The organism is Bacillus sp. RAR_M1_44, from assembly GCF_020165935.1.
Lineage (GTDB): Bacteria > Bacillota > Bacilli > Bacillales > Bacillaceae > Bacillus > Bacillus altitudinis.
The window spans coordinates 456761-514431 of the sequence record NZ_JAIUKX010000001.1; the positions used below are offsets into that span (position 1 = coordinate 456761).

General features: G+C 39.1%; 67 protein-coding genes and 1 pseudogene (2 of these 68 running past the window's edge). 15 read left to right on the forward strand and 53 right to left on the reverse strand.

Translation table 11 applies throughout. The annotated features are described in order from the left end of the window. The 8 genes in view from LCD34_RS02455 to LCD34_RS02490 are tightly spaced (at most 21 nt apart) and all read right to left on the reverse strand, a layout consistent with a single transcriptional unit that may run on beyond the window. Window positions 1-295, reverse strand: partial view of a class I SAM-dependent DNA methyltransferase gene (locus LCD34_RS02455; RefSeq protein ID WP_224558464.1) — the beginning only. It extends 449 nt beyond the left edge of the window; the window shows 295 of its 744 coding nt (coding positions 1-295); its start codon is at window positions 293-295; its stop codon lies beyond the left edge, outside the window. Beyond that, window positions 292-648, reverse strand: coding sequence for a ribosome silencing factor (rsfS, locus tag LCD34_RS02460; protein WP_008342502.1), 357 nt, complete (start codon window positions 646-648; stop codon window positions 292-294). Before rsfS ends, LCD34_RS02455 begins: the two co-directional genes overlap by 4 nt. Before the next feature lie 12 nt (window positions 649-660). Further along, window positions 661-1224 carry a bis(5'-nucleosyl)-tetraphosphatase (symmetrical) YqeK gene (yqeK, locus tag LCD34_RS02465; RefSeq protein WP_017358029.1) on the reverse strand — a complete coding sequence of 188 codons (564 nt, stop codon included), beginning with the start codon at window positions 1222-1224 and terminating at the stop codon, window positions 661-663. Continuing rightward, the gene (locus tag LCD34_RS02470) at window positions 1214-1783 is read right to left on the reverse strand and encodes a nicotinate-nucleotide adenylyltransferase (RefSeq protein ID WP_024718805.1); all 570 of its coding nucleotides are present in this window, start codon (window positions 1781-1783) and stop codon (window positions 1214-1216) included. Before LCD34_RS02470 ends, yqeK begins: the two co-directional genes overlap by 11 nt. A 13-nt stretch (window positions 1784-1796) precedes the next feature. Continuing rightward, on the reverse strand, window positions 1797-2087 hold the full coding sequence (gene yhbY / locus LCD34_RS02475) for a ribosome assembly RNA-binding protein YhbY (protein ID WP_008342507.1): 291 nt from the start codon (window positions 2085-2087) through the stop codon (window positions 1797-1799). Further along, window positions 2081-2923 (reverse strand): shikimate dehydrogenase, encoded by an 843-nt coding sequence (gene aroE, locus LCD34_RS02480; RefSeq protein WP_096881642.1) that lies wholly within the window; start codon window positions 2921-2923, stop codon window positions 2081-2083. The genes yhbY and aroE overlap by 7 nt, the downstream gene beginning before the upstream one ends. A 21-nt stretch (window positions 2924-2944) precedes the next feature. After that, window positions 2945-4045 (reverse strand): ribosome biogenesis GTPase YqeH, encoded by a 1101-nt coding sequence (yqeH, locus tag LCD34_RS02485; RefSeq protein ID WP_007501357.1) that lies wholly within the window; start codon window positions 4043-4045, stop codon window positions 2945-2947. A 2-nt stretch (window positions 4046-4047) separates the two neighbouring features. Next, on the reverse strand, window positions 4048-4569 hold the full coding sequence (locus tag LCD34_RS02490) for a YqeG family HAD IIIA-type phosphatase (RefSeq protein ID WP_008356191.1): 522 nt from the start codon (window positions 4567-4569) through the stop codon (window positions 4048-4050). 362 nt (window positions 4570-4931) lie between these two features. Between LCD34_RS02490 and LCD34_RS02495 the strand changes: the two genes are divergently transcribed. Then, window positions 4932-5072 (forward strand): sporulation histidine kinase inhibitor Sda, encoded by a 141-nt coding sequence (locus LCD34_RS02495; protein WP_003217327.1) that lies wholly within the window; start codon window positions 4932-4934, stop codon window positions 5070-5072. A gap of 135 nt (window positions 5073-5207) precedes the next feature. Here LCD34_RS02495 and LCD34_RS02500 read toward each other — a convergent pair whose 3' ends face one another. The 4 genes from LCD34_RS02500 to LCD34_RS02515 all read right to left on the reverse strand — a co-directional run bounded on the left by LCD34_RS02500 (window position 5208) and on the right by LCD34_RS02515 (window position 8264). Continuing rightward, window positions 5208-5357 carry a hypothetical protein gene (locus LCD34_RS02500; protein WP_003217499.1) on the reverse strand — a complete coding sequence of 50 codons (150 nt, stop codon included), beginning with the start codon at window positions 5355-5357 and terminating at the stop codon, window positions 5208-5210. Window positions 5358-5435: 78 nt separating this feature from the next. Beyond that, the gene (locus tag LCD34_RS02505) at window positions 5436-6164 is read right to left on the reverse strand and encodes an SGNH/GDSL hydrolase family protein (RefSeq protein WP_224558465.1); all 729 of its coding nucleotides are present in this window, start codon (window positions 6162-6164) and stop codon (window positions 5436-5438) included. Window positions 6165-6235: 71 nt separating this feature from the next. Further along, a complete protein-coding gene (locus tag LCD34_RS02510) occupies window positions 6236-6976 on the reverse strand; it encodes a polysaccharide deacetylase family protein (protein ID WP_224558466.1) in 741 nt (246 codons plus the stop codon). Between the two features lie 166 nt (window positions 6977-7142). After that, window positions 7143-8264 carry a tetratricopeptide repeat protein gene (locus tag LCD34_RS02515; protein ID WP_060781208.1) on the reverse strand — a complete coding sequence of 374 codons (1122 nt, stop codon included), beginning with the start codon at window positions 8262-8264 and terminating at the stop codon, window positions 7143-7145. A 231-nt stretch (window positions 8265-8495) separates the two neighbouring features. Between LCD34_RS02515 and sigK the strand changes: the two genes are divergently transcribed. Further along, window positions 8496-9224 (forward strand): RNA polymerase sporulation sigma factor SigK, encoded by a 729-nt coding sequence (gene sigK / locus LCD34_RS02520; RefSeq protein ID WP_058014952.1) that lies wholly within the window; start codon window positions 8496-8498, stop codon window positions 9222-9224. Between the two features lie 127 nt (window positions 9225-9351). Here sigK and LCD34_RS02525 read toward each other — a convergent pair whose 3' ends face one another. After that, on the reverse strand, window positions 9352-10707 hold the full coding sequence (locus tag LCD34_RS02525; RefSeq protein ID WP_212047576.1) for an IS1182 family transposase: 1356 nt from the start codon (window positions 10705-10707) through the stop codon (window positions 9352-9354). A 533-nt stretch (window positions 10708-11240) separates the two neighbouring features. On the opposite strand from LCD34_RS02525, the gene LCD34_RS02530 reads away from it, so the two are divergent. From LCD34_RS02530 to LCD34_RS02540, 3 genes and pseudogenes are all read left to right on the forward strand, one after another. Beyond that, a complete protein-coding gene (locus LCD34_RS02530; protein ID WP_065460726.1) occupies window positions 11241-11900 on the forward strand; it encodes a hypothetical protein in 660 nt (219 codons plus the stop codon). Window positions 11901-11927: 27 nt separating this feature from the next. Continuing rightward, window positions 11928-12086: pseudogene (locus LCD34_RS19660) on the forward strand (RNA polymerase subunit sigma-70); the annotation flags it as partial. 224 nt (window positions 12087-12310) lie between these two features. After that, on the forward strand, window positions 12311-13012 hold the full coding sequence (locus tag LCD34_RS02540) for a FadR/GntR family transcriptional regulator (RefSeq protein WP_008342522.1): 702 nt from the start codon (window positions 12311-12313) through the stop codon (window positions 13010-13012). A 110-nt stretch (window positions 13013-13122) separates the two neighbouring features. On the opposite strand, the gene LCD34_RS02545 is transcribed toward LCD34_RS02540, so the two are convergent. The 12 genes from LCD34_RS02545 to LCD34_RS02600 form a co-directional block, all read right to left on the reverse strand. Further along, the gene (locus LCD34_RS02545) at window positions 13123-13263 is read right to left on the reverse strand and encodes a GapA-binding peptide SR1P (RefSeq protein WP_017358037.1); all 141 of its coding nucleotides are present in this window, start codon (window positions 13261-13263) and stop codon (window positions 13123-13125) included. A gap of 128 nt (window positions 13264-13391) precedes the next feature. Next, a complete protein-coding gene (locus LCD34_RS02550) occupies window positions 13392-14732 on the reverse strand; it encodes an MFS transporter (protein WP_017358038.1) in 1341 nt (446 codons plus the stop codon). Between the two features lie 177 nt (window positions 14733-14909). Further along, the gene (locus LCD34_RS02555; protein WP_008342528.1) at window positions 14910-15668 is read right to left on the reverse strand and encodes an SDR family NAD(P)-dependent oxidoreductase; all 759 of its coding nucleotides are present in this window, start codon (window positions 15666-15668) and stop codon (window positions 14910-14912) included. A 16-nt stretch (window positions 15669-15684) separates the two neighbouring features. Beyond that, window positions 15685-16644: a transketolase family protein gene (locus tag LCD34_RS02560; protein ID WP_017358040.1), complete on the reverse strand. Its 960-nt coding sequence runs from the start codon at window positions 16642-16644 to the stop codon at window positions 15685-15687. Further along, the gene (locus tag LCD34_RS02565; protein ID WP_017358041.1) at window positions 16641-17477 is read right to left on the reverse strand and encodes a transketolase; all 837 of its coding nucleotides are present in this window, start codon (window positions 17475-17477) and stop codon (window positions 16641-16643) included. Before LCD34_RS02565 ends, LCD34_RS02560 begins: the two co-directional genes overlap by 4 nt. 258 nt (window positions 17478-17735) lie before the next feature. Continuing rightward, window positions 17736-18008, reverse strand: coding sequence for a DUF3986 family protein (locus LCD34_RS02570; protein WP_035390879.1), 273 nt, complete (start codon window positions 18006-18008; stop codon window positions 17736-17738). 30 nt (window positions 18009-18038) lie between these two features. Continuing rightward, complete coding sequence (locus tag LCD34_RS02575) at window positions 18039-18449, reverse strand: Imm1 family immunity protein (protein WP_148780058.1); 411 nt, start codon at window positions 18447-18449, stop codon at window positions 18039-18041. Between the two features lie 20 nt (window positions 18450-18469). Next, complete coding sequence (locus tag LCD34_RS02580; protein WP_148780059.1) at window positions 18470-18898, reverse strand: NUDIX hydrolase; 429 nt, start codon at window positions 18896-18898, stop codon at window positions 18470-18472. A 226-nt stretch (window positions 18899-19124) separates the two neighbouring features. After that, window positions 19125-19352 (reverse strand): hypothetical protein, encoded by a 228-nt coding sequence (locus LCD34_RS02585; RefSeq protein ID WP_035390884.1) that lies wholly within the window; start codon window positions 19350-19352, stop codon window positions 19125-19127. A 102-nt stretch (window positions 19353-19454) separates the two neighbouring features. Next, window positions 19455-20867, reverse strand: coding sequence for a polysaccharide deacetylase family protein (locus tag LCD34_RS02590; RefSeq protein ID WP_224558467.1), 1413 nt, complete (start codon window positions 20865-20867; stop codon window positions 19455-19457). A 154-nt stretch (window positions 20868-21021) separates the two neighbouring features. Beyond that, complete coding sequence (locus LCD34_RS02595) at window positions 21022-21576, reverse strand: hypothetical protein (protein ID WP_025207660.1); 555 nt, start codon at window positions 21574-21576, stop codon at window positions 21022-21024. Then, window positions 21530-22048 (reverse strand): GNAT family N-acetyltransferase, encoded by a 519-nt coding sequence (locus tag LCD34_RS02600; RefSeq protein ID WP_366964943.1) that lies wholly within the window; start codon window positions 22046-22048, stop codon window positions 21530-21532. The genes LCD34_RS02595 and LCD34_RS02600 overlap by 47 nt, the downstream gene beginning before the upstream one ends. Before the next feature lie 372 nt (window positions 22049-22420). Between LCD34_RS02600 and LCD34_RS02605 the strand changes: the two genes are divergently transcribed. The 5 genes from LCD34_RS02605 to LCD34_RS02625 all read left to right on the forward strand — a co-directional run bounded on the left by LCD34_RS02605 (window position 22421) and on the right by LCD34_RS02625 (window position 26315). Further along, complete coding sequence (locus LCD34_RS02605; RefSeq protein ID WP_017358050.1) at window positions 22421-22747, forward strand: uberolysin/carnocyclin family circular bacteriocin; 327 nt, start codon at window positions 22421-22423, stop codon at window positions 22745-22747. Window positions 22748-23046: 299 nt separating this feature from the next. Next, on the forward strand, window positions 23047-24585 hold the full coding sequence (locus LCD34_RS02610; protein ID WP_224558468.1) for a hypothetical protein: 1539 nt from the start codon (window positions 23047-23049) through the stop codon (window positions 24583-24585). A gap of 1 nt (window position 24586) precedes the next feature. Next, on the forward strand, window positions 24587-25087 hold the full coding sequence (locus LCD34_RS02615) for a stage II sporulation protein M (protein ID WP_224558469.1): 501 nt from the start codon (window positions 24587-24589) through the stop codon (window positions 25085-25087). Between the two features lie 21 nt (window positions 25088-25108). Next, on the forward strand, window positions 25109-25654 hold the full coding sequence (locus LCD34_RS02620) for a hypothetical protein (RefSeq protein ID WP_224558470.1): 546 nt from the start codon (window positions 25109-25111) through the stop codon (window positions 25652-25654). Next, window positions 25647-26315: an ABC transporter ATP-binding protein gene (locus LCD34_RS02625; protein ID WP_024718783.1), complete on the forward strand. Its 669-nt coding sequence runs from the start codon at window positions 25647-25649 to the stop codon at window positions 26313-26315. The genes LCD34_RS02620 and LCD34_RS02625 overlap by 8 nt, the downstream gene beginning before the upstream one ends. A 52-nt stretch (window positions 26316-26367) precedes the next feature. Here the strand turns inward: LCD34_RS02625 and LCD34_RS02630 are convergent, their stop codons facing one another. Then, window positions 26368-26661 (reverse strand): CotD family spore coat protein, encoded by a 294-nt coding sequence (locus LCD34_RS02630; protein ID WP_008342559.1) that lies wholly within the window; start codon window positions 26659-26661, stop codon window positions 26368-26370. A gap of 183 nt (window positions 26662-26844) precedes the next feature. Here LCD34_RS02630 and LCD34_RS02635 point away from each other — a divergent pair, with 183 nt between their 5' ends. Beyond that, the gene (locus tag LCD34_RS02635) at window positions 26845-27162 is read left to right on the forward strand and encodes a hypothetical protein (protein ID WP_035391001.1); all 318 of its coding nucleotides are present in this window, start codon (window positions 26845-26847) and stop codon (window positions 27160-27162) included. 27 nt (window positions 27163-27189) lie between these two features. Further along, window positions 27190-27411: a hypothetical protein gene (locus tag LCD34_RS02640; protein ID WP_224558471.1), complete on the forward strand. Its 222-nt coding sequence runs from the start codon at window positions 27190-27192 to the stop codon at window positions 27409-27411. 36 nt (window positions 27412-27447) lie between these two features. Here the strand turns inward: LCD34_RS02640 and LCD34_RS02645 are convergent, their stop codons facing one another. From LCD34_RS02645 to LCD34_RS02660, 4 genes are all read right to left on the reverse strand, one after another. Next, window positions 27448-28788 carry a sugar porter family MFS transporter gene (locus LCD34_RS02645; RefSeq protein WP_007501378.1) on the reverse strand — a complete coding sequence of 447 codons (1341 nt, stop codon included), beginning with the start codon at window positions 28786-28788 and terminating at the stop codon, window positions 27448-27450. Between the two features lie 84 nt (window positions 28789-28872). Next, window positions 28873-30294 (reverse strand): L-arabinose isomerase, encoded by a 1422-nt coding sequence (araA, locus tag LCD34_RS02650; protein ID WP_024718779.1) that lies wholly within the window; start codon window positions 30292-30294, stop codon window positions 28873-28875. Window positions 30295-30311: 17 nt separating this feature from the next. Then, window positions 30312-31016: an L-ribulose-5-phosphate 4-epimerase gene (locus tag LCD34_RS02655; RefSeq protein ID WP_041506853.1), complete on the reverse strand. Its 705-nt coding sequence runs from the start codon at window positions 31014-31016 to the stop codon at window positions 30312-30314. Next, window positions 31010-32635, reverse strand: a complete 1626-nt coding sequence (locus LCD34_RS02660; RefSeq protein WP_224558472.1) for a xylulokinase — start codon at window positions 32633-32635, stop codon at window positions 31010-31012. Before LCD34_RS02660 ends, LCD34_RS02655 begins: the two co-directional genes overlap by 7 nt. A gap of 272 nt (window positions 32636-32907) precedes the next feature. Between LCD34_RS02660 and LCD34_RS02665 the strand changes: the two genes are divergently transcribed. Further along, entirely contained in the window at window positions 32908-34002 is a 1095-nt protein-coding gene (locus tag LCD34_RS02665; RefSeq protein ID WP_224558473.1) for a GntR family transcriptional regulator, read from the forward strand. Window positions 34003-34025: 23 nt separating this feature from the next. On the opposite strand, the gene LCD34_RS02670 is transcribed toward LCD34_RS02665, so the two are convergent. From LCD34_RS02670 to LCD34_RS02780, 23 genes are all read right to left on the reverse strand, one after another. Beyond that, window positions 34026-35042, reverse strand: a complete 1017-nt coding sequence (locus LCD34_RS02670; protein ID WP_186365186.1) for a serine hydrolase domain-containing protein — start codon at window positions 35040-35042, stop codon at window positions 34026-34028. 10 nt (window positions 35043-35052) lie between these two features. Then, window positions 35053-35508, reverse strand: coding sequence for a MarR family winged helix-turn-helix transcriptional regulator (locus LCD34_RS02675; RefSeq protein ID WP_202394234.1), 456 nt, complete (start codon window positions 35506-35508; stop codon window positions 35053-35055). 94 nt (window positions 35509-35602) lie between these two features. Further along, a complete protein-coding gene (locus tag LCD34_RS02680) occupies window positions 35603-36328 on the reverse strand; it encodes a DsbA family oxidoreductase (protein WP_017358064.1) in 726 nt (241 codons plus the stop codon). A gap of 148 nt (window positions 36329-36476) precedes the next feature. Next, window positions 36477-37034 carry a 6-phospho-3-hexuloisomerase gene (hxlB, locus tag LCD34_RS02685; RefSeq protein ID WP_017358065.1) on the reverse strand — a complete coding sequence of 186 codons (558 nt, stop codon included), beginning with the start codon at window positions 37032-37034 and terminating at the stop codon, window positions 36477-36479. Continuing rightward, window positions 37031-37663, reverse strand: a complete 633-nt coding sequence (gene hxlA / locus LCD34_RS02690; protein WP_007501390.1) for a 3-hexulose-6-phosphate synthase — start codon at window positions 37661-37663, stop codon at window positions 37031-37033. Before hxlA ends, hxlB begins: the two co-directional genes overlap by 4 nt. A gap of 338 nt (window positions 37664-38001) precedes the next feature. Continuing rightward, on the reverse strand, window positions 38002-38340 hold the full coding sequence (locus LCD34_RS02695; protein ID WP_034646559.1) for a winged helix-turn-helix transcriptional regulator: 339 nt from the start codon (window positions 38338-38340) through the stop codon (window positions 38002-38004). 89 nt (window positions 38341-38429) lie between these two features. Beyond that, entirely contained in the window at window positions 38430-39299 is an 870-nt protein-coding gene (locus tag LCD34_RS02700; RefSeq protein WP_008342580.1) for an alpha/beta hydrolase, read from the reverse strand. Window positions 39300-39352: 53 nt separating this feature from the next. Next, the gene (locus LCD34_RS02705) at window positions 39353-39730 is read right to left on the reverse strand and encodes a hypothetical protein (protein WP_008342582.1); all 378 of its coding nucleotides are present in this window, start codon (window positions 39728-39730) and stop codon (window positions 39353-39355) included. A gap of 18 nt (window positions 39731-39748) precedes the next feature. Beyond that, window positions 39749-40096, reverse strand: a complete 348-nt coding sequence (locus LCD34_RS02710; RefSeq protein WP_224558474.1) for a YxiJ-like family protein — start codon at window positions 40094-40096, stop codon at window positions 39749-39751. A gap of 59 nt (window positions 40097-40155) precedes the next feature. Continuing rightward, a complete protein-coding gene (locus tag LCD34_RS02715) occupies window positions 40156-40554 on the reverse strand; it encodes a hypothetical protein (protein ID WP_173408137.1) in 399 nt (132 codons plus the stop codon). A 47-nt stretch (window positions 40555-40601) separates the two neighbouring features. Then, the gene (locus tag LCD34_RS02720) at window positions 40602-41078 is read right to left on the reverse strand and encodes a hypothetical protein (RefSeq protein WP_224558475.1); all 477 of its coding nucleotides are present in this window, start codon (window positions 41076-41078) and stop codon (window positions 40602-40604) included. A 39-nt stretch (window positions 41079-41117) separates the two neighbouring features. Continuing rightward, window positions 41118-41801: a DUF7003 family protein gene (locus LCD34_RS02725; protein WP_144684035.1), complete on the reverse strand. Its 684-nt coding sequence runs from the start codon at window positions 41799-41801 to the stop codon at window positions 41118-41120. A 23-nt stretch (window positions 41802-41824) separates the two neighbouring features. Continuing rightward, on the reverse strand, window positions 41825-42433 hold the full coding sequence (locus LCD34_RS02730; protein WP_224558476.1) for a hypothetical protein: 609 nt from the start codon (window positions 42431-42433) through the stop codon (window positions 41825-41827). 56 nt (window positions 42434-42489) lie between these two features. Beyond that, window positions 42490-43119 (reverse strand): hypothetical protein, encoded by a 630-nt coding sequence (locus LCD34_RS02735; RefSeq protein WP_017358072.1) that lies wholly within the window; start codon window positions 43117-43119, stop codon window positions 42490-42492. A gap of 24 nt (window positions 43120-43143) precedes the next feature. Beyond that, a complete protein-coding gene (locus LCD34_RS02740) occupies window positions 43144-43527 on the reverse strand; it encodes a DUF2750 domain-containing protein (RefSeq protein ID WP_224558477.1) in 384 nt (127 codons plus the stop codon). Window positions 43528-43592: 65 nt separating this feature from the next. Then, on the reverse strand, window positions 43593-43835 hold the full coding sequence (locus tag LCD34_RS02745; protein WP_144716584.1) for a DNA-binding protein: 243 nt from the start codon (window positions 43833-43835) through the stop codon (window positions 43593-43595). 47 nt (window positions 43836-43882) lie between these two features. Then, window positions 43883-44641, reverse strand: coding sequence for an Imm26 family immunity protein (locus LCD34_RS02750; RefSeq protein WP_165378939.1), 759 nt, complete (start codon window positions 44639-44641; stop codon window positions 43883-43885). Continuing rightward, the gene (locus tag LCD34_RS02755; protein ID WP_224558478.1) at window positions 44642-45340 is read right to left on the reverse strand and encodes a hypothetical protein; all 699 of its coding nucleotides are present in this window, start codon (window positions 45338-45340) and stop codon (window positions 44642-44644) included. A gap of 156 nt (window positions 45341-45496) precedes the next feature. Then, window positions 45497-45955, reverse strand: a complete 459-nt coding sequence (locus LCD34_RS02760) for a hypothetical protein (protein ID WP_224558479.1) — start codon at window positions 45953-45955, stop codon at window positions 45497-45499. A gap of 84 nt (window positions 45956-46039) precedes the next feature. Next, complete coding sequence (locus tag LCD34_RS02765; protein WP_224558480.1) at window positions 46040-46888, reverse strand: hypothetical protein; 849 nt, start codon at window positions 46886-46888, stop codon at window positions 46040-46042. 12 nt (window positions 46889-46900) lie between these two features. Next, window positions 46901-53905 carry a DNRLRE domain-containing protein gene (locus tag LCD34_RS02770; protein ID WP_224558481.1) on the reverse strand — a complete coding sequence of 2335 codons (7005 nt, stop codon included), beginning with the start codon at window positions 53903-53905 and terminating at the stop codon, window positions 46901-46903. Window positions 53906-54074: 169 nt separating this feature from the next. Continuing rightward, complete coding sequence (gene blaBPU / locus LCD34_RS02775) at window positions 54075-54863, reverse strand: BPU family class D beta-lactamase (protein WP_035390929.1); 789 nt, start codon at window positions 54861-54863, stop codon at window positions 54075-54077. A 115-nt stretch (window positions 54864-54978) separates the two neighbouring features. Beyond that, a complete protein-coding gene (locus LCD34_RS02780) occupies window positions 54979-56148 on the reverse strand; it encodes an acyl-CoA dehydrogenase family protein (protein ID WP_224558482.1) in 1170 nt (389 codons plus the stop codon). 144 nt (window positions 56149-56292) lie between these two features. Here LCD34_RS02780 and LCD34_RS02785 point away from each other — a divergent pair, with 144 nt between their 5' ends. Together LCD34_RS02785 and LCD34_RS02790 are read left to right on the forward strand one after the other, a co-directional pair. Then, window positions 56293-57057, forward strand: a complete 765-nt coding sequence (locus LCD34_RS02785; RefSeq protein WP_224558483.1) for an amino acid ABC transporter ATP-binding protein — start codon at window positions 56293-56295, stop codon at window positions 57055-57057. After that, window positions 57054-57671 carry the 5' portion of an amino acid ABC transporter substrate-binding protein gene (locus LCD34_RS02790; protein ID WP_056705373.1) on the forward strand. It continues 243 nt past the right edge of the window, so the window shows 618 of its 861 coding nt (coding positions 1-618); its start codon is at window positions 57054-57056; the stop codon falls past the right edge of the window. Before LCD34_RS02785 ends, LCD34_RS02790 begins: the two co-directional genes overlap by 4 nt.

Below are 57671 nucleotides of genomic sequence, written 5' to 3' on the forward strand. Positions count from 1 at the left end.
GAAAAGTTTGTTCAAACCCCTCAAGCTCTCTCATATCTTGATGTAAAAATTGAATAGACTGCTTATGAGCCTGTGCTTTTTGCTGCGCAAATGCCAGCATCTCTTCACTTAGGTCAATTCCTGTGACCATGTGACCTTTTGCAGCTAACCGAAGAGAGATCTCTCCAGTTCCACAACCTACATCGATAATCGCACTATTCGGCTTGATATACCGCAGTATCCACTGAACCCATTCATCATAAGGGGCATGTGTCATGAGCTCATCATACACACCTGCAAACCCTTGATAAATCATGAGTTAATGCCAAGTGAAAGCGTTTCTCTCGGCGCATCTCCCCAAAGCTTCTCTAAGTTATAGTATCCTCTTTCCTCTTTGTGGAACACATGAGCAATGACATCTCCTAAATCAATCAAGACCCATCTTGCTTCGTCAAAGCCTTCCATCTTTTTAACTTCGATGCCGCCTTCTTCTGCAAGGTGTTTCACTTCTCTTGCAATGGCCTGTACTTGTTTGTCAGAATTCCCGTGACAAATGAGAAAATAATCTGCAACAAGTGAGATCCCTTGCATATTCAGGGCAATAATGTCCTCTGCCCGTTTATCATCGCACGCACCTGCTGCGATGTTTAAAATTGATGATGCATCCATCAAAATTCCTCCTTAGTTGTTCTTTTGCACAAGTGAGTTATAAGTAGCAAGTGTATCTGGGAAAACTGGCTGATTCTTTTTCATTAAAAAGCTGACGGTATTTTTTAAAGATTGAATCAAGGCAAGGTCCAAATCCTGCTCTGCTAACTCTCTTACTTCCTCCACACCAGGAAAATGGCGTCCTGGCTCTATATAGTCAGCGACATAAATGACTTTTTCAAGCAATGTCATATTCGGTCTGCCGGATGTATGGAATTCAATGGCTGTTAAAATATCTTGGTCGTCAATTCCAACTTCTTTTTTGACCAAATAGGCACCGACTGGGGCATGCCAAAGCTCAGGTGAATATTTAAGCAATAGAGGGTTCATCTGTTCTTGCTGGATGATGCCCTTCATTTCTTCTTTCGGTCTAAATTTAGCATAATCGTGGAAAATAGCTGCGACCTCTGCTTTTTTCACATCTGCACCAAAACGTTCAGCTAATGAAATGGCCGTCTCCATGACCCCAATTGTATGTGTATATCTATGCTCTGTTAACTGCTGTTTGACACAGTTTAAAGCTTCTTCACGATTCATATAAATGATGCTCCTTTATATAACACTCAACCGCTTTCGGAATCAAATAATCAACAGGTTGCCCCTGCTTCATTCGCTGCCTAATCAATGTCGATGATACATCAAAAGCCGGAACATCTGCAAACAAAAGAGGATACGCCGTACTCCCTTCATAACCTGGTCTTTTCATCCCAATAAAGGTGATCATCTGAAGCAAATCATCGATTCTGTGCCATTTCGGCAAATACTCGACCATGTCCGCTCCAATCATAAAAAAGAACTCATCTTCAGGATGGCGCTTCTTTAACAGCTCAACCGTATCTACTGTATAAGATGGGCCCTCCCGCTCCATTTCAATAAGCTCAACTCGAAAATGAGGATTTGTCTGAATCGCTTTTTCCACCATTTTTACGCGGTGATGACTCTCTGCTCGTTTTCGGCCCGTTTTATGAGGGGGCTGGTGATTTGGGATAAACCAAATTTCATCAAGCCCTACTTGGAAACGCACCTCACTTGCCATCAGCAAATGCCCATTATGCGGGGGATCAAACGTACCACCGAACAATCCTATTTTTTTCATATCATATCCACCTCTACGGCAGCTTAATTTGTTTATTTTCCTTTGATTCCTTATAAAGGACAATCACATTTCCGATCGTTTGAACGAGTTCAGCTTTTGCACCTTTTACAAGTGCTTTTGCAACCTCTGTTTTGTCCTCGTCGCAGTTTTGCAATACGCTGACTTTCAAAAGTTCTCTTGCTTCAAGCGCCTCGGAAATTTGCTTGACCATATTGTCATTTACCCCGCCTTTTCCAACTTGAAAAATAGGTGATAAATGATGTGCTTGCGCACGTAAAAAACGTTTTTGCTTACCTTTTAACATGGTGTTCCTCCTAATTTCTCTATGACAATTGACTTCATTTTTCGGGCGTCAGGTGTAATGCCCGTCCACAGTTCAAAGGCTCTTACCGCCTGACCAACAAACATGCCGACGCCATCGACTGTTTTCAAACCTAACCCGGCTGCTTCGCTTAGCAGCTTTGTTTCTATTGGATTATACACAATATCACAAACGACCGCTGTTTTTTTTGCGTTCGCTAAAGAAATGGGGGTTTCTTCAACATTCGGATACATACCAATCGAGGTCGTATGGATGATGACATCATATTCCCCAAGCCGCTCTTCTGCTGTATTTAATGCTATCGCACGAGATGTAATTTTCCCATCGGCACTTTCAATTAAAGCCTCAGCTTTTTCAATGGTGCGGTTGGCGATATCAAATTGTTTCGGTGCATACTCAGCAATTGTCGTGTAAATCGCTCTTGCTGCTCCACCAGCACCAAGCAGGAGAAATGACAGCTCTGATAACGGCTGATCCAACGCTTCAAGCAATGAATGAAGAAAACCCTCTCCATCTGTATTGTACCCAACGAGTTGACCATTTTCGAGGCGAACCGTATTGACGGCACGCAGACGTTCAGCTGTCACATCAATTTTGTCAAGGTACTGCATGATGTCTACCTTGTGCGGAACAGTGACGTTAAAGCCGCTGATTCCTAAGGCTTTCATACCGCTAATGGCATCTTTCAGGTCGTTTTCTTCTACTTGAAAGCCATGATAATGTCCATCAATTCCAGCATCCTTTAATGCTGCATTATGAATATCTGGAGACATTGAATGGCCAACAGGGTTACCGATTACTCCGTATAAAGGTTTCAAGGTCTCTCCCCCTCTGAACATTTAAATTAACGAACGTCTCATAAACACGTGCACGCCTTTTGGCGCATACACTTTGATTTGTTTCCCAGCATCATTCGCCGTCACCCAGCCTAATCCTGAAAAAACAATGTCCATTTTTGGCTGATCGATGGTGAAAGTGTGCGGAACGAGCGGCGGGAAATCTTCCATTCCCTCTTTTGATGGCGGTGAAAGCAGTTCACCTGCATGCTTTTCATATAAGTCATCTGCATTCTCCATCTTTGTCCTGTGAATGTTGAGTTCATTTGGCATGTAGCAAACAAAGGATGTTCTGCCGCCTTTTACATAATCAAATCGAGCCAGTCCGCCAAAGTAAAGCGTTTGAGCTTCATTTAACTGGAACGTTCTCGGTTTCAATTCTTTTTTCGGCGTTAAAATCTTTAAGTCATTTTTGCCGACATAGTGCGCCATTTGATGGCGGTTGATGATCCCCGGTGTATCGAATAAAGCAGACCCGTCATCAAGCGGGATTTCAATCGCATCAAGTGTTGTCCCTGGGTATTGGGATGTGGTGATCACATTCTCTTCTCCAGACACCTCTTTGATAATGCGGTTAATAAATGTTGATTTCCCAACATTTGTACAGCCGACAACATAGACATTTCTGCCCTCACGGTAATGATCAATGGCCTCCATGACCTCAGGCACACCTTGTCCTCTGCTCGCACTGATTAAAAACACATCAATCGGATTGAGCCCATTTTCTTTTGCTTCCCGCTTCATCCATTGAACAAGACGGTCTTTTTTCACGGATTTCGGTAAAATATCTACCTTGTTGCCGACAAGTAAAATGGGATTACCACCAACAATACGGCTCAGTCCATTAATCCAGCTTCCGTTAAAATCAAAAATATCAACGACCTTGACGATCAGAGAATCAGTCTCGCCAATGCTGTGTAAAATATTTAAAAAGTCGTCTTCTGTTAAAGATACATCCTGAATTTCATTGTAGTTCTTTAACCTAAAACAGCGCTGACAGATCACATCTTCTTTCAATAGAGATGCTGCCGGCGCATATCCTAATTGATCTTTATCTTCCGTCTGAATGGCTACACCGCAGCCAATACAAACAACCTTTTCCATTATTACTCTTCCTCCCACTGAATGTGGCCCTTACGCTTTAAGGCTCCTAAAATTCTGCGTTCAATCTGCCTGTTAAACTTCGTGAAAAATCCGTCCGATGCCGCAACAGGTACAACCAAAATGGTATGGAAGCCATGCCTGTTTCCGCCAAGCACATCTGTCATAAGCTGATCGCCAATGACAACCACATCTTCTTTCTTCAATTGCATATCAGCGACGGCCTTATTAAAGGCTCTTCCCATCGGTTTTCTCGCTTTATAAATAAACGGGATATGAACCGGCTCAGAAAAAAGCTTGACCCTTTTTTCATTATTGTTCGATACAATCGTCACCTGTATCCCGTGATCTTTCATCTCTTGAAACCATTCAATTAAACGTGGGGTCGCACTTGGACGATCCCATTCTACTAGTGTGTTATCTAAATCCGTAATAATTCCTTTTACATTTCGTTCTTTTAGTTTTTGCGGCGAAATGTGGAAAATACTTTTCACAAATTCATCCGGTAAGAAATACTTCTTTAGCACAATTTGCACCCTTTCTTCCATTGGTTTTTCAGCGATTGTGTCGAATCAAATCACAATTTGTCTGTCTATCGAATACAATGAAAAAGTTTTCGACATATGATGAGGACCTTCAACAGGTGTGGATAATTTTACACACATTATCCACCTATATTTCATCACGCTTTCATTCAATTATAAACACTCTACCCACAAGTTATCCACTTAACCATGTGGATAACAGAACGATTGTTCTTGTTTCCCATTCATGGTAGATTAAAGGTACTTCAAAGACATTCGATCAACCTATGATGATATGTCTTTTCCTCAAGTTTTATGCCAACTTTTTCAGGGGAGGTGTTTTTCCCATCATATGGGTTTCTAGTATGAAAAAGCTGTCAGATGATTTACTTATAGAATCGTATTATAAAGCAAATGAAATGAACTTAAATCGCGACTTCATTGAATTAATTGAGACAGAAATGAAAAGACGTTCGCTCGGGCATATGCTCTCTGTTTCCTCTTAATTCCATATATCCAGGAACCATGCCTCCCGAGCACTCTCCTTTTTAAACTCAGGTGACTGATATTATATCACTTGCGCTATAGGCTTACTACTATTTTCCGTAAAAAACACCCCTTCTGATCAAAGAAGAGGTGTCTTATTTGCAAGGCTGTTCATTCCAAAACCATAACCCTCCACCTACGACCAAAATGACGACAAGGAACACAACAAGAAAAGCGTAACCGATTCCTGCTCCTTGAGCTGGATAAGGCGAACACGCAGGGTAAGGATAAGGACATCCCCACATATCAGTTACCTCCTTCTAAGAAGATATACTGTTAGACTATGCTGGATGGATCGTCTTGTTTAGGCAGATGGCCTGCATTTAAAAATGTTTAATGACATCACGCTCTTTGATTTCGTTATAAATGATTCTTGCCCCTTTTGGTGTCATATGATTGCCAGAAGGGTCAATGAGGCCAGACTGAATCAAGGCGTTGTCACTATCTTCACCCGCTTCTCGGATGAACGCTTTCCAATTGTCGACAAGCGGCACCTGCTGTTTTTCAGCTACTTGTCTTGTGATGTCATTGTATGAGTTTTGCCAAGCTCTCGCCCCGCCTCTCTCAGCAAAATAAGATGACTTATATCTAGAATAATAATACAAGCCCTTTTTGCCTCCTTCCACCACAGGCACGCACGTCATGAGGATCGGGGTAATTCCCTCTTTCCTACTTTCAGAAATGAAGTAGGATAAGTTTTCTTTAAATCGTTTTTTGGTCACACGGGGATGTTTCCCGTCTAGAATCGCCGCATCATTTGTACCGAACATGATGAGGACGTAAGTTGGTTTTTGTTTTAAAATATCCTGCTCAAAGCGCAGCTTCGCATCTTCTGTTGTCTGCCCGCCAATCCCGGCATTGTGTACCTTGATTTGGCCGCGCTCGACGTTTTTCATGAGATTCACCCATTTTTCAGATGTGGGATAATCTCGAAAATCCCAGTTCGATCCTCTTGTGTTACTGTCACCAAATGCAATCACACTTTCCTGCGCCTGCTTCGAGCACCCAGCCGCAACACATATCAGGATGAAAAGGAAAACAAATTTCTTCACAACATTCACCTCCAAAAGCCCTCTTCATATAGTAAACGACAAGACTTTTGGTTTCAATGAATGACTGTTTCTTAATGTAATTGAACCGGCAGATAATCTCTGTCATGGTGCAGCAGTTCGCTCACTTTCACAAACTCATAGCCCCTTTTCTTTAGTTCAGGTACGACTTGTTTCAGCGCTTCTACTGTCTGCTTACGATTTCCTCCGCCATCATGTAAAAGGATGATATCACCGCCCTGAATATTCTCAATAATACGGCTGGCAATTTTGTGTGCACCTGGCCTTGACCAGTCCTTCGGATCTTGCGTAAAGGACCACATCACGACATCGTATCCTTGCTTAGAAAGAATGCGGAATGACTTCATCGTCAAGCGCCCGCCCGGGGGACGAAATAATAAGGGTCCGCCCGGCTGGAGAGAAGCGATATGAGCCGCTGATTCTTTTAATTCTTGCTTGATTTCTTTCGATGACAAAAGGTCAAAATACGTATGGTTCATCGTGTGATTGCCAAGCTCATTTCCTTCGCTCACAACCCGCTCTGCGAGGAGGGGATATGCATGAATACGGCTTCCGATGACAAAAAAGCTGGCATTCACTTCATGCTCTCTTAGTACATCTAGTATTTGACTTGTGTATACCGGATGAGGCCCATCATCAAAGGTTAACGCAATCTTTTTCCGTTCCTCTCTCATGTCCCAAAAGGCTCGTCCCGTTTTTTCTAGGTCGATTCTTTTTAATGTACGCGCCTCTATGTTATCAGGAACAAAAGCGCATAATACCAATATACATAACAAGATATGCAACCCTTTCATCAGACCGCCTCCACAGAACATCATTACACATTAAATTGCCCGCTTTCTGATGAATTCATTCAAGTTTCGTGATCGTCTACGCTTCTTTTTCACATAAAAAAAGCCGGCCCATCAGGCCCGCTTTTTGTTTCACGTTTGGTTTCTCTCTTCAACTGTCGAACGTTGCTTAGAATTCATACAGACACTCTCCTTCTTGGATTTGATTTTGAGCCCATAGCAATTTTTGATAATACTGGTTGGACTTCTGGTATTGTTGAGAGGCTTCTAAGGCTGTCGCAATTTCTAGTGAGATATCCTCTATATAAGAGTATAGGCTAAGTTTTTCCAAATAATCAATGGTTTTTTGCAGTTGTTCTTCATTGATTTCCTGAACATATAAAGCATCCAGATACTCAAACATATGACAGAACAGCTGGTCTTCATGCTTCTTTGCGGCCAATTTCCCATCCTCTAATATGCGCCTTGCTTCAGTCTGCTCATTTTGTCTAAAAAGCAGCTTTGCCAGTGTATAAAGTGTATGAGGCAGCGTGGGAAGCAGCTCTTTTTTGGCGAGGTCAGCCGATTCGGTTAAATATCGTTCTGCTTCTTCTCGATAACCTAACTCCCCATAACATTTCCCTAAATTATAGAGTGCTGAGCTATAAATGCGCGGGTGATCAATTTCGGATGCGAGTTGTTTCGCCTTTTTCAAGTGAGGCAGTGCTCGATCTTTACGTTTTAAATCTTGATAATTTCCCGAGATGACAAAGAGGCACTGAATAATGCGAATGGAATATGCATCATGCTGATCGTATATTTCAAGCGCTTTTAAAATATGGTGCATGGAGACATGCGTTTGTTTCATTATATAGTAGGCTTCTGCTACTTTAAAATGAAACTCGGCCTGCTCAATATCATCAAATACCATAGACAGCTGTTTTTCTGCCATGCGATAATATTTGACGGCCTCCAAATATTCTTTTTGACTAAACTCATGCATGCCACGAAAAAATGCATGGTAATAATGCAGCATATCAGATAACTCATGATTGGAATTTTCGATTTTATCGACAAGGTTAGATACTGAGAAAGGTTGATATTTTGAAGGGTGTATATAGTCGAGCATAATTTGGTGCCGAAAACACATGAGCTGATAATAAATCAGTAAATGCTGGTCCTCTTCCATACGTTCAATTTCCGCTTCTACTTCTGCTTTCAAGATTTCCGCATCTGGAACACTGAACTGCCGTATCATTCGATACCATTCATTAATTTTCATACCGACATGTGAAGAAAGAACCTTCCCCATGTTCCGAAAAAACCCCTTCCTTTTCGGTCTAATATTACATATTTTAGCACGCTTCTAGACTGCCAAGCACCGCAAAGAAACCGCAAACATATGAGAGGGGCAGCAAAAACATACGCACAGAAGCACGTTTCTTTCAAATAAGATGATTTTTTCATCGTACAGACACAGACAATCCTTCCTTCACATACATTTGAGGATATAGGCAGCGGCCTAAACATGGTGGAGGTGAAAATCGTGGCAGGAGTATTTACAGCGATGGGATTGATGGTCAAAGAATTGGTGTTTTTAGTGTCCTATGTCAAAAACAATGCCTTTCCACAACCCCTTTCGGGAGATGATGAAAAAAAATACTTAGCCCTTATGGCAGAGGGCGATGAACACGCAAGAAACATGCTGATTGAACATAACCTTCGGCTCGTCGCCCATATTGTCAAGAAATTTGAAAATACAGGGGAAGACGCTGAAGACCTCATCTCCATCGGGACGATCGGACTCATTAAAGCCATCGAAAGCTATTCCTCTGGAAAAGGAACAAAGCTGGCAACATATGCGGCGCGGTGTATTGAGAACGAAATCCTCATGCATTTACGCGCACTCAAAAAAACAAAAAAGGACGTCTCTCTGCATGACCCCATCGGTCAAGATAAAGAAGGCAACGAAATTTCATTAATTGACGTCTTAAAATCAGAAAATGAAGACGTGATTGATACCATTCAGCTCAACATGGAGCTTGAAAAAGTAAAAGAATATATCGACATTCTCGACGGCCGGGAAAAAGAAGTCATCGTCGGCCGGTTCGGTTTGGACTTAAAAAAAGAGAAAACGCAGCGGGAAATAGCCAAGGAGCTCGGAATATCGCGGAGCTATGTGTCCCGGATTGAGAAGCGAGCGCTGATGAAGATGTTTCATGAGTTTTACCGGGCGGAGAAGGAGAAACGGAAGCGGGAGAAGGGGAAGTGAAAATGAACTTCCCCTAACTTCTAACAAAAACAGACCTTATTAGGTCTGTTCAGACCGTAGACAAACCCCACCTTTACTTCAAGTAAAAGTGGGGTTTTCACATTTTTTGATAAAAACATTATGTGTTTTACGCTGGACATGGCTCTTTCCATGTCCAGTTTGCTAGCTTTTTAAGATTCATGGCAGCGAAAGTAAGCATCGCCTGCATTGAAACTTTTTTCAGTCCTCGAAGTTTCGTCCAACGCATACCATGCTTTTCTTTTGCATCCGCAAAAACGCGTTCTATTGTTTCTTTCCGTTTTGCATAGATGTCTTTATTCATTTGTGTCAGCCTCAGATGGTCTGCTTCATCTAGATAGTCCTGCCAAATATGCCGATGAATTTGTTTAGTGTGATTTTGACTTTGTGTACAGTTATTTAAAAACGAGCAGGATTTACATACCTCTGAATCAGATGCATATTGCTTATAGCCTTCTCTAGTCGTTGTACGATAAGAGAGAATTTGCCCGTTGGGGCAAATGTAACAATCAAAATATGCATCATACACATATTCATTCTTTTTCAAGTAACCAGCTTTTGTTCTTGGACGAGTGTAAGGCATGACAGGTCTTATCTCTTGATCCATTAAAAACTTAGCGATGTAAGGTGTTTTATATCCTGCATCTACTGCGACTACATTTGGTTTTCCGACTTTTTCTGTCACCTTTAATACGAGTGAATCCAACATACGACTATCATGAACATTTCCACCTGTGACCAGTGATCCTAAAATAAATCCTTTAGAATCACAAGCCGTATGAAATGAATAGGCAAATGATTTTTCTCGCTCATCCTTCACATAGTAACCACTCTCTGGATCAGTCGTACTTACTTTGATTTCTTTTGTCTCTTCTTTATTCTGTAGGGGTAAAGGCTTTTTTCCATGTTCTTCACGGTCAATATTGATCTCCTCATGAAGCTGATTTTGATAACTTCTCGTCTCTACTCGAACGATTTTCTTTTCAAGTTTTTTCTTATTGGCATTCGCTTTTACATGAGTGGAGTCAATGAAGGCAATAGAAGGGTCAACGAGTCCTTTTTTCATCGCTTCTCTTAAGATTCGGTAAAAAATTTGTTCGAATAAATCTGTATCATGGAAGCGCCTCACGTAGTTTTTACCGAAGGTAGAAAAGTGCGGGATTTTCTCGGAAAATCCATATCCAATAAACCAACGATAAGCCACGTTGGTTTCAATTTCTCTAATGGTTTGCCGCATAGAGCGAATGCCAAATAGATATTGAATTAAGACCATCTTAATGAGAACAACGGGATCAACACTTGGTCTACCGTTGTCAGAACTATAATGATCTTTGACAAGATCATAAACGAAATCAAAGTCGATCGCTTGATCAATTTTTCGTACAAGATGATCTTCAGGCACTAATTCATCTAAGGCCACTACTTCTAATTGATTTCTTCTTTCTTCTTCACGTTTCGATAACATGTTCATCCCCCACAGAATTGTGTTATTACCCTTATTATACAAAAAAGCTTGTAGACTTTGTCTACAAGCTGAACAGACCTTATTAGGTCTGTTTTTTATTTCGGCACTAAGCTACTGTCTCGCTGCATTTCTTTTGATAATAGCTGCCGCCTTAGCCCTCAAGAACAATGGCAAGATTTTGGTGATGAATTTTGGGTCATGCACTTAGACATGAAGGAAATCAACTGATTACACCCCACTGTTTAGAGAATTGTGGAAAATGAAGGACAAACGGTTTGCATATAAGTTTTGTATTTCAACTTTTATGTTTAGAAAAATAATAGCTATTCAGACTTATAATAATTTCACAAATGAAATATCAGCACTTTTTAATGTTACATACGAATTCACCACCGAACGTTTCGTGACTTTAAACCCGTGCTATAAGTCATGAATTATTTCGTCTAATTTTGTCGAAAATCATCACTTCAACATTTTTTGTATTATAATGTTTCCTGTATTACTAAAATATGTATATAAAAGGGTGTAGACAAATGAAAAAAGCTAAACTAATTTTATTCTTATGCTTTATGGCAGTTCTAACTGCTTGTGGTAACACTAACAGCTCAACTGAGCCGGCAAAAAAAGAAGAAACGAGTAAAGAGGCTTCAAAAGAATCAACACAAAAAGAGAATAAACCAACATCAGGACTTCTAACCGAAATTGGCCAATGGGATAAAGATAAAAATGGTTCAACACTAACTTTGAAAAAGATAAATAACAAACAAAAAGAAATAGATTTAAGTCCTATTAAGATGAAAATACACGATGTTAAAGTATTTGAATACAGTAATTTAGGTGAACAAGATAAAGAGCTTCTTTCTTATAATAATTTTGAAAAAGATAAATACCATAGAATACAAATCACTTATACGACTGAAAACACTTCCGATAAAGATGTTTTGTTTTCTGGTGTTGATATTATTACCACTAATACAAAGAAACAAATTGAAGTCTATAAGACTAATTTGACTACGGATACAGGTGTTGGTTCTTTGTATGGTAAAGTCGAAAATGAAGGTATGGTTGTAGTTCCTTTACTGGTAGATGATGTTTCGGATTTGAATTCAATCACACTTCACTTAAGTGATGTCTATCTAAATGACGAACCTGAATTATTGCATGATGGGGCAAAAGTTAAATTCGATTTTTAAATTCTGCACCCCCCTTTTGACTTTAATAATGAAATCCTGATGCATTTACGCGCACTTAAAAAAACAAAAAAAGACGTCTCTCTGCATGACCCCATCGGTCAGGATAAAGAAGGAAACGAAATTTCATTAATTGCCTTCTTACCATCTGAAAATGAAGATGTGACTGATACCATTCAGCTCTACATGACCGGTCCGGTTTGAAGTTAAAGAAAGAGAAGGCGAATTGAGCAGGGAATTTTAATAGAAAACATTTTGCAACAGAACAGGCCTTATAAGGTCTGTTTTTATTTGTTTAGGCTCTTACCATTCATGAATTATCTTTTAATTTTAAAAATGGTTTCGGTATATTTTTTTGCCCTTCAAATCTGAAAAGTATATAATTAATATACTTGTATGACAAATAAAGAGGGGTGATTTCTATTACATTCAATCCTGTTTCCAATAAAAAATTATACATACAAATTTATAATCAGATCCTTTCTGAAATACAGTTAGGCTCTTTTCAAATAGGAGATAAACTTCCTTCAGAAAGGGAATTATGCGAACAATTTGGTGTCAGCCGCGCACCTGTTAGACAAGCCCTCAGTGCACTAGAAATGAATGGTATTATTTATTCACGTCAAGGAGAAGGTGTCTTCGTTAAGAGTACGACCATACACAATGAAGGGTCCATCTCTATGAAATCGGCATCACCTGAGGATATCGTGGAAGCTAGAATGCATATCGAGCCTTTAATTATTCATTTTGCGGCTTTGAGAGCGACTGACGAAGATATTTTAGAACTGAAACAAACCATCAAAAAAATGGAAGAAGAAACACATTCAGGTGTATACGTCCCGGCAACTGACGAGCAGCTACATATGGGAATTGCAAAAGCGTCACATAATGATTTATTCATTACCTTTATGTCTTCCATTACGAACGCTATGAAGCAGCAGGAAATGTGGAGGTTTATACGTGATCGAACCGTTACCCGTTCTGACTATCGTGAGGTCAACTTTCAGGAGCATAAACTGATTATAGAAGCACTCGAAGAACGGAACGCAGCAGAAGCTGTGAAACGTATGACTGCCCACATGCAAAACCTATATGATCGATATTGGAAAAGCTAGGATCTTCCACTTCCAAATACGATATGAGAAGCTTCTTTTTATTTAATCGAAAAATAAGACGCATACAACAAGTAGAAGCCTTGCTGTTATGCGTCTTTGTCTTTTTAAGTTCATTTATTTTCCGATGCTCGGCACCCTTCGCATATTCCGTATAAGACTTTAACCCCTTCAGAGCCATAAGCGATGTCAATGATTTCTCCACATTCCCGGCAAACGATCGTATTTTGTGGTACATTTGTCTCTTTTTCCATGAAAATTTCAGCTCCAATCGTTTTATCCTCATGTATTGTCTCGTTTTCTTTCAGAACTTCTCCTGACAGCTAAATCACCACAATATTTCCCCTTACTACTTCCATCATAGTTTTTTTATGACCCTCGTTTAAATAGACTTTTCTATACTGGATTTTTCTGTACTTGCTTTTACAACTAGTGCTTTTCCTGACTGTTTAACTAAAAACACAATAATAAAAGAAGCCAGTATCATACTAACACCTAAAAAAATCATACTGATGTGAAAAGAACCTGTGACATCCTTAATGTACCCGACTATATATGGCCCAAAGAAACCGCCAAGATTGCCAATACTGTTGATTAGTGCGATCGCTCCACCGGCGGCTGCTCCTGTTAGAAAAGAAGGGGGAATGGCCCAAAATGGAGAATAAGCACCAAAGGCTCCGCACAAGGCAATGGTTAAAAACACAAAGGATAAGATCACACTGGAATTTGCTATATAACTGCTAATGATCATGGCCATCGCACTGACAGTTAAGCAGGCAGATACATGCCATCGCCTCTCGTTTTTCTTGTCAGAATGATTCCCGACCAGCACCATTACAATGATAGCGACGGTATACATGAAACCTAACAGCCAGCCCATTCCCTGCGTACTTAAGGAAATGGTGTCAGATAATCCTTTAGAGATTGTCGGCAAAAACATATTGATGCCGTAAAACCCAACCATCCAGCAGAAATAGCCTGCCGATAAAATGAGTACATCTCGATCTTTTAAAGCTTGAGTGAATGTATATCGCTTGACCTGTTCTTTCTCAAGCTTTTCTTTTGTTGTGACATGAATCAGCCACTCTTTTTCATCTTGATTCAGCCATTTTACATCTTCAAGTTTGTCATCCAAATAAAAGAATGCAATTACTCCAAGAATGAGTGCTGGAATCGCTTCTAAAATAAACAGCCACTGCCATCCAGACATATCCAGCCAATCAACACCTAATAGAAATGTAGAAAGTGGTGCACCTAGGGCATTCGCTCCCGGAATCGCCAGCATAAATCCAGCAATGGCTTTGGCATGATGTTTGGTTTGATAAAAACCGCTCAAATAAAACACCATACATGGATAAAAGCTAGCTTCTGCCGCACCCAATAAGAAACGTGCTGTATAAAACTGCCATGGTTCTTGAACAAAAGCCATTAAAATCGCAATAATTGCCCATGTCACCATAATTCGGCTGATCCATTTACTCGCACCGATCTTTGCCATAATGGCACTTCCCGGAACTTCTAATAAAAAATACCCTAAAAAGAATATTCCAGCCCCAAGTCCAAATACAGCATTTGAAAATCCCAAATCTTCATTCATTTGAAGAGCAGCAAATCCAATATTCACACGATCTAAAATAGCGATAACAAAACATAATGATAAAAATGGGATAAGGCGAAGTGTAACTTTACGAGTCGTCGACTTTTCTAATGCTTGTTGATTCAACATGATTCCCCCTTCAAGTTGCTTTGTCCAACTGCGTGAAGATGTCTAAATGGCATGACACATTTTTATTAAGCGCTCACAAAATATCATTTCATCAATCATTTTGACTGTGACTCTACTTCCTTTTTATTTAAAATAGAGTCAGGCATGTTCATGTGCCTGCTCCATTTCTTTCTACTAGTCCATATGTGAACCACCATTGATATCGATTTCTTCTCCTGTAATGTAGGATGCTTCTTTAGTAGCCAAAAATGTAATGGCGGCTGCGATTTCTTTCGTTTCACCTGGTCGGCCAAGTGGTATATTATCAATTACTTTTTCGGCTTCATCGATAGGAAGTGACTTCCAAATATCCGTATTCACAAGGCCTGGTGCCACACAATTCACTGTGATACCATCTTTCCCTACTTCACGGGCAAGGTTTTTAGAAAAACCTAATACTGCTGCTTTGGAAGCTGAATAATGTGCTCCTCCAAATACGCCTCCTCCCCTTTTAGCCGATACAGAAGACAGGTTGATAATACGCCCATATTGCTGCTTGATCATTGGTTCTAGCACGGCTTGTGTACACAAGAACAAACCAAACATATTTACATTAAATACTCTTGTCATATCTTCAAGTGTCATGTTCTGAACGGTTACTTTTTGAGAAATACCTGCATTATTCACCAATATGTCAATGCGGCCAAACGCCTCAAGCGTTACAGCCACCATTTGATCAATTGATTCCTTATTTGTTACATTTACTACTACGCCTAACGCTTTTCCTCCGGCTTTTTGAATGGCTTCTACTGTGAAGCGAATCCCTTCTTCATTGATATCTGCTACCACGACAGCAGCACCCTGTTTAGCAAGTGTTAGAGCGATTGTTCGGCCAATTCCTTTTTCAGAACCGCTCCCTGTTACAATAGCTACTTGATTGTTTAATGTAAACATTGTAAATAACCTACTTTCAAATGTGATTGTTCAGCATGTCTTTTGCTGTATTTATGATGTTTTCGATTGTTATTCCATTTATTTCTAAAAGTTTTTCGTAAGGTGCAGATTCTCCAAAACGGTCTTGCACTCCGATCCGTTTGACTTTTCCTCGACCTTCTTCTGCTGCTACTTCACATACAGCACTGCCTAATCCGTTCAAAATGTTATGATCCTCTACAGTGATCATACGTCCAATATCGAGACACTCCACAACCGCCTCTCGATCTAGAGGTTTGATCGTATGCATATCTAAAAGTGATGCTTCAATCCCTTGTTCTTCTAGTTTTTTAACCGCTTCCAAAGCAAGGTATACTGTATCACCATTTGCAATGATCGCAATATCTTTGCCAGACCTTAATTTTTTGGCTTTTCCAATCACAAACTCCTCATGTTCATCATAAATCATCGGCACAGCATCTCGGGTAAAGCGCAAATACATGGGGCCATACGTATTCGCTGCCTCTTTGATCAATTTTCTCGTCGAATAGTAATCAGAGCCCATGATGACCGTCATATTGGGAAATGTTCTTAAAACGCCCATATCTTCTATCGCTTGATGACTTCCACCGTCATTTCCCGGTGTCAATCCTCCGTGCGAGCAGGCAATCTTTACATTCAAATTCGGATAGCATATTTCTTGACGGATTTGCTCTGCCATGCGCAGCGAGCCAAAAACTGCGTAAGTGCTTACAAATGGAATTTTTCCAGTTGTCGCAAGACCAGCTGCCAGCCCGGCACCATTTTGTTCGGCAATTCCAACGTTCACATGCTGATTGGGAAGCTGTTTTATGAATTCTCCTGTTTTGCATGATTTTCCGATATCAATATCAATCACGTAAATATGTTGATTCTCTTTTCCTAACTTAACAATTTCATCACCGAAGGCTTCACGTGTCGCTTTTTTCTTAATGACCGCTTTTTCAGTTTGGCTCATGATCTCAAACCTCCTGCTAATTCTTCTAATGCCTGTTCATACTCTTTCTCATTTGGCGCAACACCGTGCCATGAGCAGATATTTTCCATGTAGGAAACGCCTTTGCCTTTAATTGTGTCTGCTACAATACATTTCGGCTTTCCATTTTTCATGTTTTTCACTTGATTCAATGTTTCGACTATCTCTTCCATCGAATGTCCGTCAATTCGCTTTGTTTCAAACCCGAATACTTCAAACTTCATTTCTATGTCTTGCAGCGGCATGATTTCCTCGCAGAAACCATCAATTTGCAGACGATTATTGTCAACAAAAACAATTAAATTATCAAGACGATATTTGACTGCGGTTTGAACCGCTTCCCAAATTTGTCCTTCTTGACATTCGCCATCGCCTACCATCGCAAATACCCGATAATCTTTTTCATCCCGTTTACCCGCAAGCGCCATACCAACCCCACAAGAAAGTCCTTGGCCTAATGAACCTGTTGAAATATCAATTCCAGGGCATTTCTTCATATCAGGATGACCTTGAAACGGTGAACCGTACTGTCTCAATTTGTATACGTTTTCAAAAGGGACATAACCTTTTAGCGCTAAGGCAGCATATTGAATAGGTGCAACATGGCCTTTCGATAAAACAAAACGATCACGATCTTCCCAGTTAGGATTTTGGGGATCGATATTCATCTCTTTGAAATAAAGGGCCGTGATGATATCAGCAGCTGATAAAGAGCCGCCAGGATGCCCCGATTGCGCTTCATAAATCATCGTAATCGCCGTTTGTCTAAGTTCAATCGCTTTTGCTTTTAAATTCGCCAAACTTACATCTTTCACTGGATCACCTCATTTTATTATTTGAAATCCAATCTTATATTCTTAGTTACTTGTTCACTTGTATGACAAGTAATTTATGAGAACACTATACAATTCTTGAAAGCATTTGTCTATCTATTTTTTGAATTTTTAAACAATCAATGCAGATTTGTATTAGATGCTCTTTAGATTACATAGAGCAAAATTTTAGAAAATCAGTATCCAACATAAAAAAACATCACTCGTCATTTTCATTGAGTGATGTTTCACATTCTGTATTTATCTCACTACCCCGTTTTCTTTTAAAAAACGCTCAAACAGCTGATTCCCTTCCTCTTCAATTTTGTCATCTTCAATAGAATACTCCCCAATCAACAGCCCTAAATCTTCATATTTTTCATAATGTTTTAAAAGCGTTATCTCATACCATGTATGGTCAAAGAATAATTGCCACTTTCCTGTTTCTAAACTCTTAAAAAACACCCCTTCAACATCAAGACCCTGTTCGTAATAGCCAACATGTACATGCATGGTATCATCTAAACGACACATTTTATTCTCCTTCTCGTTCCCCGTAAAACTTTATAGACCTTGCTGAAAATCAATCGTCCTCAACTCCACCCATTCAACACTATCAGGTACCGATTTTGTTTTTAGAAAATGTTGAACGATTTCATAAGCTTGATGTCGATCGACGTAGCTGCATGAAGGTACATACAATGGTGCGCCTGCAACGACATGCTTGATCGTTTCTATCTTCTCTTCTTTTTTAAAAGGAACCAAAAAATCTGGATATCTCATAAGAAAAAAGCCATAAGGTTCATGATAAAAGAAAACAAGACTTTCCGTTTCCCAATCTTCATCCACTTCAATAGAAGATTCTCCATTCCCTTGTTTCCAATAGTCTTCACCCTTATGGAAGAAGATTTCTTTCACCCATTCTTCTCCTGGATTTTCCACTGGAGCACCGGTTGGTCCATAATACAATAACATTCCATTCTCTCCTTATTCATTTATTGATCCCTTGTTCTCTTTCCTTCAAATGTGTAAAATGGACGCGTCTGTTTATTTAATTTTAGCATGCTGAATAACTGCGGATTTAGTTTTTCAGCATCTTGAGTGCTTACCCATTTTACTTCTTCAATATCATGATCAGGATCTAAAATATTCATCTCTCCCCCGATGATTTCCCCAAAAAACGTAAAAATAAGTGCGTGATGCATGTTATCTTGAAAGAGTATTTCCCGAACAGAATGAAGTTCATTTATTTTGATCACATATCCTGTTTCTTCTCTCACCTCACGGATCACAGCTTGCTGCAGATGTTCTCCTTCTTCCACTGCACCACCGGGAAACTCCCAATAACCTTTGACATTCTTCACCATTAAAATATTTTCATCCATGTCATAAATCAAAGCTGATACCACGTCAACTCGCTTCAATTGAATCCTCCTCACCCATTGTCGAAAATATAAAACGAGCGGTTCATATCAATCTTTTCTCATTATACTGTATCCTTGTTACGAAAGAGTGGAGGGCTTAGCTCGTGGATCATTATGCTCTTGCTGATTGTCCAAATCAGATTTACGAGGAACATCGTCTCTCTTTTGAGACAATTAAGGAATCAAATGAGAAAATCATCGAAAACAGAAAAGTAAAAAACCTCCTTCATTTAGCGGGAGGTTTGTTTATTTGATTCTCTTTCAATTGTTTCTCATCACATAACATATATCTGATCCGCTGTAGATAATGGAGCGCAATATGACCGAGACAGAACATAAGCCCGATCATCGCGAGAATATAGATAGGCAGCATCAAACCAGGTACATTGTTTATGACAAAAGCCAAACCAACTACTGTCAGCATAATGAGGCTAATAAACCTTATCAATACCACTTGAAGTCCCCCTTCATATTCACCTTAACAGATTTTCCCTTTATTTTCATGACCTGCTTAAAAAAAGATGCGAATCCACTAAGATTCACACCAAAAGGGGTATTACCTATTCGGCTCATTTCTCTTCTCACGCGCTTCCTTCCACTGCTCAAGCTCAGACACCGTCAATAATTGATATCCTTGTTTGGTGAGTTCTTTGATAATCGTGACGGCTGCGTTGGCTGAGGTGTCATAGATGTCGTGCATTAAGATCGTTTCACCGCTAGATGCATGAGTTAGAATGTAGTTCGCGACGTATTGGCTGTTTCGATATTTCCAGTCTTCAGGATCCACATCCCAAAGGGTCACTTTCATGTGAAGAGCTTCGTTGATTTGCCCGTTTGTCCCGCCATATGGTGGTCTAAAATGAGTCGGTGTGAACCCGCTCGCTTTTTCAATGATTTGCTGCGTGTCTTCTACTTGTTTGACCGCTTGTTTTAAAGGAAGTCTTGTAAGCAAAGGGTGGTTATAGGAATGGTTTCCAATTTCATTTCCACCCTTTCTGATTTCACTTAACATATCGGGATAATACTGAACCCTGCTGCCTAATACAAAAAATGTCGCATGTCCTTTGTTTTCTTTTAAAGCTGTTAAGATTTTTGAAGTCGTTGATGGATTTGGTCCATCATCAAATGTAAGGGCAATGGCTTTTTGATGTGGGTTAATTACTCGCTGTTTTGGCAGTTTTACGATCTTTCTTTTTGCGATCGGTTCTTTTTTCTCGTTTTTGTTCTTTTCTTTATTGATGTATTCTGGCTTTAACATTCCTTTAAGCAGTGTTTTTTTAATCGCCAGCACTTGAGGGCCTTGATGATTTGGAGCGATTTGTCCTCTTGGAAAGTAGAATTCGATATAGCGATCCTTGATGGCAAAATACTGATAATTCTTCGCCACAGGAGACGTTCCCTGTTTGAGCAGCGGCTGATTTTCAGCTAGCGTTCGATCTTTTTTTAATTCCTCAAAAGTCATATGAGATAATTTTTGAAGATTATCCTTCTTTGATAGAAAGATATCGTTGATTGATAAAAATGTCTGTTTCTTGAAATCAAAGTTCATCACCTTCGTTTGATTGACGCCTTGCTTTCCGCCCTTCACTTCATATGTATTGAATTTGATTGCGACGGTTTGCTTGGCATAATGAATGATCTCATAATCGATGTTTAATTCGTATCGTTTTTCTTCATTGACATCACTCGCTTGACTAAATGATGTTTTAAACTTTTCTAACGCTGTCTCTGCAAATCTTTTGATCTCCTGATCTAGTTTTTCTTGATGAAACAGCGGATAGTTGACAGCATATCTCATGAATTTCCCGTCATTCACAAGTGTGACTATTTCAACTTGTTTGTAGCTCGCATCTTGTTCTACTTTTTTCCTCTCTGTCCCGCTTGCTTGCTGATTATGATAAAACGCAGCGATACCGATGACGACCGCAAGTACACATAGGACGAGACTGATCTTCCCTTTCGTTGACACAATGATTCTCCTCTCGTGATGCCGTCCTGTCTAAATGGCGTGTGTTTGTAGGATAGACTTTTCGAAGCCCCTTTTTAGTTTGCAAAAAACACATTTGTCACATTTTCGACATATTTTACGAGAGACATATAAAAAGGGCTTGATTGCTCAGCCCTTATTTTTGCATATACAGTTGGAATAACTTTGTTTCTTCATCAATAGAGCGTGCCTGGTCAAAAGCTGCTCTGACTGTCTTTGAGTTGTTCACCAGCTCATACAGCATGGTGAGAACAAAAATAAATGACGCATTTCCATCAATGTAGTCATCGGGCGCTGTATAGGATATCGCCCCTGTTTCTAAAAAAGCTTCTGCCAACTTTTTTTCGCCTAGTGTACAGCCTGTACATATAATGTGGACTCCATTTAACGAAGCATACCGCTTTATGTCATCCGCACCAAAAGCAGCACCTCTCGGCTCACCCTCTTCGTATACATCTTCTCCTAACTCCGGCATGAGAAACGCTCCTTCTTCTCCGTGAAAGGATAAAAGAATGAAATCCGTTTCGCCTCTATTCCTCCCGGATAAAACATTAATCAGGTCATTCGGTCTGCCTATCCAATGCATATCGACTTTTGCGCCAAAGTTTTCAAGTGCTGCACGAAGCGCAAAGGATTCCAGCTCACTATTTGGTCCGGCTATCAACGTGATGCGCATGACTGGCTGGCTCATTTATATCCCCTCCAAACGATGATAAACATAGCACCATTTTTTCCTCATCTACATAAGCACCATTTATTTTTAGTGCTTTTTCCTCTACCGCATACGACTTAAATCCAACAGACTTGTAAAGATGTTTGGCTGGGGCGTTTGTTGTGACCACTGTTAAATATATTTGTTCGATGTCTTTTTTTTCGCGTGCAAAAGAAAGTACTTTTGTCAGAAGTGCCTTCCCCATTCCTTTTCCGCGTCCACCGGTCGTTACATACATCGCTGCCACATTGGCACGGTGCTTTAATTTCTGCAAGGTTTCTTGTATGAGTGTAACCGAACCGACCAGCTGACCTTGATGAAAGGCGCCGAATGTCCACATAGATTGTGTAGAGGCAAAACGAGCCTTATATTTATTCTTCGTATCTAGCTTCTCTTCCTCGTAACTCATAGCAAAACTCTCTGGATTTAATCGGAGTGCTTCTAATCTCAAGTTCGCATATTCCTGAGCATCTTCTGGTGTTAACAATCGAATATTCAGAAAATCGCCTCCATCAGAATGAATTGATACTTCCAATTTTATCTTGAAAGAAGCTTTTGATCAAAGAATATTGGTTCATTTACATATAGCACATTTCTTATAGACTTTTAGGCTCTCTCTCGTTTTTGTGAAAACAAGGTCATTTTGATCATGTTCACTCGATATTTCCTATCCAAAACGATTCTTTTCTCACTTATCTTTTCACTTATTTTATATTAACCTATAACTAATTCATGAAAAAAAAGAAAAAAAAGGATTGATATGAACAAAAACATATCATAAGATAGAATAGTAATAAAAAGACAAAAAAGGGAGGAATTTGATATGACAGAAACAAGAAATGAAATCAAACTACATGTTCTTTTTGGTGCTTTAGCAGTAGGATTCCTTATGCTAGCTCTTTTTTCCTTCTCGCTACAAGTACTGCCAGTTGCTGATCTAGCAAAAGAATTTGGTATTCCAGGCAGTGTTGCCGCTGTGGTTCTTAATGTGGTTGAAGCGGGTGGAGCTGTCACTACAATTGTCTCCATTTTAACTGCTGTAGGTTCAGGCGGTCTTTCTCTTATTGCTGCGGCTGGTAAAGAGACAATTCGTCAATACCTTAAAAACGAAATTAAGAAAAAAGGCCGTAAAGCCGTTATCGCTTGGTAATTTATTTAACGACTCAATAGAAGGAGACTCTGTTCTCCTTCTATTTAAATTTTTGTGCAGGTGAGAAGATGTTATATCCATTATTATCACTACTTCTATTCATTAGACTGGAGCAACAGTATTCTAATATCGCTCAGTTCGTTATACGAAAAATTCCATTTCTCAAGTCGTTTTCTTCAAAACAGTACATATTTTTTTCTTGTATTCTTGATATCATATTCGGATGCATGATTGTATTCGTGATTTCTTCATTTCTTTACTCCCCCGTCTATCAAATAGAATGGGAAAGTGCTTTTGTGATGTTTTTATTTTTATTTTCTATCGTCAAAGGAATTGAATCTTATAGAAGAACTCATCTTCTTCCTTTTAAAGAATTGATACAGCTAGCACCTGTTTCCTCTAGACAACTTTTTCAAACGCTTCTGTTTTCTGAATTGATTTGGCTTGTGTTTACGAGTTTGAGCACTTATTTGATCTATTTTTTGTTCCAATATGATATTGTTCAAACACACGATCTGGCATTCTGGTTAAAACATGTCAATGTGATGCTGACAAGTATCTTCCTATTTATCATCAGCAATAAGATATTCGGTGCTTATATTTATAACATCGTCGTAAAAAAAATCGGGGCCATTCGTGTCCTCTTTTTTGCAAGCATCGCTTTGCTTTTTTTCTTTTTCGGAAGGGTTCTCATATTAAACATCATTTTCCCTTTTTATCACACCTTCCAGCAACTATTTCAATCGATCTCATCGCTTGCAGAGGATTCGTTTTGGATCACTCTTTCAAACAAGCTGATCTCTTTATATCAACATGATCTTCAGCAAATGCATCATGCTTTATTTTCAGATGGCTCTGTTTTTCTACAATTTCAAGCCCTTTTTAATTCACCTATTACATTGATTGTTGTGATACTAGGTAGTGCGCTTGTCATGAGAAGTCCTGTTCGATGGATTCCAACGGAAAAAGATCAAGACCAAAGCTCAAAGCATTTTCGGGATTTATTTTATTGGTACTTTCAAGTACTGCATAAAATTCAGGGTTTGTTGTTTAGACAAAATGTGTTGATTCAAAAAGACATCAAGCTGCTGAAAGAAAAAAGGTGGCTCTTATCTAAAGAATTTTTTAATTATATGTTCATGTCATATGAAGCCTTCTTTTATATTGGTGTTTTTACCGGATTGATCTCGATCATCGATCATCAAGCCTTGCAAATTCAGCTGCTATTCACACTCAATATTATGATACTAGCAAATCAATCTTATGAGATGAGAATGCTGACACCTTCTATTTTTGCTTTAAGTGCTGAAAAAAAGAACATTTGGCTTTACGAGCTTTCTCAAATATCTCTTTTGCAATTTTTCTTATCAAAAATCCAGTTATTTTATTGTTTATTTTCCATACCAGCACTCTGTTTACTATTCATTAATCTATCTATTATGACTGTGTATCAACTGTTTCATGTTCAGATGCTCATTCAACTGGTGGTATTAGGGGTTGGCTTTTTCATTTTTCCTTTGATTCAGCTTTACTTGTTTCCATTCACAACGAAATTCAATTTTATTCATGAGCATGAAATAGGGACAACAAATGAGGAACTAGAGATCATCGATAAAGGTCAGGCATTTGCCAGAAACTTTCTTGTTCTGCCTTTTATGTACTATTTGATTTTGACCTCTTTTCTCCCTATATTGCAGGAGTCCTCAGGGCTCGTAAACGTGCTGTTCGCTATATATTTTGTGATCGTTTCAGTGATTTGCTGGATATTATGCCGCAAGACCATTAATAAAGGAATTGAGTATGTTGAAAAAAATAAGATATTTTCTATCGGAGAATAGATTGATTCTACGTCTCGGCTATTTTTACGCCGGTGTATTTATTGTAGCTTTGCTCATTGGAAGTCTCCTTCCTTATGATCAGATTCCTTATTTAAAAAAGGATGAAAACATATTTTTTCTCTCTATTTTTTCAAACAATTTACAGGTTGGGCTTGCCATTCTAGGTATCGGGGCTTTTACTGGCGGCATTATGTCTGCTGGCATTCTTTTTTATAATGGCTATATCATCGGAAAACTCATTCAGTTTTTGATAGCCCATCATGAAGTGAAGCAGTTATTCACTGGCCTCATGCCGCATGCTTTTGTTGAGGTTCTTGGTTTGATCCTCTTTTCAATCGTCAGTGCTTTTCCATTCATTTATCTTTACCGGTTTATGAAAGGTAAGGCCATTGATGTAAGAAAGCTGACTCGGACTGTGGTTCAGTTAATCTTTTCCGCTGTAGTGCTCTTGTTGATTGCCTCTCTTTTAGAGGAATATGTCAGCCATGTACATCTATCTTAGAAGAAAGGAGAATGTGGTTCTATGGAGCTACTTCTACGCCCTAAACAATTTTTCAATCAACATCAATCGATCAAAACCATTGTAGGTCTTGTCTTACTATCTTTATTTGTTTCGACTGTTTTTTTAACATTTTTTATCATTGATTTGTTAGTAGAGGAGCCTTTATCTGCTGGAAAACAATTAGCCAGCATTGTGTTTATCTTTTTACTGACAATCCCGCTTTATTTCATATTAAATTTTCTCGGTACTGTCGTGACTTCGATTTATATGTACTTTTTTCATAAAACGTTTATTTTGCGCAAAATGTATTTTGTCATCTTGCTTTATAATGCGTTGCTTCTATTAGTGAATAGCGCAGCAATCTATTGTGTGATGGTACTCGATTTAGATCATTATTTTATCTTCATCCAAACGGTTTCTTTTTTGATCAACTTGTACCTTTTACGCATCCTATATGATGGGATCATTTATTATGCTAAAGGATCAAAAAAAGCCGCCCTTGCGACCGTCATCTTGTATATGCTGGTGACCACTGTTTTTGTTATTGGAGGATTTATCAATGGCTAGTTTGCAAGTGTCTCAGCTATCTTTTCGTTATGAAACAACTGAAGAAAGCTCTCCCCTCCTTGATCAAGTATCCTTTCATCTGAAAGAAGGTGATCGTGCTTGTATTATCGGAAAAAACGGCAGCGGTAAATCGACACTTTTAAAGATCATCGCAGGTCTGCTTCCTTCAGTATCCGAAACGGTTTTACTCAACGAACAGCATCATCCTGGGTCAGCTCTTTATAAAGGGTTGGTTGCGTACATCCCAGATAAGCCTTTGGTTTATGATGCGCTGACTGGTATTGAGCATATGACTCTTATACAGTCACTATGGAAAATGAATCAGTCAGAAAAAGAGGTATACAAAAAGACCTTTCTCTCGCTTTGTGATGCATTTGATTTAACTCATGCACTCAAGATGCCTGTCAAACAATATTCACTAGGTATGAGATATAAGCTTTTCTTTAATTGTATGGCAGCCAGATCACCAGAACTAATCATTCTTGATGAACCTTTTACATCTCTTGATGAGGCATCTCAAATGCAGTCTATTTCTTTATTAAAAGAAGAATTCTCTGATCAATGTGTTTTATTTACAAGCCATCAGCGCTACCTTTATTCAGAATTAGGAAATCGTTTTTTCGAGCTTGATCACGGACAACTAAATGAAATAGAGCGTTAAACATACAAAAGGCATCCCATCACAGGATGCCTCACTTCTATATACCATTATCTTACCATTTACAGCGTTTGACCGGGCGGCAGCAAGGATTCTTGATATCACTGCCACAGTCATATTCTTCCACAATATACTCATTTCGAGTAGATTGCGTTACAGGGTAGTAGTTTTCAATTCTTTTGATGTTTTTATTGACGTTTGTGATATGAGTTGGATGAATCTTTCTGATCGTTTGTTCATTTGTTGTCGTGTTGACAATTTGACGTGTAGGGGATACAACCGTTTCAACTTCTCCATGATTCCCCCTGCGAGGTCCAAAGAAAAAATTGTCTAATCGATTCCGGCTCATCTCAACACCCCTTCAAGTTGTCTTTCACTTACACTCTATCGTATGTAAGAGGCGCGATTAGTGATTAGATGCTTGTCTATTTTTGATAAAATCCGCTGGTGATCTAGTCGTCTCTTTCTTTACAATAGGACAATTTTAACATATTATACAAATGACCTCTTGTGAAGGAAAGGACATTCATTGATGAAAACAAGACATAAGCTTTTTTCATTTTTCATCCTGCTCGTCGTGATCATCACCCTTCCCTTGCTGTCGCCTATGGTTTTTACAAATGCGACTGAAAGAGGAGCGATACGGCATGCCATTTATCAAGAAGGCTACCCTTACCAAAGCTATTTTGCTATTTTGCAAAAAAAGGACGGTGTAGACCCTCAATATGGTCAGCTGTATGATGTGTATTGGCAGGCTTGGAAAAGTGAGACGGGAATGACGCCTTCCGTCTGTTATTCAAAAAAGATAGAAGACCATGAATTTAAGGTCAGCTGCGGAACTGCACCGTAACATTTTTCAATAACTTTAAAATAAGAGGTGAACGATTTGATCAACACAACACAAACCATCGAACGAAACAAACTGGACATTGCACTTGAACTGACGCAATTGCACTTGAATCGATATGAAGCAAATCATCCTGATCAGCTGAGTGAAATTTATGCGAAATATTATGCGCTTCTTGAAGTGCTGGACGTATCCTCATCTGATCAATTAATGGATTTACTGCCAGATGAACTGAAACAAATACTTGATTAAAAAAACCATCTATCCTGTGTGGATAGATGGTTTCCTTTAGACACGTGCAGCCATATCGGTTTCGATTTGTTCTAAGCTTCTTCCTTTTGTTTCGACTAATACAAAGCGAGTGAACAACAGGCCAATTAAGCAGATGACCCCAAATGAAGAGAAAATGACGCCAAAGCTGAATTGGTCAGCCAAGATTGGGAACACAAGGCCAACTGCTAATGATCCCGTCCAGTTAAAGGCAGATGAAATGCCCGCTCCAATGCCTCTTACAGAAAGTGGGAAAATTTCACCAATAATAATCCATGTGATTGGTGCCCATGAGAAGGCATAGCACAAAATAAAGCAGCAAAGTGAAATCAATGTGACCCAGTTTAATATGCCTTCACTCACTCCGAGCGCACCTAATGCCGCTGGTGCAAAGAAAGACAGGGCCATCCCCGTTCCCCCAACTGTGAGAATCGTTCGGCGGTCGAACCGGTCGACGAATTGTAAAAAGATCACGGTCGTCACAACAAATATGACACCAACAATGACGGTAAAACCTGCGGCAACTTGCGGAGCAAGACCTACATTTCTTGCGATACTCGTTGCATAATACACAATGGAGTTCGCCCCCTGTATTTGCTGGAGTGTTGCCATTCCGACCCCAATAAAGAGAGCCATTCGGAATTTCTTTTGAAATAATTCACGAATGCCTGAGCGTTCTTCTTTTGCTACTTCTAAAATTTCTTGCATTTCTGCTTCAATCTCTTCACGTGATGAACGAAGTGATCCTAATACTTCACGTGCCTTATGAGCCATTCCGTGTTTAATTAAATATCTTGGAGATTCAGGAAGTTTCAGCATGCCAATATAAAGCACGATCGCAAATAAAGCAGCACTTCCCAGCATCCAGCGCCAGCTGTCTGGAATTGGTTCAAACACAAATGCGACGATATAGCTAAGCAATAATCCACTCACAATCATCAGCTGATTCAGGCCGGACAATTTCCCACGAATTTTGGCCGGAGCGATTTCAGACATGTAAGCAGGCACGAGCGATGAGGCTGTCCCTACAGCTGTTCCTAAGAAAATCCGGGCAATGGTTAATGAGATTTCTTCTGGTGCAATGGCTGAGCCAAGCGCACCGACAAAAAAGATAATCGATGACACCAAAATGAGCTTTCTGCGGCCAAACTTATCCCCCATCAGACCGCTTAAAATGGAACCAATGATCGCCCCGCCCATTAATGAAGAAACGACGATGCCAAGCCATAACGGGCTGAGCTGAAATTCTTCCTGAATGTGCCCTTCTGCCCCTGCGATAATACCAATATCATATCCAAATAAGATACCTGCAAAGGACCCGAAAAAGAAGATAAATTTACTTGATACTTTTTTCTCCAAGTGGATGACCCCCCTCACTTAATAAACCGCTTTCATTTCTCCCTGCCATTCTACCGTTCACAGTAGAATGCATTTCACCCTTCTTTATAAAACCACATATTCTGCATTCACAAGCTTTGCAAAATGAACAATTTGATCAACCGTTAAATTGAGAGATACGACTGTATGATGACCTCCGCCGTGCTTAATCCATGCTTTGACGCCATCTTGAAAGTTCGGTTTGATTTTCCAGAGGACTCGTGCCACCGGTAAATGTGGTGCTGCTTCCTGCGGCTCAAAGGCTTCCACTTCTTGAATCAGCCATTTGAAATGTGTTCCAAAATCAGCAATGGAGACAACAACGCCCTCGCCTGCTTTTCCATCAAACACAAGACGTGCTGGGTCTTCCCGGTTTCCAATGCCTAGCGGAGACACGACAATGACAGGTTTTGTATGTGCAAGCGCAGGATCTACTTCTAGCATATGAGATTGCAGCACTGCTTCCTGACCAGCAGTCATTTCATATGTGTAATCTTCCATAAAACCAGTCGATTGATGATGGCTCATCACCTTTAATAAACGATCCAGTGCGGCGGTTTTCCAATCCCCTTCACCCGCAAAGCCATATCCCTTTGCCATCAGTCGCTGAACGGCTAAACCCGGAAGCTGCTTCATACCATGTAAATCTTCAAAGTTTGTCGTAAAGGCATTGTAGCCGCCTTCATCTAAAAAACGCTTGATGGCAATTTCATATCGTGCCTGCACTTTCACACTTTGTTCCCATTCTTCCGCCGAATAGCTCCCATAATCCACGTCATATAACGTTAAATACTCAGCAAACAGAGCATTAACTTCTGCTTCTTCCACAGCATTTACATAGTTCACAAGATCGCCAATTCCAAAGTAATCAACAGTCCATCCCAGCTGGATCTGCGCTTCAATTTTATCTCCTTCTGTCACAGCAACGTGGCGCATATTGTCACCAAACCGAGCCACTTTAATGTGGAAGCTCTCATGATAGGCAGCCGCAACGTCCATCCAATCAGCGATTTGCTGCTTCACCTCCTGCTTCGACCAATGACCTGCAACGATTTGGTTTTGCTTATTTAAACGTGCATTGATATAGCCATACTCTCTGTCTCCATGTGCCGATTGATGGAGATTCATATAGTCCATATCAATCGTGTCCCACGGAATGTTTTCATAGTATTGAGTGACGAGATGCAAAAGAGGCTTTTGCAAAAGAGACGTACCACGTATCCACATTTTTGCTGGAGAAAACGTATGCATCCAAGTCATCACACCGATGACCTCATCACGATAGTTGACCTCTTTCATCAGCTCTGTGATTTGATCCGCACTGACCGCCAGTTCCTGCAGAATAATTGGATAAGGCAGCAAACCGCTCTCATTTAAGGCATCTGTTATCTTTTGCGCATCTGCCTTCACTTGCTTCAGTGCCTCGTCCCCATATAAGTGCTGTGACCCGACGACAAACCAACATTCTTTCTTCTGACTTGTTAACATAGAAATCCCTCTTTTCTTTATCTTGAAGGTTTTTGTCCGTAATACGCATGTGTTCCATGTTTTCTTAAATAATGTTTATCTAAAATCACCTGCGGAAGAGGCTCCGCATATTCGTTCAATTGCTTTGCAAACAGGTTCATTTTCGCTACTTCATCTAAAATGACACTGTTCGTTACCGCACTTTTTGCATCTTTTCCCCACGTAAAGGGACCATGACCTTGTAGCAAAATACCAGGAACCGCCATGACATCTATCTGTCTTTTCTCAAACGTTTCAATGATCAAGTGTCCTGTTTCCACCTCATACCCGCGATTCACCTCTTCTTCTGTGAGAAATCGAGCGCACGGAACAGGTCCGTAAAATGTATCTGCATGTGTTGTGCCCATTGCTGGTAAATCAAGTCCAGCTTGCGCCCATACCGTTGCCCACATTGAATGGCTATGTGAAATGCCGCCAATTTCCTCAAAGTGTTTGTAAAGAACAGCATGTGTGGCAGTATCGGAAGAAGGATTGAATTCTCCCTCGACCACTTGACCGTCAAAATCGACCACGACCATGTCTTTTGCTGATAATTTGTCATACGCTATGCCGCTTGGCTTAATGACAAACAGTCTACTGTCACGATCACACGCACTGACATTGCCCCATGTAAATTTCACAAGTCCGTACTTTGGTAGATCTAGATTCGCTTGAAACACTTCTTCTTTTAAACGCTCTAACATACAGGTGCCGCTCCTTTCTGTGGCGTCAAATGTTCTACTGCCGCTTTTTCTATCGGGAGTCCTTCTTGATAGCGCTTTATAAATTCCTCAAAACCTTTAACATCCAGTGGATCAGGATCAATAAGCTCTTCTAATGTATGGGCAAATACTTGATGCTTGAGAAAATGGCTCAGTGTTTGCTGCTGGTGATTGATCATATATGAAGCAAGGACCGCCATCCCAAACGCACCGCCTTCTCCCGCCGTTGATACGACGGATACAGGTGTCCCGAGTGCAGCAGCGACCATTTTTTGCCCAACTATCGGTGTTTTAAATAAACCGCCATGTCCTAGTAAGCGATCAATCTTGACTTGTTCATGTGCTTTTAACCGATCCATCCCGATTTTCATTGCGCCAAATGCAGAGAAAAGATGCGTCCGAATGAAATTAGCAAGGGTAAACCGGCTTTGAGGAGATCTAACAAAAAGGGGTCTTCCTTCTTTTAGTCTCGTAATATTTTCACCAGAATAATAGCCATAGCTTAAAAGCCCGCCCCCATCATGATCTGCTTCTAAAGCTTGATTTAATAGGGTTTCGTACATTCTTTCTGTTTCAACTGGCTGACCCATTGCTTCAAACGCTTCTCTGAATAGATTCATCCAAGCGTTGAGGTCACTTGTACAATTGTTGGCATGAACCATCGCGACTGGTAGGCCATCTGGTGTCGTGACAAGATCCACTTCTGGGTACACACCTTTTAGATGATGCTCTAACACAATCATGGCAAATACAGATGTCCCAACTGAAATATTCCCAGTTCTCTTTTCCACACTGTTTGTTGCGACCATTCCTGTTCCTGCATCACCCTCTGGTGGGCAAAAAGGGATACCTGGCTGCAACTGTTTGCCTTGGTCTAAAATCGCTGCTCCAGCTGCTGTTAACACACCAGCTTCTTCGCCTGCTAAATAGATGCGCGGCAAAAGATGACGAAGCTTCCACGGATAGCCTTTTTCTGCAATCAATGCTTCAAATTGATGAAGCATCACTTCGTTGTAATCCTTCGTTTTTTCATCAATGGGGAACATTCCCGACGCATCGCCAATTCCGATGGCCTGCTTCCCTGTTAGCAGCCAGTGAATGTAGCCGGACAACGTGGTCACATACTCTAACCGGGACAGATGTTTTTCCTCTCCTAATATCGCTTGATATAAGTGAGCGATGCTCCATCTTTCTGGAATATGAAATTGGAATACATCTGTTAGCTTTTGACTCGCCTCGGTCGTTGTTCCATTCCGCCACGTTCGAAACGGGACGAGGACTTCTCCTGTATGATGACAGGCGACATAGCCATGCATCATCGCAGATATCCCGATGGAGCCAATGGTTTGAATCGTCACCCCATACAATTGTGCAGCCTGTTCTTTCATTTGACGGTATGCCACTTGAAGACCTGTAATGATCTCAATTAAGTTGTACGTCCATATTCCTTTTTGAAGAGAACTTTCCCATTCAAATGCACCTTGCGCAATTGGCTGAAACTCTTCATCTATTAAAATCGCTTTAATTCGTGTGGAACCAAATTCAATGCCCAAAGATGTCCTGCCTTCTCTAATGGCTTTGGCCGCCTTTTCACGATTCATTTTGTTCACCTCCAAGATGATAACGGTTTCAAATATCTTTTTCGTTTGATTCACCTTTACCTGTGCACAAAAATAATATAATATTTGTCCGTACATATGTCAATAATAAATATATTTGTACATACATAATCAGACAAAAACTTTCATATTCTCTAAGGATTAGACGGTAGACACTGCAAGCGCCTGTTTTTGATTGAGCAACCATGTTAAAATATGTCCATACAAGTTCTTCTCAACCCGAGTAGAGGATCAACTGTGAAAGAAGTGAAACGATGAAAAAGAAGTACCAGATCATTATAGATGATATAAAAAGCAAAATACTGACAGGGGATTACCGGATCGGGGAGCGTATTCCAACCGAATCAAGCTTACAAGAGATGTATCAAGTAAGCCGGCATACAGTGCGAAAAGCCATCTTGGAATTATCGAGTGAAGGTTTTTTAAGAAGTGAAAAAGGCTCAGGCACATTTGTCACCAATCAATATCAAACAAAACCTGCTGGACATGCTCATATGAAAACGATTGGCGTCATCACCACATACATATCCGATTACATTTTCCCGTCGATCATTCGGGGCATCGAAAGCCGATTAAATGAAGAGAACTATTCTTTGTTACTGGCGAGTACAAATAACGATGTGGAGCAGGAGAAAAAAGCGCTTGAAATGATGCTGTCCTTTGGTGTGGACGGATTAATTGTCGAACCGACAAAAAGCAACTTATATAATCCAAACATTTCGTACTACCTATCCTTTAAAGAACAGGATGTACCGCTTATTATGATCAATGCCTACTATGAGCAGTTAGAGGTTCCCTTCCTTTGTTTGGATGATGTGAAGTCCAGCTATTTAGCAACAAAGGAGCTGATCACCTCTGGACATCAGCACATTGGACTGATTTCAAAAACAGATGATTTACAAGGAAAATATCGAATGAAAGGCTATATTCAGGCACTTGGTGAAGCGAAGCTCAATTTCCTACCAGAGCATGTTCTTTTTTTCGATACAGAATCGAAGCAGTATTTGGGCGATCATATCAAAACCTTTTTACAAGCACACCAGCATGAGCTGACCGCCCTTGTTTGCTATAACGATGAAGTCGGGTTAGAAGTAGCAAATGTATGTAGTGAAATAGGTTTATCTATTCCAGATGATCTTTCCATTATTGGACAGGATAACTCGTATATTGCCCAAAAAAATGCCCATGTGAAACTGACAACGCTGACACACCCTCAAGAGCAAATGGGACGAGATGCGGCAGACTGGATGATTAAAAAAGTACAAGGGAAAAAGAATCTACCTGATCGAACATTTTATGAGCCTGAACTCGTTCCTGGTGAAACGATTAAAGAGCTGAACGAAAGATAAAATGAGCCCTCTTCATAGAAGGCTCATTTGACTTTAGGCTCTTGTTCAAGCATATTCATCACATCATAGGCAATTCGGTCGGGAGAATCTTGCGTGATACGATTACGATAGTTAGACAAGACGACCACTCCTGTTTTTGAATGCGGGCGGAAGCCCATGAAGCTGGAGAAACCAGAAGTTGCCCCATTATGGCAAATCAATCCCGTATCATCTATGACCCACCCGAGTCCCATTGACATGTTTTTCCCTATCTTCACCTTTGGCTCGTGGGTCATTTTCCATGGAGAAGCGGCGTCTGCACTCATGTGTGCAGAGAGAAATGAAAGCAAATCAGTGACCGTCGACCGAATCGCACCAGCCCCTTGATAGTCATGCATCTGAAGCGGAGGAACCTCTTTTCCATTCTCTTGATGACCGAGGATCATCTTCTCTTGGACATCCTCCTTGATCGTAATAAAGGTGTTCGATAGTTTCAGCTCATCCACGATATATTCAGTCAGCAGCTCTTCATATGTTTTGTGAAGAGACCATCCCATGATCAACCCGAGGAGTCCCATCCCTACATTGGAGTAACGAGATGGGTATTCTTTTCGCTCATTCCATTTTTTCGAGTGTAACAATTTCATTAATTCATCAAGGGAGTATTGACAGTACATATCTCTTCTCACTTTTGGAAGGAACCTTAGTTGTAAATCTCTGAGAAAACGATATGAAGGAAGTCCAGACGTATGGATTGCCAGCTGTTCTATTTGAATGGGGTGATTCTTTCTTATTTCAGGACAATACAGTGAAATGGAATCGTCTAGCTTCATCTGCCCTTTTTGAATCATGCTTGCCAATATACTTGTCGTAAAGACTTTTGAAATAGAGCCGATTTCAAAAATGACCTCCTCAGGCTGGACGCGCTGCCGTATGGGGTGATCTCCGAAATGAAAAACGTGTCTTTCTCCTTGATGAATCAGTCCGATCACAAGCAGTGCCTGTTTCTTTTTCTCCGTATAAGAAGAGGCAATTCGCTGTACTTCTTGTTTGAGCATCATCAATGGATCATCATCCTTCCCCTTCATTTTGATCTACAATCAATTGATCAAGCTTTGTATAAATGGATGTCAATGTGTTGATCTCTTCGAGGCTTAATTTTGAATAGTATTTTTCAATGATCGCAAGTTCTATCTTTCTCATATTCTCCAAGTACGTCTTTGCCTTTTCAGAAAGTTCAACGTGCAATTCCCGACGATTTTGCGGGTTGATGCTGCGGCGAACCCATTCTTTTTTTTCAAGCGTGTTTAACAACTGGCTCACAGCACTTTGGGTGATGCCTAGTTGCTGAGCAATTTGAATAGGTGAGCTTCCCCCTTTTCGCTCTACGAAATCAAGGACAATGTGCTGCTTATCAGTTAACTCATCTACAAATAACTCTTCAAACTCTAATCGGAGCTTTTGATGGATGCGCGCTTCGATTTGGTTTAATTCTTGAATCATCGTTGTTTTGGATGTCACTGTCATCACCTTCATAATTAAGATAACTTAAGTATAAAGGTGTATTAATTATTAATCAACAAAAATCCCTATCTTTTATCAAAGATAGGGAAAATGCCGATTATAATTCTTCTTTTGGCGAGGGCACTGCACATACGCCATCTGCACATGCTTCTTCAAATGAAGCATCAGCCGCTTTCTCCGTTTGCGCTGCCTCTTCTGTCCAAGCCGTTTCAAGTGCACGAAGGAACGTATCTGCTGGCTGTGCACCAGCAACCGAATATTGATCATTAATCAAGAAAAAAGGCACAGCAGAAATCCCGAGCTGTCTTGCTTCTTTTTCGTCTTCTCGCACATCGTCTGCAAATTCTTGCCCGTCTAGAACCTTCTGTACTTCGTTCTGATCAAGGCCTGCTTTTTCTGCGATATCTAAAAGGGTTTGACGATCACCAACATGCTTTCCATCTGTAAAATACGCTTGAAACAGCTCTCCCATGACGAGATCGCCTTTTCCCATTTTTCCAGCATATTGAGCGAGCTGGTGGGCATCAAAGGTGTTTGTCAAAACGAGTGGATCGAATTGAAAATCGATTCCTTTCTCCTTGCCCGCCTGTTTCACCTGTTCATTCATCGCGATGGCCCGGCTACGGCTCATGCCATATTTTTTGACAAGCATATCATGCACATCATAATCCACTGCAACAGGTGCATTCGGATCAAGCTCAAAGCTTTTAAACTCTACTTCTACCTGTTCTTTATGAGGGAATTGCTCAAGCGCTGTTTCCAACTGTTTTTTTCCTATATAACAAAAAGGACAGGCGATATCTGACCAAATTTGCACTTTCATCTTCATCTTCCTTCCGTTGCTTACGTTTTTTCTTTTGAGATGTAACTATTATAGTTACATCTTATCCTATATGTCAAGTGATCCTTCTTTTTAAGTACCATGTATTAAAAAAACCTTTCCTTCAAAAAAGGAAAGGTTTTCATCACGGCTATTCTAAGTTCGCATGGTGACCGTACATTTTATGGGTGTCGAGCTTTTTCATTTCCATCAATCTCAAGATGACCGCATCGTACATAAGAAGCAAAGTTTGCTCAAATAATGAGCCCATCGGCTGAATCGTATGATGATTTCCTTCATGTTGATCCTTTGGCGCACCTGAAAGTAAGATGACTTCATCCGATAGATCAGCTATAGGTGACTCAGCTGAAAGCGTGAACGACGCCACGCTTCCGCCAATCCCCCTTGCCTTTTTCGCGAGCACAAGCAGCGTCTCTGTTCGGCCAGAACCGCTCCCTACAATCAATAAATCCTCAGATGTAAAAGCAGGCGTATTCGTTTCACCGATCACATAAGCTTCGACACCAATATGCGTGAGTCTCATCGCAAACGATTTCCCCATCAAACCAGACCTGCCAGCCCCTGCGACGAAGACCTTTCGAGCCGCTAAAATGCTTTTGACAAGCTGCTCTCCTTGTTCGTCTTGAATAGCGGGCGAGTGCTCAGAAAGCTCGCTTAGAATGGCTCTCACATAGTCACTTATTTTCATGATTGTGCAATCAACTGCTTCATTTGCGCAGCCACTTCTGCTTTATTGTCTTGAGCCGCAATGCCGCCGCCGACAATAATCAAATCTGGATTTAATTTGACGACTTCAGGCAATGTATCAAGCTTAATACCACCTGCAATCGCTGTTTTCGCCTGTTTGACCACTTGTTTAATGGTCATAAGGTCCGCAAATGAGTTTTGACCAACCGCTTGCAGGTCATAGCCTGTGTGCACGCAAATATAATCTACCCCAAGCTCATCCAGCTCTTTCGCACGGCCGGCGATATCTTTGATCCCAATCATATCAACTAAAATTTGTTTCCCTCTTGCTTTTGCTTCCTTCACCGCTCCTTGGATAGACATATCTTCCGCTGCCGCAAGAATCGTGACGATATCCGCTCCAGCTTCAGATGCCTGCTGCACTTCATAACCGGCAGCATCCATAATTTTAAGATCCGCCAGCACACGTAAATTCGGAAACGCCTGTTTGACTTCTTTTACAGCACGAAGCCCTTCGTTGATCACAACAGGTGTCCCAATTTCCACCACATCAATAGACGCTTCTACTTCTTTGATCAGCTCGATCGCTTCTGGTATATTCACTAAATCTAACGCTAATTGTAATTTCATGAACGTTCACTCCCGTTTTTTCATCTCATCTTCAAGAGCTCCGTGAATAGGGCTTCTTGAACGATGAAATGAGTATAACAACAGGATGGAAGCAATCCAAGTACGCACTTTTTTTTTACATACTATACTTTTTCGCATATGGTTACAAAAAAGACACTGTCTTTTCGACCAGTATCTAAACGTACTGACAAATCCTCGCATTCGGTGTCAAGTCTGTGTTGTGATGCCGCTCCAGTACTCGTCCTTCCTAAACTGCAAAGGTTTTCAAGTCACGCTGAAAAGAAAACAAAGAGCTAAAATAAAATGATTTTAGCTCTTTGTCTACATCTATCGTCTTTCTATTTATCATCCTTTAAAAAATTGCTATCGAGATATTGTTTTCCCCAATCATACATCGCCTCTAAAATCGGCATTAAGCTTTCTCCGAGTTCCGTGAGAGAATACTCAACCTTTGGCGGAACGACGGGATAAACCTCCCGGTGCACAATGTGATCTTCCTCTAATTCTCTTAGCTGATTGACAAGCATTCTTTGCGTAATCCCAGGCATTAACGACTTTAACTCACCAAACCGTTTTGTCCCTTCTCTGCCAAGGTGCCATAAGATCAGCATTTTCCACTTCCCGCCGATAATATTCAGCGTCAGCTCTTTTTCACAATTGAACACTTTATTTTCCATTCTTGATGACAACAATATACACTCCTTTAATCTCAAACCACTTTATCATATACTGAGGCAAAATGGATTGCCCTAGCATACAGTCTTTGTTATTGATTTTGTTTTTTGACGAAAGCCATCACAGCCTTTGTCATCTCTTGCGCTTCTTTTGGCGCTCTGTCAGATCCAAACCATTTATTTAAATCACTGTGGCTCAGCGAATGAACCCGAAACACAAAATTAGAGCCTTTCTCATGATTGAGTTTTTCTGCAAATCGGTACACTTCAGGATTTTCCCAGCCTGTGACCAAATAAACAGGCGGTACATTCGTTTGATTCATATAAGTGACCGGTGATGCCTTTGTCCAGTTTTCCTCTTGTTTGCCAAAGACTTTTTTGTACGATGGAATGGCTTGTATAAATTGATTGATGTTTAACGGCCCATCTAAAATCACGATGGAATTGATCGTTTTTGGCGACAGTCCCACACGCTTTAAGTAAGTCGAATCTGTGGCCACCAGTGCCGTCAAATGACCGCCCGCTGAGTGACCCATGACATTGATTTTTGATGAGTCAATTTGATACTCATCTGCATGATCCTTGACCCATTTGATGGCGTTTGCCGTATCATCTGCCATCTGCTCATAGTTGGCATCAGGGTGAAGCCTATAATTCATCGAAACAAACACATACCCTTGACCGGTAAAATAATCCGCCTTTGAAGCGACTCTATTCTTATCGCCGCCTGTCCAGCCTCCGCCATGGAGATAGATCATGACTGGATGCTTCTTCTTTTTGTCTTCTTCTTTTCCCTTTGGCATATAGATATCCAGTGTTTGCTGTTTGTTTTGTGTGTCTGCATAATGGATGTTTGTCGTCGGCTTAGGCTGGTTGAAACGGAACACAAAAAATGCGCATACCAATAAGCCAGCGATGACTGCTGCAAATAAGAGCCATTTCATGATTCGATTCAATGTCATTGCACCTTTCTATATTGGGATGGGGAAGCATGATTCGCACATATGTAGAGAGACTAGCCCGATTCATTTGAAACGACTTGTATGACTTGAATCGTTTCACAATAAAAAGAAAAATACTGTTCTTCATAATCTTCGACAAAGTAATTCAAATATTCCCAGCCTCTATCCAAAAGTTGAATGTTCAAAAAAAGAGAGGAATCGTTTGTTAACTCCAAATCTTTGATTTGAACAGAAGAGACGTTGGTAAATTTCAGATGAATGTCTGCTTTATGGGTTGCAGATTCGTATGGGATGTGTAGATGAATACAGTTGATCAAGTCGTAATGTTCATTATACTCTTTAAAGTAGTGAAATTCATTGATTTGCTTTAGATGGTTGATATTGAAATCAGGGATTTGTTTCTGGACTTTTTCATCTAAAAACCATGTCATCGTTTGTCCTCCAAGAGGTTATTGTAGAAGTGCAATGATTTGTTTTCTTGTTTCTTCATGGTATTGAACATAGGAGTGCAGTAAAGGATATGATTCAAGGATCTGTTGATACGATTTGATTTGGGGATATTGCTCTTCAAATGACTGACGCAGCACGTTTAACTGTTTTTTCGGTATTCGTTTATGATCGATCACATAACTTAAGCTGCCTGCAACAAGTGAAAAAAACATATAAAAATCATCTGAGTACATACCGGTTTCTTCTTCAAAAGAGACGATTTCATCTGGATAAGATGAATCTAATAAGTATTGATAACGTTGTTTTACATCATCGAATAAACCTTGTTTATCACGGCTGATTCTCATGGTTTTTTCCCCAATCTCTCATTGTTTTTAATTCTTATTTAGATGCTAATGAGATCTTCCTATACACTGCAAATAAATTCTTGTGAATTGAAACATACGTTTTTCGATTCTATTGCGAGTAACATCCCATTGATGTTAAATAGAAAATTTGCATTTGAATCAAATTCTTCAAGAAGTACATTTTTAAGGTTCCCTATCCCATTAGGATGGTAACTACATTCAAAAATTTGCCAATTCATCTCTTCTTGTATCAATTCTTCAAATCTATCATTACCCTCACCCCCATTATAATAAAGACTCGCCACATTCATAAATCGCAATTCATGTTGAGTAACTTTATTTAATTCTGATACTTTTACGCTCAGTACTAATTCTTTATGAAACAAATCAAATGTGACTCCGAGTACATTACAACCCCCATCTAGATAATCGATCCATTTTTGTACACTATTAAACATCTCATTCACTCTCCTATTTTTTCAGGATGAACTCTATTCTTATCGTGTCACGGAGTTTGTAAATATTCTTCAAATGAAATAAAGTCCGCTTTTTTTCGAAATTCGCTTAAGATTTTCTGATCTCCTGTAAAAATAACATCTGTCGAATCAAAAAATCCGATTTCAAACACGGCTTGAGGGATAACGGATGTATAATTCACGTTCCAATATCGTTCATTATCTTCAATTTGAGGTATTGAAATAATATTCAAATGATCTATATGACGAGGCAATGCGGTCAAAACAGCGAAAATAAAAGAATAAGAATAGTCATGTAAGAATTTTTTGAAATGTTCATCCTTCAGAAATAAAAAATCCGTATAATCCGGCATGACTTCTGAATGAGATTGATTATTCCGATCATGAAGCATTGGGAGTGTCACATCACTTATGACCCAATGATACTCTTCTACGTTTAAATTGATTTTCTTTATTAATTCATTTACTTCGAATAGATTTTCCTCTTTTGCTAATACGATTCTCATTACTTGCTCCACCTCACCGATTTAAAACATCAGACGAAACTAAAAATATTCCACAGTATCAAAATCTGACCATAATCTCCAGTCAGTGTTCGTGTTTATATTTACAATGCATGTTGGATCTTGATAGATCAAACTCTTCGCAACCGATTGAAAAAAAGGAGATTGACTAGGGAGTTGGCTATGCGTTTCTGGATGAAACCATGATTCAGTTGTGTAGAGCGGTTTATCATATACATGCTGAACGATGTCAAATTGTTCTTGATCTGTCATCCATAAACTATCCAGCAAATCTTGATGTTTGGCCATTTCTCTTAACAAAGTAATCCATTCATTTTCCTCTGTTACATCAGCTTGGCATGACTCTGGTATTTGAACATGAAAATAGTCTCCATTTAATCTAATTAGTAAAGGATGCTTTGTGAACCCATGTTCTATCTCATCATCATCTATTATTTCATGATGATGATCCACGAAATCAAAAAGCTCATCCAGTAGAAAATTGATTGATCCATTCTTCAAATCATGACCAATCGCAAAAAAATCAATAGACGGTCCTACCTTCGATAAACCGAATAATTGAATCGTGATCAGCCAATTTTCCTCTCTAGTAAATAGAGAAAGCTTCCCTTTGGCAAAATCAAAGTTCCCATTATCTAATAATGGAAACTCTTTATTTAGAAAAGACTCATCTAGTATAGATAACACATTGTCTATTTGATTCATGTCTTCCTCCTTATGAAGTTATTTCATTCTACGTTTGTATAATTTCGAATCAGTTCTTTTCTAAAATCATCAGGAAGTTTTTGATTCGGAAATACAACTGAAATCCAGCCTAATACAATCTCATCTAAAATTCTCCACGTTTTTAACAATTGTTTATTCATTTGTTCTAATTGAAGAATCGCTAGTACTCCTATCTCATAACCTCTGTCGCCATAAATGATCCATTTCGCAGAAGGGGAAACCCATATCACACGTGAAGCAATATCCATTATGCTATCATTTACACTCTCTATCGGATAATCCGTTAAGAGATCGAGGTAATCACTTGGTGTGAGGTTTAACGGTACTTTCACCCAAGGATAATAACCAAAATCATGATAATAATCATCCATGCTCTTCTGCTCATCTAATACAGCCATGAGTATATAGTCATCATGATGATTCAAAGCTAAACCTTTTAACATTTCCCAACCATCATCTGATAACAACCAATGGAATTCTTCGAATAAATAATGAGGGGTTTTCGTTTTCAACACTTGATCAGGGAATGTATTCGTACTGTGAATGAGCGAATGAACAAACGATAGAACATGTTCAAATTCTTTTGGATCGGATATAAACAAATGTTTCACTTTATGCTCCTTTCATATCTTCGGGTAAGTCTATCATCAGTCATTAATAATTCATTTCACCGCTTGTAACATGACGCATAATGAGAGAGCATTTGAGTGTCATAATCATTGAATGTTTTTTGATCCTTCAATAATCCTTCAAACCAATTTGCTAAAACAGGGTGATCCATTGGTTTCCACCCTTCTTTTAATAACCTATTTTTCACAGAATCTTTTGTTGATACCATTCCTATGATACAAATTTCCATATCTCTATCTGCCCAAATCGCCCACTGCAAAGAATGAGCTAACCAGACAACTATATTCGAATTCGTGATTATATTATCCGCTATGGAACCTTTTGGGTGCATCCATAGTGCATTTACATAATCCTCACCTGAAATGTTCACACTCGCTTTCAGCCAATGATAATAACCAAATTCCTTCAAATAATAATCAATTGGATCTGGTTGAAGGACTGCAGTCAAAAATTCTCTATCTTGTGTAACAGTTGATAACTCTTTTATGGTTGGTAAAATATCATCACTCAATGCCCAATCAAACTCTTGAAACAAAAAACAATCAAATGTCTTACGAAAAACTTGTTGTGGCAGCTCTTTATTTGTTTCAAACACATGGTCTACTAAATTCTGATAGAATTTGAACTCTTTTTCTGAACGAATAAATAAGTCTTCAAGCCGTTTCAAACAACTACCTCCACTCTTGTCGAACTAGTAGTTTTTTAATTCTTCCTCTATATCTTCTTTTAATGTTTGAATTTCAATTGACACCGAATTATTTCGATTATAGAAAATGGACGGATTGATTCCATCTGCTAACATTTCCGGCAGCCACTCTTCTATAAAATCGTCTAAATCAATCATTTCTGGCACTGTTTTTTCCCATTGATCGATCGCACAATAAGCGGCATAATCCTCTGTCGGCCAAAAATGAAGCTGCGGTACACGATAATCATCCTCTGACATCACCCATCCCTTCTCGTTTCTTAATGACCAAACCTCTTCAAAATCAACAATCTTTTTGATGAAATAGTCATAACGCTTTTTCGCAGGTAATTGCATGGTGGTTTCTAATTCTTTCGGATGCATGGACATTGCGTCACTCCTTTTATATATAAATGGGCTTAACCATAAGAATTTAGCAAGCTCATATATAGGAACTATTTGTATTCTTCTAACCAGTCATTCAAATCATCTACAGGATGTAAGTAAGAATTAGGTGAATCTTTCAAATCAATTCCACTTAAAAGAATCAGCATATCCCAAACTTGATCATCGTCTATTTCTGGATCGTCTGCAGAAACGTAAATTTCAGCCCAATCAGACACTTGTTCTCTTGTGATCGTCCCCTTTAAGACATTTCGTATTTTATTTAAACGGTCTAGCATTTTTGGTTCAGCCATTTATTACACCATTCCTTTCTCAAAACTCATTTTACGCTGTAAACTGCCTATATTTCATATTTAATAATATCCTCCATTGACATACCTTTAAAATATAATGAAAGAATGCTTATAATAGTGTATTCGCCAAGCATACCAATCGGGTTAAATATCATTTTAGCCGTTTTTGGGTCAGCAACCTCTAAGTCCATAACAGGTGCATTGTGACCTTCTTTCCCCTTGCTTACGTAATAATTTCCATCTCGGTATTCCACGAATTTCAGATTTTGAAGATCCTCTTCTTTTATAAAATCTTGATTTATTTTTGTGATGACTTTCCATGAACCATTTAAAAAGCCTGTCAGACCTGTATTTGCAACAAATAGTTCATTCTCTTTTTTCATCAATTGTTTTAACTCATTTTTTTCTATTCTTTCATCAACAAACAAATCATAGTATTGGATTAAAATATCATCATATTGATTTTTCCCCTCACCCGAAATGATCAAAGCATAGCTCAATTTCCCAACTTCTTTTAATGGGAGTTCAAATATAGCTCCTGGTTCCACTTTACTTAAAGTTTTTACTTTTTTAGTTGTTATTTTAATATCCGTTACTTCTTTGTCGTTTAAATCATCAAAATAGTGACTACCTCCATTGTTTAAAGCCATCATAATTGTCAAAAGCATCTCATCAATCGTTGGCTTCTTCTTCAAATGTTCCTCAGTCATTTCATAGAATTGTTCAATCGCTTCTTCAAAAATATCTAATCCATCATCACCAATTATGATGTTCTTTTTCTTATGTTCTTCTTCCCAAAAGCCCATTTAGAATACCCCTTTATATATTGTGTTCTTTAGGTTATTCTCACACGATAAACGTATACTTGTATAAACTGTTTTATTTGCACGTTTGAAAAGTGCCACTTCATGATCCGTTAACCACTTAAGCTCTCTCATATGATAGGAAATTTCTTCTAAGTAAGTATCGGTTTTAGCAATTAATTTTTTATCTAAGATATTTCTTTTATTGTCTTCAACTACAAGATAAAGAGTAAACTGTTTTAAATCTAATTCGATAAGTGGGTAAGCTTTTCTTTTTTTATCGGGACTTAGTTTTGTTCTCCCTTTAATCTCCGCTTTATATTCCTTCTCCTTCATTTTCTTAAATGTTGCTTTGACTAGCTGACTGTCCCAATTCTTCAGTTCACAAAGATAGAGTATCGCTTTTTCCAAAGTATCTGCTAAGATCTTTTTCTTATTTGTTGCATTTTCAAATTCACTGTAACGGAAGGGTACTTCCAGCTCGTACGTATTTTTTATAAATAAGATGTCTGGTTCATCTTTTGAAGTACTAATTAATTTGTAGTCTTTAAAAGGCCCACATATCAAAACAATAGCCGCACAATCTTTCGTTTTAAATTTCTTTTCTAATTCGTATAAAAACATTTCAGTCATACAAAGGGATTGGCTGGCTAAGTTCCCACGATCTTCATCTGACATTAATTGTATATTTTTGAAATGCACTCCTTATAAGCCTCCTAATAAGATTTTATTCATCATGGCTTTGAATGGTTTGCTCATTCTTTTTCCTTTACTTGCTTTCTTTACTACAAATGCTCTACTTTATCTTGTTCCCATCAAAGCACCTTTTCTCTCCCTTTTAGACCGGTTGAAAAAATCCTAGTTGCGTAGGATTTGAAGAATTTCTGTTGCTTCTTTATACAATTCATCAATTAATGGTATAATCATTCCCCGCAAATCTGATTCATTTTCAAATGCTATTAAATATCCTTTTTTGCTCACGAGATTATTCGATACACAAATCCAAATATCAAGATGGTCTATACAATAGCCTTGATCACCTTCTTCACCATCATGAAACTCTTCGCCATTTAGATAATCTACTGAAAAATATATGGATGAATGATATCCTGCTGTAAAACAATCTGAGACTTGAATTTCTCTCCCTCTATATTTTTTTCCATATACGAATCGTCCAAATTCAGCATTGATCGTTAAACCTAAATCTTTAAATTTTGCGTGTTTTTCTTTCACTAGATTCAGTGCGATATTTGTTATTTCTTTTTCGATATCTGCGATAGATTCTTTGGTCATCGTGTTTAATTTAACTTTCTTCAACTTTTCCTCCAGTATAAAACCCTCCCTAATTCCTAGAGAGGGTTTTAAATTTAATACTAAAAGTAATTCATGACATTCTTGCTGCTACATTAATTTACTTCTATAAAGCTTATTTCCTACCAAAATATAGAGATATTCTCCAACTACTTTGTAAGTAGGATCACACTGTGAGGGATCAATTCCATCTAAAAATAATTTCATAATAAACGTTTCATCGTCAACTATTTTAAAAGCATACTGTTTATTTTCCATATTATTAAATAACAAGATTTGACTCTCAGAAACATATAGTTGGTCACAGTACCTGTATTCTTTTCTATCTAGGTGGTACATTTTCTTTTTTTGACATGACTGATTTTCAGGGTTTAAATCGTAAGAAAAAGCTGAAATAACAATTGTTTGCTCTTCTTCATAGCTAGTGTATAGTTCTGAACCTAGAGTTTGTATTGAAGAGCATTCATACATTATCCCTTTAAATTCTTCCTCAAATAACATTTCTCCTATAATTAAGTTAATACAGTAAATTCCTTTACCCTTAGGATTTAATTCATCAAATATCCCCTCTTCTGACATACCAATCCATAATAATCCGTTTTCATCCAGATGAAATGTATTAACACCTAGTAAAAATGAACATATTTCTACCATATTATTTTGTTTTAAATCTAAAAAATTTATTTTACATATATAATCTTGTTCAAACACAATGACAATGGTATCGTTTATTTCTTGTATTAAATAAATATAGCTATCAGAATCAAGTTCATTTAATGATTTATTCATTATAATAATATGATCCTTGACTACTTGAAGTATTAGTTGATCATCAATAAGAAATACCTTATATATTTTCTCATCTCTTCCAACATTAAAATAAATTAGATCTTCTTTTGGAAAATCAATTACTTTCTCTGTAGTTATTTTACTTATCAATAATCTCAACTCCTAATATGGAAAGCTTGTTCTTAAAGTACCATCTTTTTGGACTACCACTCTAACTCTCTTTGTTTTTTTTCCTTTCCCATTGACACCAACATATTTTTTATAAGTTTTCTCATAAACTGTTGAGCCAGGTTTATTCCCAGCTCTAGCCTTTCCCGTCTTCAAGGTATCCCGTGTAGTTCTTTTTAATGTTTTATTACTTCTAAATTTCCCCTTATTTTTCTTTTTAGATTTTGCAGAGTGACCTGATTTGATATGGTCCCAATCAACACTCTTTACTTTTCGTTTCCCACTGCTTTTCGCAAAATTATAAGCCCTTTTCGCTCCCTTTAATTTTCCACCACCCAAAAATCCTGATACGGTTGCAGCAGCTACACCTTTCCAATCTTTCCCTGATTTATGTGCTTTGTATCCATCATATACCGCAAATCCTGCATTGACAACAAACCATACCCAATGGCCGTCTGGGTCTACATTCATGACTGGGTTGTTGTTTCCATAGGTATATCCGTTTTGATCTAGTGCATCTCCATCGCTTCCTGGGTCTGGGTCAAGTGATAGGAATACGCCATTTTTTGGTTCATAGTAGCGGGCGATTAGATAGTAAAGTCCTGTTTCTTCGTCGAAGCGGTAACCTGCATAGCGATATGGGTTGCCTTTTACTTCTTCATCTTCTTTTACTTTTGTTGGAACGCCCCATGTATCGTATTCGTACTCAGCAACGATTTTTCCTGCACTATTTGTGATGGCTATGACATCACCGTGTGCATTGTAGTGATAGAAATATTTTTTCCCGTTTTGCGTGAATGCAAGGAGTTGTCCACTCTCACCGTATGTGTATGCTTTTGTGACTACGTTATCTTTATCTGTTTCGTATAAAACATTCAGGCTATCGCCGTCATAAAAGTAATTGGTGACTTTTCCATTCACTGTTTTTTGAATTCTGTATCCACGCTCATCATATTTGTAAGTGACAAATGGCTTGTCTTCGCCTTTTTTCGTGATGGCCGTTATGTTATCTTCTGCATCCCATTCATAAAGGAATTGCCCGTCAGACGTTCGGTTGCCATTTTTGTCATAAGTTAAAGTCTCATCATTTACCTTTGTCAGTTGGTTCATGATGTTGAATGATGCGTTGATTGTTTTTTTAGTGCCATTTTTTTCAGTCGTGACGGTTTTTCTGTTTCCAAACCCATCATATGTGTAACCAATGACCGTGCCATCTGGATAAGTTTCTTTGATCAATTGATCTAATTTTCCATATTCATAACGAATCTTCCCGTTGCTTCCTTGATCAACCTTTATTCTGTTTCCATTTTGATCATATTCGTAAGCTTCGTTTAAGATCGTTACCCCTTGGCTTGTTCCAATGTGCAAATCATTAATTAAATTGCGCTCATCATAAGCAAAACTAGCACCACTGCCGTTACCTGTAATAAAGGACTGAACATTTCCATTTTCATCATAATCAAACGAATACGTAGAACTCGAATCCTTCATCTGCGTCATTTGATCAAGCTTATTGTAACTGAATTGGTTCGTCCCTTTTTGATTTCCGTGTGTCCATTCAAAGGATTTCAGTTTATCTGAATCGGCTGGATACGTCCAAGTTTGGCTGCTGCCACGCTCTGCTAACTTTGTGATGCGGTTTTGTTGGTCGAACGTTCTGTTTTTGGTTGTGTTTTGTTCTTTGTTGACAACCGTTGTTTCGTTTCCGTTTTTATCATAGCTAAAGTTATATTTTTCTGTTCCATTGTATGACTTGGATTTCACTCGGTCTGTTCCATCATACGTGAGAGACACTTCATGTCCATTTGCAGAAATGGTTTTGATTAAGTTGCTATTCGCATCATATTCACTTTTCAACACATTCCCTAATGGATCAATGGTTTTTGTCAATTTACCCATCAGATCGTATTCAAACTGATACGTCTGATCTGACTCAGCACGAATGGTTTTCGACCGTTCATTGCCCTCTTTATCATAGGTTCTCACAATGGATGTCCCGTTAGATAAAGTGATTTTCTTTAGCTGATCAGCCTGGTCATATTCAAATGTTGTTTTTTCGCCTTTCGCATCTGTTTCAGAAAGTTTTTTGCCTGTTTCATCGTAGGCAGATTGAGATGAGTAACCAAGCTCGTCCTCTTCTTTAACTGCATAGTTCCCTTTTTCGTCGTAAGTGGTTTTCGTTAAAAGACTTCCTTCTACTAGACGGATATCATCAAACCAAGCCGTTCCAGTCGCGCTTTTTTGGAAAACAATCTGAACGTCGACTTTTTTCAATGGTTTTGTTTTTGGTATGACAACCGCCGCTCGGTTCCACTCCTGTGTACCGGTTGGAAATTTCGCATTAAACGTTCCTGTTGTGCCATCTGTATACGTAACGGACGCTTGAAGTGAGTAATCATTTTCATTTGAGGCTTTAACATTTTCAGCCTTAGACATCCCAGTCAAGGTGACATACACAGATTGATCATTCGCACTTTGTTCAATCGGTACAGATTGTTTATAGATGGCATTTGCTTGAGTTGAAGAAGTTCTTGTCATTCTTAACGAAACGTCATCGTTAAAGCCTTCTTCATTATCTAATGAACCACCTGTTCCGCTCCAGCTTGTTGTTTTATCCGTAAAGGAATTATTTTTGACTGGATTATAACTTGATGAAACTTCGCCTTTTTCTAACTGAATTTCATCGAACCAGGCTTTTCCTTTTCCAGCCTTATCTCGATGATCCACTTCCATATAGATCACAGCTTTACCTGCATGAGATGGCGTCGTAAACGTGACTTGGCGTTTAGTCCAATCGTTTTTGCCTGATAATGTGCTGTAGCCGTTGCTGATCCATTGAATTCGTTTGTTGTTTGTATCTCTTAAATCGATGTTAAAAAATGCTCTTGCTTTCGTTAGCTCTGTCTTGATTTTTCCACTCAGTGTATACGTCGTATTTGGCTCTAGTGTCACTTCTTGAGTAGCAGAAGAATAGCCAAGTTCAGTTCCTTCAGTTGTCGATTGTGAACTGATCTCTAACACTCGACTGCCAGACAAAGCACCACTTTTTCCAGCTGTTTGCGCTAATTTCCCATCATCCTTAGATGCTGTAAGCTTCCAGCCAGTTAGCGTATCTTCAAAACTGCCATTTTTTAATATACTCGCACCTGCAGCAAGTTCTTTACTCGTTTGTACCAAATTCCCATACGAATCATAAATACTTGCTGAAGACATATTTCCACTTTGATCCGTTTCAGATACAGCATCTAATCCATCATAGGCGATATCTGTAATATCTCCTTCTGTATCTTTTACTTTAGTGACATCGTTGTTTTTGTTATACTCGTAGGTTTCTGTCCCGTAAGCATCTTTCGCTTGAATGACGTTGCCATTTTTGTCATACGAATAGCTTTCTGTAGCTTTTCCTTTTTCTACATCATTGGGATCAGTTTCTTCAACGATTTGATTTCCTTCATATTTGGTTTTGGTCGTAATCTTCAAACCTTCCGCATCATCTACAACTTGAATTGGATTGGCTGCTTCGTTATACGTATACTGTATTTTTCGACCATTTGGCTGCGTCAGCATGAGTGTCTTTTTAGACATATCATATGCATACTCAAAGGTTTCTTTTTTTGCATTGATCGCTTTGACTAAACGGTGATTTTCATATTGGTATTCTGTAAAAACAGGCTGATCTTCTGTGCTGTTTTGAGAGAATTGTTTAATCAATTTTCCTTCTTTGTCGTATTCATATGAGATACTCGTTCCATCTGAATCAATGACTTTTACTAGTAAGCCTGCATCATACTCAAATGAAAGTTTTTTCCCTTTTGGTCCTTGAACCGAGGTGATATGACCATCTTCATCATATTCCATCGTTATTTTTCGGCCAGATGCATCTTCCATTGATATGAGCTGATTGTTTTCGTTATATTTGTATGTCGTTGTATTTTTATGTCCATCTACAATCTTGGTGATTTTCCCACCGTTTTTACTAAAGTGCGCAAAGGTTTGATCCTTCGTTTTTAACATGTATTCATCTTTTGATTCCGTTAATTCAAGGAAAATACCGGTTGGTGGTTGATACGTACCATCTGCTTTTTTTGTAAAAACATGAGTTGTGGCATCCTCATCAAGATAGATGGCACCTTCTTTTGTTGGCGTGATACTAGTTTCTACATCTGCGTACCACCCTTGTCCAAACAGGTGGTCAGCTGCATCTAAACTGTTATAAGTTCGACCAATTCCAAGTCCCGGTCCTCTTCCATCAATCGACATTTCTTCTTCACTGACAATCACATTACCAGTTGCACCATTCAGCTGACCGTCTGGTATATCAATAATCGACCAGTAATCCTCTATTCCAAGGAATTCGGCACCTTCATGGAATGTCGGGTTAAAGGCTGGTGTTGGAATGGTTTCTCCATTTGCATCGTAAGCGGAAAGGGTAAAGGAGTAGTTCTTGCGTCCTTTATAATTTCCATTCGCATTTTCATAAACTGGTGATGGGTCTAGCGCTAATTCCCCGCCTTTACCATCTGTATGAAGCACATATTTCCCACTTGTAACTTCAGTAGGAGTCGGCCAAATATTCTTATTTTGTGTTGTCCAATGATCGACATCACCAACATCAAATGATTGATATGCCTTACCATTATAGATGTTAATTTTATATCCTTTTGCATTTTTTACTTTGTCCCAATGTAAATTGATATAACCTGTTTGGCTCTCTTTCGTATTCGTATAAGCATATCCAGATAAAGCTTTTGGTCTAGATAGATCAGGTAAAGTTGGTCCAGATGGCGGTGAAGCAATAGCTTCTCCATCTTTATTGTAGGCAATCACTCTGAAGGAATAATGTTTTTGAGCCGCATCTCCTCCAGCATTTTTATAAGTCGCACCAGGATGAATTGGAAGCTCAGCCCCTTTTCCATCTTGGAGGTGCAATGCAAATTTACCTGCTTTAATTTCAGCAGCTGTTGGCCATACTTTTTTTCCTTTTGTTGACCATGATGTTTGATTACCGAGATCCAATGTCTCATAGCTTTTCCCATTAAACATTTGTATTTTATAACCGGTCGCACCGGAAACTGAAGTCCAAGAAAGATCAAAGTAACCTGTTGCGTTATTATTATTAAATCCTTTTGTACTAGGTGCTTTCGCTCTAGCCACATTCGGCACGACAGGTTTTACTTTTGCTGACATTGCGCCTTCACCTTGGTCAAAAATCGCACTTACAGCTACCCAATAATTTTTGCTTGTCGCATAATTACCACCTGAGTTTTTGTAAACCGGGGAAGGATCAACTGCTAATTCTGTCCCCCCTTTTCCATCTAAATGAAGTTTATATTTCTTAGCTGCAATCTCACTTGCTGTCGGCCAAATATTCTTTCCTTTTGTACTCCATGATGCTACATTTCCAACTGAAATGGCTTCATATTCTTTTCCGTTGTATAGCCACACTTTGTAACCTTTTGCGCCAGACACCTTGTTCCAACTTAAGTTTAAGTAACCTGTCCCATTTCCATTACTAAAACCTTTTACAGTTGGTGCATTTGCTTGTGGAATGGTATATGTGACTTCAATGACTGGTTTTTTGGTTGAGTTTGTTGATGAGATTATTTTTTTCCAATGGTCTTGTCCATTTCCATTAGCATGTAATTTAAAGCCATAGTTAGCTGTTCCGCTATTCCAAGCTTTGATGGTCGATGTCACATCATAACTCGCCCATTGTCCTTTATATACGTTGGCTTTACCGATGTTTTTAGAACTTGGTTTATTGTTCCATGTTAGCTTTGTATGATCATAGTTGGCATTCACTGTATCAAGCCAAAGACCAGTTGCTTTCGTCCCGTAATATGAATGAGCAACATACGTTTTGAGCGTCGCTTTTGTTACATTCATATTTTGAATCGGTTTGAATGAATTAAACTTCATGAACGCGTAGTTTGTACCAGTTGTTTTATCATAATAACCGGTTTTCAGGACATAACTTTTCAGATTAGCATCCCATTTTTGCGTAGATGTTGAATAGTTTGTTGTTGGGTATGCACTCATAATGAATGTGTCTGATGAAACAGATAAAGAAGTCGATGGATCGATAGACACAGGATAAGCTCGTTCAGGATCCTTAAGCCATTTCTCATCAGCTGTTACACGAAGTAAATAGCCATCATCTTCTTTTTGCAATTCAAAGCTCACATCTTCTGATCGAGCCACTTCGCCTGACTTTTCATCTAGATTTGAATCGGTCATAAACGGTTTTGGAACTTGAAAAATGGTCTGTTTTTTCTGATCAAAGAATCTAATAGAACCATCTTCCTCAATTTCTCCAGTTAGATCTGTCTTTATTTTAAATGTAAAAGAATTGTAGCCATCATATCGTTTGAGTACAATATCTTCTTTGATATTTTCATTAAAAGTAAATGATCGTAAATCAATATGTGGAAATACCTCTTCGTATGTAAGTTCGTTGGTGTTTTCTTTAAATTGTGCAGAGGTATCTTTGGAACGAATTTCTGATTTGTTTGTTCCTGAAGCTTTTAAAATTGAAAATTCAATTTGATGCTTCTTGTGTTCGAATGTAGCATAAAGCCCTTGCTTCATTTGTTTTTGAAAGGTTGAATCTAACCTTGCATTTTCCGTTTCTATTTCTTTTTTCGAAGTTGCTTTTAACTCTGGAGAGATGTCCTCCCACTCAGCATCTGGTGACTCTTTTATATGAATGGGGTCAGGATATACTTCTTGCGTAAATACTCCCTCTCCTTCATAGAAAAGTTTGCTATTGGCTGTTCTTTCCGAAAGAACTTCTCCGTCTTTACCAATTTCAGCTTCATCAATCCCTGCTATTTCAAGGGTTTTTGAATCGTCTGTTTCTGGCATGCTGTTATGACTTGATTTTGTATTTTCTACATGTTCTTCTGCAAAAATGTCAGAAGGTAACATTGATATAAGCATCACAAAGGCTAGAAGCGCTGCAATATTTCTTTTCCAATTTACTTTTCTTTTTAGGTTCATATTAATCTCCTTATCATATATTTGTAACATTTGTAACAATACGTCATATATCATAATATATTTAAGATAACGTTTCAATATTTTTCTAAAAATATATCATCCTTTCAAACTAACCCAAGTATCATCTTTTTATCAATATATCCCCAAATTCACTCATAAAAAAAGCACCCTAAACGGATGCTTCTACCAAATGATATTTTTTCAAAATACGATAGGTGATTTCTTTTGCTTCTAGTCCGGTGCCTTCTATATTTGTGGCGAAGATGTAGGTTTTGTTTTCATGTTTGATGAAGCCTGCGTACCAGCCGATTCCTGATCCGGAGCCTGTTTTTCCGTATAGCGTGGTGTGTTTCTCTTCTTCTTGTATCATCATTCGTTTGACGGTTCTCATAACCGATAGGTCAAATGGGAGACTTTCTTCATATAGCTGTTTAAGGAAATGAACTTGTTCTACTGGAGAAATGCGCAACGTACTGCTTAGCCAAAATTGATCGATTCCGCCAGATATGTCTTGATTCCCATAATGAATGGCTTTTATCCAATGGCTCATGCGTTCTTCCCCGATATCACGCGCCATGGCTTGATAATACCAGACGACTGAATCTCTCATGCCAGAGCCCAGTGTATGGTCCTTATTCCAGTTATCAATCTCTCTTTTTACTCCGTCCCAATATTTGATGTCGTATTCATCTTTAACTGCGCCAGTTTGAAGTCCGATTAAGGCATTTGCTATTTTAAACGTTGATTGTGGTGCAAAGCGCTTGTTCGCTCTTCTTTTGTTATACACCCATGGTGATTTTTCTTTTACTTCTTGAATCACAAATGTGCCTTCCCGATCTTTCATGAATTCATCGACAGACCATTTTGGAGATGTTCCTTCACTTGATGCTGGCTCGCTCATACAAAGTGCTGCAAGCATCACGGCAGCAATCAGCCATTTCATCTTCTTTTTTTGCAAACAATCACCCTCTTTGCTCATGATTGCAATTGATTGTAGCATGCTGACTGATCAGAAATAAGAGCCGCTCGTCCTCTTTTTCAATAAAAAAAACCGGTTTTATCCGGCTTTCTGTTTATTGTACGTTCCATTTTTTCTCTTCAATCGCTTGCTTTGCAATTTTTGAAATTGTCATATCGTCCATTGGTGGGTTATGAAGGCCAGCACGAATGTCTCGATAGTAACGTTGAAGCGGGCAGCTAAGGCTTAAGCTTTTTGCACCGACTAAACGCATGGCTTTATCGACCACTTGCAGACTATCATTAACGACTGTATGCTTCACAGCACCGAATTCATTGATTAACAGCTCTCTTTTCTCTGGCTGCTCATACAATGTTGTCGTTGAATAGATGACATGGCGTGCTTGCTTTAGTAGTAAATCAATTTCGCCAATCAGTGTTTGGACATTTGGCAGTTCGCTAATCGTTCCGCTAATACTGTTCGGTGAATGGGTGATGGCATACTGAACAGCATAGTCTCTTGCCGCTTGTGCAATCCCTAAATAGCAGGAAGGAATATGTGCGATCCAAGGGTTTAACGTACCGCCCCGAGGTCCTTTTTGCACTTCAACCAACATGTCATCTGGGACTTCCACTTGATCTAGAATTAAATCATGGCTCTCCGTTCCTCTCATGCCAACAACATCCCACGTTTCTTCTATAGAAACACCTTTTGTATCACGGTGAATTAAGAAGAAGCCCATCGCTTCTTTTTCTTCGATCCATACACCGACAAGAAAATATGTGAGTGCTGGTGACATCGTTGTGAATGATTTCCTGCCACTGATCACCCATTGATCTCCTGATCTCGTTGCAGTTGTTCCAGGTTTGCCTCCTCTTGTTGGACTCCCTGTCTGCGCCTCACTGACGGCCCGGTTCACAAGAGCCCCATTTTTGATTTCTTCAGCAAAAAATTGCAGCTGCTTCTCATTCCATAGTTTCTTTTCATAAATTTCACCAACAACTCCTTGGTGCCAACCGATCGATAAGGCAGTTGCTCCATCCATACTTCCTAGTGTTTCTTGAAAAAGGACCATATCCTTTACAGATTGACCCCCGCCCCCGTACTCAACAGGCAGAGACAACGTTGTATAGCCCAGTTTTACTAATGATTCGATATTCTGTTTAGGAAAATAGGCACCCTCATCATGTTCTTTTGCAGATTGTTCGATCGTTTCACGAAGGGATTCTAGTTGATCTAGCCAATTTTTTTGAAAATCTGTATCGACAAATAATGCTTTAGACAAAACGTATCCAACTCCTCTGTTTCTCGCAATCTATCATATCCGATTTATCCAATAGGTATTATTAAAACACACTTTACTTATAGGATTTAATGTGTTAAATTTTATCAATATTAAGTACATATGTCAAAGGAACGTGATGCTTTTATGATTTCTGCTACTAATCTACATAAATCCTATGGGTCAACTCATGTGTTAAAAGGAATTGATTTCACCGTACAAGAAGGTGAAGTGGTCGCCATTATTGGACCGAGCGGATCAGGAAAAACAACCCTTCTCCGCAGTTTAAACAGCCTTGATATCCCAGACAAAGGAACGCTGACATTTGGAGAGGCCACGATTCAATTTGAACAATATCGAAAAAAAGATCTTCTAAAACTCAGACAGCAATCGTCTATGGTGTTTCAGCATTATCACTTGTTTCAAAATAAACGAGCTCTTGAAAACATCACAGAAGGATTGATTGTGTCTCAAAACATGTCTAAAAAAGAGGCGGAAAAAATCGGAGAGCAATTGTTAACGCGAATTGGGCTGCTTCATAAAAAAGATGCGTTTCCAAGTGAATTATCCGGAGGTCAACAGCAGCGTATCGGAATTGCCCGTGCGCTTGCAATGAATCCTGCGGTGCTTTTGTTTGATGAACCAACGTCCGCACTGGACCCAGAGATGGTCGGAGAAATCCTTGAAATGATGAAAGATATTGCGAGCCAAGGCATGACGATGGTCATTGTGACGCATGAAATTTCGTTTGCAAAGGATGTAGCGGATACAGTGATCTTTATGGCAGATGGGGAAATCGTTGAAAAAGGCTCACCAGAAGACGTCCTGATGAAGCCTCAGCATGAACGGACGAAACAATTTTTATCAAGAATTCATCGCGGGATGTGGCAAGGATTGGAGGAAGACAGATGAAGCGCAAGACTTTATTCACTGCCGCTAGTATCCTTCTGTTTCTCCTCTCTCTCATTGGCTGTAGCAGTGTGAAAACAACAACAGATGATGGCAAACAAATTGTCAAAGTCGCACTAAGCGCAGAAGTCAATCCGCCTTTTTTAGCCACAAATGACCGCAACGAGCCGATTGGCTATAACATCGATTATTTAAATGAAGTCGAGAAACGTTTGCCACACATTCATTTTGATTATATCTTTGGCGAGGAAGAATCCAATTTAATTGGGATTGGCGCTGGGAAATTTGAAATGGCGGCTAATTGGTTTTTTAGTAATCCTGAACGTGAAAAACGCTTTCTTTATCCTAAAGTTCCATACGGCTATTCGATGACAGGTTTAATTGTGAATGAATCAGAGCAAGATATTCAATCTCTAGACGATATGACATCAAAAAAGCTCGCTCCCGTCAGTCCTAGCGGCGGCCTTCGTTCCATATTAAATCAATATAATGAAGAAAATGATCGGAAAATTCCGCTCACGACCATTGAAAGCCCTTCAAACGAACTCAATTTAAAACGAGTCGAAAGTGGACGATCCGATGCGGCTTTTATGAATATTTCGACCTTTGATACGATT

Excerpts from the sequence above, each read along its gene's own strand:
- LCD34_RS02655 (WP_041506853.1), bottom strand. The coding sequence starts at position 31,016 with ATGTTAGAGCGTTTAAAAGAAGAAGTGTTTCAAGCGAATCTAGATCTA.
- LCD34_RS02715 (WP_173408137.1), bottom strand. The coding sequence starts at position 40,554 with ATGTTTAATAGTGTACAAAAATGGATCGATTATCTAGATGGGGGTTGT.
- LCD34_RS02510 (WP_224558466.1), bottom strand. The coding sequence starts at position 6,976 with ATGAAAGGGTTGCATATCTTGTTATGTATATTGGTATTATGCGCTTTT.
- LCD34_RS02575 (WP_148780058.1), bottom strand. The coding sequence starts at position 18,449 with ATGTTATTGTATTATGGACCAACCGGTGCTCCAGTGGAAAATCCAGGA.
- LCD34_RS02555 (WP_008342528.1), bottom strand. The coding sequence starts at position 15,668 with ATGTTTACATTAAACAATCAAGTAGCTATTGTAACAGGGAGCGGTTCT.
- LCD34_RS02560 (WP_017358040.1), bottom strand. The coding sequence starts at position 16,644 with ATGAGCCAAACTGAAAAAGCGGTCATTAAGAAAAAAGCGACACGTGAA.
- LCD34_RS02695 (WP_034646559.1), bottom strand. The coding sequence starts at position 38,340 with ATGGAAAATAAAGTGTTCAATTGTGAAAAAGAGCTGACGCTGAATATT.
- hxlA (WP_007501390.1), bottom strand. The coding sequence starts at position 37,663 with ATGAAATTACAATTAGCGTTAGATTTAGTGAATATACCAGAAGCGATC.
- LCD34_RS02785 (WP_224558483.1), top strand. The coding sequence starts at position 56,293 with ATGATTTCTGCTACTAATCTACATAAATCCTATGGGTCAACTCATGTG.
- LCD34_RS02470 (WP_024718805.1), bottom strand. The coding sequence starts at position 1,783 with ATGAAAAAAATAGGATTGTTCGGTGGTACGTTTGATCCCCCGCATAAT.
- LCD34_RS02680 (WP_017358064.1), bottom strand. The coding sequence starts at position 36,328 with ATGAAAGTGCAAATTTGGTCAGATATCGCCTGTCCTTTTTGTTATATA.
- LCD34_RS02670 (WP_186365186.1), bottom strand. The coding sequence starts at position 35,042 with ATGATGCTCAAACAAGAAGTACAGCGAATTGCCTCTTCTTATACGGAG.
- LCD34_RS02675 (WP_202394234.1), bottom strand. The coding sequence starts at position 35,508 with ATGACAGTGACATCCAAAACAACGATGATTCAAGAATTAAACCAAATC.
- LCD34_RS02495 (WP_003217327.1), top strand. The coding sequence starts at position 4,932 with ATGAAAAAGCTGTCAGATGATTTACTTATAGAATCGTATTATAAAGCA.
- LCD34_RS02745 (WP_144716584.1), bottom strand. The coding sequence starts at position 43,835 with ATGGCTGAACCAAAAATGCTAGACCGTTTAAATAAAATACGAAATGTC.
- LCD34_RS02705 (WP_008342582.1), bottom strand. The coding sequence starts at position 39,730 with ATGACATGGTTTTTAGATGAAAAAGTCCAGAAACAAATCCCTGATTTC.
- hxlB (WP_017358065.1), bottom strand. The coding sequence starts at position 37,034 with ATGAAAATAAGTGACTATGTGAGAGCCATTCTAAGCGAGCTTTCTGAG.
- LCD34_RS02630 (WP_008342559.1), bottom strand. The coding sequence starts at position 26,661 with ATGAGCCGGAATCGATTAGACAATTTTTTCTTTGGACCTCGCAGGGGG.
- LCD34_RS02530 (WP_065460726.1), top strand. The coding sequence starts at position 11,241 with ATGAAAAAAGCTAAACTAATTTTATTCTTATGCTTTATGGCAGTTCTA.
- LCD34_RS02595 (WP_025207660.1), bottom strand. The coding sequence starts at position 21,576 with ATGAGCCAGCCAGTCATGCGCATCACGTTGATAGCCGGACCAAATAGT.
- LCD34_RS02720 (WP_224558475.1), bottom strand. The coding sequence starts at position 41,078 with ATGAGAATCGTATTAGCAAAAGAGGAAAATCTATTCGAAGTAAATGAA.
- LCD34_RS02570 (WP_035390879.1), bottom strand. The coding sequence starts at position 18,008 with ATGTGTCGTTTAGATGATACCATGCATGTACATGTTGGCTATTACGAA.
- LCD34_RS02625 (WP_024718783.1), top strand. The coding sequence starts at position 25,647 with ATGGCTAGTTTGCAAGTGTCTCAGCTATCTTTTCGTTATGAAACAACT.
- LCD34_RS02665 (WP_224558473.1), top strand. The coding sequence starts at position 32,908 with ATGAAAAAGAAGTACCAGATCATTATAGATGATATAAAAAGCAAAATA.
- LCD34_RS02610 (WP_224558468.1), top strand. The coding sequence starts at position 23,047 with ATGTTTTTATTTTTATTTTCTATCGTCAAAGGAATTGAATCTTATAGA.
- yhbY (WP_008342507.1), bottom strand. The coding sequence starts at position 2,087 with ATGTTAAAAGGTAAGCAAAAACGTTTTTTACGTGCGCAAGCACATCAT.
- rsfS (WP_008342502.1), bottom strand. The coding sequence starts at position 648 with ATGGATGCATCATCAATTTTAAACATCGCAGCAGGTGCGTGCGATGAT.
- LCD34_RS02515 (WP_060781208.1), bottom strand. The coding sequence starts at position 8,264 with ATGGGGAAGGTTCTTTCTTCACATGTCGGTATGAAAATTAATGAATGG.
- LCD34_RS02620 (WP_224558470.1), top strand. The coding sequence starts at position 25,109 with ATGGAGCTACTTCTACGCCCTAAACAATTTTTCAATCAACATCAATCG.
- LCD34_RS02660 (WP_224558472.1), bottom strand. The coding sequence starts at position 32,635 with ATGAATCGTGAAAAGGCGGCCAAAGCCATTAGAGAAGGCAGGACATCT.
- LCD34_RS02770 (WP_224558481.1), bottom strand. The coding sequence starts at position 53,905 with ATGAACCTAAAAAGAAAAGTAAATTGGAAAAGAAATATTGCAGCGCTT.
- LCD34_RS02700 (WP_008342580.1), bottom strand. The coding sequence starts at position 39,299 with ATGACATTGAATCGAATCATGAAATGGCTCTTATTTGCAGCAGTCATC.
- yqeK (WP_017358029.1), bottom strand. The coding sequence starts at position 1,224 with ATGAATCGTGAAGAAGCTTTAAACTGTGTCAAACAGCAGTTAACAGAG.
- LCD34_RS02525 (WP_212047576.1), bottom strand. The coding sequence starts at position 10,707 with ATGTTATCGAAACGTGAAGAAGAAAGAAGAAATCAATTAGAAGTAGTG.
- LCD34_RS02605 (WP_017358050.1), top strand. The coding sequence starts at position 22,421 with ATGACAGAAACAAGAAATGAAATCAAACTACATGTTCTTTTTGGTGCT.
- LCD34_RS02725 (WP_144684035.1), bottom strand. The coding sequence starts at position 41,801 with ATGAATCAAATAGACAATGTGTTATCTATACTAGATGAGTCTTTTCTA.
- LCD34_RS02710 (WP_224558474.1), bottom strand. The coding sequence starts at position 40,096 with ATGAGAATCAGCCGTGATAAACAAGGTTTATTCGATGATGTAAAACAA.
- LCD34_RS02750 (WP_165378939.1), bottom strand. The coding sequence starts at position 44,641 with ATGGGCTTTTGGGAAGAAGAACATAAGAAAAAGAACATCATAATTGGT.
- yqeH (WP_007501357.1), bottom strand. The coding sequence starts at position 4,045 with ATGGAAAAGGTTGTTTGTATTGGCTGCGGTGTAGCCATTCAGACGGAA.
- LCD34_RS02740 (WP_224558477.1), bottom strand. The coding sequence starts at position 43,527 with ATGTCCATGCATCCGAAAGAATTAGAAACCACCATGCAATTACCTGCG.
- LCD34_RS02635 (WP_035391001.1), top strand. The coding sequence starts at position 26,845 with ATGAAAACAAGACATAAGCTTTTTTCATTTTTCATCCTGCTCGTCGTG.
- LCD34_RS02545 (WP_017358037.1), bottom strand. The coding sequence starts at position 13,263 with ATGGAAAAAGAGACAAATGTACCACAAAATACGATCGTTTGCCGGGAA.
- araA (WP_024718779.1), bottom strand. The coding sequence starts at position 30,294 with ATGTTAACAAGTCAGAAGAAAGAATGTTGGTTTGTCGTCGGGTCACAG.
- LCD34_RS02500 (WP_003217499.1), bottom strand. The coding sequence starts at position 5,357 with ATGTGGGGATGTCCTTATCCTTACCCTGCGTGTTCGCCTTATCCAGCT.